General features: G+C 43.8%; 44 protein-coding genes (2 of these 44 cut by a window edge). 6 read left to right on the forward strand and 38 right to left on the reverse strand.

All coding sequences use genetic code 11. The features are described 5' to 3' along the window. The 10 genes from AC1DFM_RS32630 to AC1DFM_RS32675 all read right to left on the reverse strand — a co-directional run. A protein-coding gene (locus AC1DFM_RS32630; protein ID WP_477080978.1) for a RagB/SusD family nutrient uptake outer membrane protein crosses the window boundary here: on the reverse strand, positions 1-873 show its 5' portion. Its footprint begins 765 nt before the window's first position; 873 of the gene's 1,638 nt are visible here — the first part of the coding sequence; the start codon lies at positions 871-873; its stop codon lies beyond the left edge, outside the window. A 10-nt stretch (positions 874-883) separates the two neighbouring features. Beyond that, a complete protein-coding gene (locus tag AC1DFM_RS32635) occupies positions 884-3,931 on the reverse strand; it encodes a SusC/RagA family TonB-linked outer membrane protein (protein ID WP_477080979.1) in 3,048 nt (1,015 codons plus the stop codon). A gap of 216 nt (positions 3,932-4,147) precedes the next feature. After that, positions 4,148-4,948, reverse strand: coding sequence for a hypothetical protein (locus tag AC1DFM_RS32640; RefSeq protein WP_477080980.1), 801 nt, complete (start codon positions 4,946-4,948; stop codon positions 4,148-4,150). A gap of 12 nt (positions 4,949-4,960) precedes the next feature. Then, entirely contained in the window at positions 4,961-5,743 is a 783-nt protein-coding gene (locus AC1DFM_RS32645; RefSeq protein ID WP_477080981.1) for a hypothetical protein, read from the reverse strand. 12 nt (positions 5,744-5,755) lie between these two features. Beyond that, a complete protein-coding gene (locus AC1DFM_RS32650) occupies positions 5,756-9,166 on the reverse strand; it encodes a TonB-dependent receptor (RefSeq protein ID WP_477080982.1) in 3,411 nt (1,136 codons plus the stop codon). A 208-nt stretch (positions 9,167-9,374) separates the two neighbouring features. Continuing rightward, entirely contained in the window at positions 9,375-10,373 is a 999-nt protein-coding gene (locus AC1DFM_RS32655) for a FecR family protein (protein WP_477080983.1), read from the reverse strand. A gap of 64 nt (positions 10,374-10,437) precedes the next feature. Next, positions 10,438-11,214: an RNA polymerase sigma-70 factor gene (locus AC1DFM_RS32660; RefSeq protein WP_477080984.1), complete on the reverse strand. Its 777-nt coding sequence runs from the start codon at positions 11,212-11,214 to the stop codon at positions 10,438-10,440. Between the two features lie 94 nt (positions 11,215-11,308). Next, a complete protein-coding gene (locus AC1DFM_RS32665; RefSeq protein ID WP_477080985.1) occupies positions 11,309-12,307 on the reverse strand; it encodes a PDDEXK nuclease domain-containing protein in 999 nt (332 codons plus the stop codon). Positions 12,308-12,473: 166 nt separating this feature from the next. Continuing rightward, entirely contained in the window at positions 12,474-12,815 is a 342-nt protein-coding gene (locus tag AC1DFM_RS32670) for a YciI family protein (RefSeq protein ID WP_477080986.1), read from the reverse strand. 11 nt (positions 12,816-12,826) lie between these two features. Next, positions 12,827-13,417, reverse strand: a complete 591-nt coding sequence (locus tag AC1DFM_RS32675) for an FMN-dependent NADH-azoreductase (protein WP_477080987.1) — start codon at positions 13,415-13,417, stop codon at positions 12,827-12,829. Between the two features lie 164 nt (positions 13,418-13,581). On the opposite strand from AC1DFM_RS32675, the gene AC1DFM_RS32680 reads away from it, so the two are divergent. Further along, a complete protein-coding gene (locus AC1DFM_RS32680; RefSeq protein WP_477080988.1) occupies positions 13,582-14,502 on the forward strand; it encodes a pentapeptide repeat-containing protein in 921 nt (306 codons plus the stop codon). A 456-nt stretch (positions 14,503-14,958) separates the two neighbouring features. Next, on the forward strand, positions 14,959-15,435 hold the full coding sequence (locus AC1DFM_RS32685; protein ID WP_477080989.1) for a GNAT family N-acetyltransferase: 477 nt from the start codon (positions 14,959-14,961) through the stop codon (positions 15,433-15,435). Here the strand turns inward: AC1DFM_RS32685 and AC1DFM_RS32690 are convergent. Further along, positions 15,425-15,805, reverse strand: a complete 381-nt coding sequence (locus AC1DFM_RS32690) for a winged helix-turn-helix transcriptional regulator (RefSeq protein WP_477080990.1) — start codon at positions 15,803-15,805, stop codon at positions 15,425-15,427. The genes AC1DFM_RS32685 and AC1DFM_RS32690 overlap by 11 nt on opposite strands. 91 nt (positions 15,806-15,896) lie before the next feature. On the opposite strand from AC1DFM_RS32690, the gene AC1DFM_RS32695 reads away from it, so the two are divergent. Next, positions 15,897-16,406 (forward strand): dihydrofolate reductase family protein, encoded by a 510-nt coding sequence (locus AC1DFM_RS32695; protein ID WP_477080991.1) that lies wholly within the window; start codon positions 15,897-15,899, stop codon positions 16,404-16,406. Positions 16,407-16,632: 226 nt separating this feature from the next. Continuing rightward, positions 16,633-17,367, forward strand: coding sequence for a DUF1266 domain-containing protein (locus tag AC1DFM_RS32700; RefSeq protein WP_477080992.1), 735 nt, complete (start codon positions 16,633-16,635; stop codon positions 17,365-17,367). Positions 17,368-17,519: 152 nt separating this feature from the next. Here the strand turns inward: AC1DFM_RS32700 and AC1DFM_RS32705 are convergent, their stop codons facing one another. Beyond that, positions 17,520-18,722, reverse strand: a complete 1,203-nt coding sequence (locus tag AC1DFM_RS32705; RefSeq protein ID WP_477080993.1) for a low temperature requirement protein A — start codon at positions 18,720-18,722, stop codon at positions 17,520-17,522. Between the two features lie 316 nt (positions 18,723-19,038). On the opposite strand from AC1DFM_RS32705, the gene AC1DFM_RS32710 reads away from it, so the two are divergent. After that, positions 19,039-19,287 (forward strand): fibronectin type III-like domain-contianing protein, encoded by a 249-nt coding sequence (locus AC1DFM_RS32710; RefSeq protein ID WP_477080994.1) that lies wholly within the window; start codon positions 19,039-19,041, stop codon positions 19,285-19,287. A gap of 73 nt (positions 19,288-19,360) precedes the next feature. Here AC1DFM_RS32710 and AC1DFM_RS32715 read toward each other — a convergent pair whose 3' ends face one another. The 9 genes from AC1DFM_RS32715 to AC1DFM_RS32755 all read right to left on the reverse strand — a co-directional run bounded on the left by AC1DFM_RS32715 (position 19,361) and on the right by AC1DFM_RS32755 (position 32,103). Next, positions 19,361-19,759, reverse strand: coding sequence for a GNAT family N-acetyltransferase (locus AC1DFM_RS32715; protein WP_477080995.1), 399 nt, complete (start codon positions 19,757-19,759; stop codon positions 19,361-19,363). A gap of 117 nt (positions 19,760-19,876) precedes the next feature. Continuing rightward, on the reverse strand, positions 19,877-20,860 hold the full coding sequence (locus tag AC1DFM_RS32720) for a thioredoxin-like domain-containing protein (RefSeq protein WP_477080996.1): 984 nt from the start codon (positions 20,858-20,860) through the stop codon (positions 19,877-19,879). A gap of 76 nt (positions 20,861-20,936) precedes the next feature. After that, a complete protein-coding gene (locus tag AC1DFM_RS32725; protein ID WP_477080997.1) occupies positions 20,937-22,130 on the reverse strand; it encodes a peroxiredoxin family protein in 1,194 nt (397 codons plus the stop codon). 40 nt (positions 22,131-22,170) lie between these two features. Further along, positions 22,171-24,282, reverse strand: coding sequence for a carboxy terminal-processing peptidase (locus tag AC1DFM_RS32730; RefSeq protein ID WP_477080998.1), 2,112 nt, complete (start codon positions 24,280-24,282; stop codon positions 22,171-22,173). A 32-nt stretch (positions 24,283-24,314) separates the two neighbouring features. Continuing rightward, positions 24,315-25,142 carry a hypothetical protein gene (locus tag AC1DFM_RS32735; protein WP_477080999.1) on the reverse strand — a complete coding sequence of 276 codons (828 nt, stop codon included), beginning with the start codon at positions 25,140-25,142 and terminating at the stop codon, positions 24,315-24,317. Between the two features lie 24 nt (positions 25,143-25,166). Next, positions 25,167-26,675: a RagB/SusD family nutrient uptake outer membrane protein gene (locus AC1DFM_RS32740; RefSeq protein WP_477081000.1), complete on the reverse strand. Its 1,509-nt coding sequence runs from the start codon at positions 26,673-26,675 to the stop codon at positions 25,167-25,169. Between the two features lie 24 nt (positions 26,676-26,699). Continuing rightward, the gene (locus tag AC1DFM_RS32745) at positions 26,700-30,353 is read right to left on the reverse strand and encodes a SusC/RagA family TonB-linked outer membrane protein (RefSeq protein WP_477081001.1); all 3,654 of its coding nucleotides are present in this window, start codon (positions 30,351-30,353) and stop codon (positions 26,700-26,702) included. Positions 30,354-30,405: 52 nt separating this feature from the next. Continuing rightward, entirely contained in the window at positions 30,406-31,521 is a 1,116-nt protein-coding gene (locus tag AC1DFM_RS32750; RefSeq protein WP_477081002.1) for a FecR family protein, read from the reverse strand. A gap of 6 nt (positions 31,522-31,527) precedes the next feature. Next, positions 31,528-32,103 carry an RNA polymerase sigma-70 factor gene (locus AC1DFM_RS32755; RefSeq protein ID WP_477081003.1) on the reverse strand — a complete coding sequence of 192 codons (576 nt, stop codon included), beginning with the start codon at positions 32,101-32,103 and terminating at the stop codon, positions 31,528-31,530. A gap of 404 nt (positions 32,104-32,507) precedes the next feature. On the opposite strand from AC1DFM_RS32755, the gene AC1DFM_RS32760 reads away from it, so the two are divergent. Beyond that, entirely contained in the window at positions 32,508-34,979 is a 2,472-nt protein-coding gene (locus AC1DFM_RS32760; RefSeq protein ID WP_477081043.1) for a hypothetical protein, read from the forward strand. Between the two features lie 239 nt (positions 34,980-35,218). Here the strand turns inward: AC1DFM_RS32760 and AC1DFM_RS32765 are convergent, their stop codons facing one another. The 17 genes from AC1DFM_RS32765 to AC1DFM_RS32845 all read right to left on the reverse strand — a co-directional run. Beyond that, positions 35,219-35,764 carry a hypothetical protein gene (locus AC1DFM_RS32765; protein WP_477081004.1) on the reverse strand — a complete coding sequence of 182 codons (546 nt, stop codon included), beginning with the start codon at positions 35,762-35,764 and terminating at the stop codon, positions 35,219-35,221. Between the two features lie 70 nt (positions 35,765-35,834). Beyond that, entirely contained in the window at positions 35,835-36,287 is a 453-nt protein-coding gene (locus AC1DFM_RS32770) for a hypothetical protein (RefSeq protein ID WP_477081005.1), read from the reverse strand. Between the two features lie 31 nt (positions 36,288-36,318). Next, the gene (locus tag AC1DFM_RS32775; protein ID WP_477081006.1) at positions 36,319-36,645 is read right to left on the reverse strand and encodes a hypothetical protein; all 327 of its coding nucleotides are present in this window, start codon (positions 36,643-36,645) and stop codon (positions 36,319-36,321) included. Between the two features lie 57 nt (positions 36,646-36,702). Then, positions 36,703-37,026, reverse strand: a complete 324-nt coding sequence (locus tag AC1DFM_RS32780; RefSeq protein ID WP_477081007.1) for a hypothetical protein — start codon at positions 37,024-37,026, stop codon at positions 36,703-36,705. After that, complete coding sequence (locus tag AC1DFM_RS32785) at positions 37,019-41,230, reverse strand: RHS repeat-associated core domain-containing protein (protein ID WP_477081008.1); 4,212 nt, start codon at positions 41,228-41,230, stop codon at positions 37,019-37,021. Before AC1DFM_RS32785 ends, AC1DFM_RS32780 begins: the two co-directional genes overlap by 8 nt. Positions 41,231-41,242: 12 nt before the next feature. Further along, complete coding sequence (locus AC1DFM_RS32790; protein WP_477081009.1) at positions 41,243-41,578, reverse strand: DUF3592 domain-containing protein; 336 nt, start codon at positions 41,576-41,578, stop codon at positions 41,243-41,245. Between the two features lie 31 nt (positions 41,579-41,609). Then, on the reverse strand, positions 41,610-42,956 hold the full coding sequence (locus tag AC1DFM_RS32795; RefSeq protein ID WP_477081010.1) for a hypothetical protein: 1,347 nt from the start codon (positions 42,954-42,956) through the stop codon (positions 41,610-41,612). Positions 42,957-42,966: 10 nt separating this feature from the next. Beyond that, a complete protein-coding gene (locus tag AC1DFM_RS32800) occupies positions 42,967-44,805 on the reverse strand; it encodes a type VI secretion system Vgr family protein (RefSeq protein WP_477081011.1) in 1,839 nt (612 codons plus the stop codon). Positions 44,806-44,996: 191 nt separating this feature from the next. Continuing rightward, positions 44,997-47,426 (reverse strand): ABC transporter permease, encoded by a 2,430-nt coding sequence (locus tag AC1DFM_RS32805; RefSeq protein WP_477081012.1) that lies wholly within the window; start codon positions 47,424-47,426, stop codon positions 44,997-44,999. Between the two features lie 164 nt (positions 47,427-47,590). Beyond that, the gene (locus AC1DFM_RS32810; protein ID WP_477081013.1) at positions 47,591-49,135 is read right to left on the reverse strand and encodes an FkbM family methyltransferase; all 1,545 of its coding nucleotides are present in this window, start codon (positions 49,133-49,135) and stop codon (positions 47,591-47,593) included. 51 nt (positions 49,136-49,186) lie between these two features. Then, positions 49,187-50,026, reverse strand: coding sequence for an O-fucosyltransferase family protein (locus AC1DFM_RS32815; protein ID WP_477081014.1), 840 nt, complete (start codon positions 50,024-50,026; stop codon positions 49,187-49,189). Positions 50,027-50,043: 17 nt separating this feature from the next. Beyond that, complete coding sequence (locus AC1DFM_RS32820) at positions 50,044-51,348, reverse strand: glycosyltransferase (RefSeq protein WP_477081015.1); 1,305 nt, start codon at positions 51,346-51,348, stop codon at positions 50,044-50,046. A gap of 24 nt (positions 51,349-51,372) precedes the next feature. Then, complete coding sequence (locus tag AC1DFM_RS32825) at positions 51,373-52,455, reverse strand: glycoside hydrolase family protein (protein WP_477081016.1); 1,083 nt, start codon at positions 52,453-52,455, stop codon at positions 51,373-51,375. Beyond that, positions 52,452-55,286: a TonB-dependent receptor gene (locus tag AC1DFM_RS32830; protein ID WP_477081017.1), complete on the reverse strand. Its 2,835-nt coding sequence runs from the start codon at positions 55,284-55,286 to the stop codon at positions 52,452-52,454. Before AC1DFM_RS32830 ends, AC1DFM_RS32825 begins: the two co-directional genes overlap by 4 nt. After that, positions 55,286-56,551 carry a 6-bladed beta-propeller gene (locus AC1DFM_RS32835; protein WP_477081018.1) on the reverse strand — a complete coding sequence of 422 codons (1,266 nt, stop codon included), beginning with the start codon at positions 56,549-56,551 and terminating at the stop codon, positions 55,286-55,288. The genes AC1DFM_RS32830 and AC1DFM_RS32835 overlap by 1 nt, the downstream gene beginning before the upstream one ends. Before the next feature lie 10 nt (positions 56,552-56,561). Beyond that, a complete protein-coding gene (locus AC1DFM_RS32840) occupies positions 56,562-57,158 on the reverse strand; it encodes a hypothetical protein (RefSeq protein ID WP_477081019.1) in 597 nt (198 codons plus the stop codon). 18 nt (positions 57,159-57,176) lie between these two features. After that, a protein-coding gene (locus AC1DFM_RS32845) for a 6-bladed beta-propeller (RefSeq protein ID WP_477081020.1) crosses the window boundary here: on the reverse strand, positions 57,177-57,671 show its end. The gene runs 726 nt beyond the window's last position; 495 of the gene's 1,221 nt are visible here — the last part of the coding sequence; its start codon lies beyond the right edge, outside the window; the stop codon is at positions 57,177-57,179.

Genomic DNA, 57,671 nt, shown 5'->3' on the forward strand with positions numbered 1-57,671 from the left:
ATTTCCGCTATAATTCAGCATGATGATTTCCGGATTGGCATATACGGAGAAAATCTCCTTGTAATTTTCCGCCACATCGGCATTGGCCGTATACAGATGATACTGATTTAAATCGATGACCGCTTTGGCGGCATCCGCTGCGCGTTGCCATTTGGCTACATCGTTACCCGTATTATTCAATGGGCTGGCGGCATACAGCAAGGTGCGGGACTTTAATGCCATACACATTCCTTTGTTGGCGCGGCCATATACGTTGGCAGATTGTGCAGAAGGTAACGGCAACAACGCTACCGCATCATCCAGGTCTTTGATAATAAACGCCACGCATTCATCGTAGTTGTTACGTGGCAGATTTAAATCGGAGGCGGCAGTAAAGGCTTCTGTTATAATCGGAAAAGCGCCATATGTTTTCAGGATATCAAAATAATAAAACGCTCTTAAAAACAAGGCCTCTCCTTTGATCCTGGTTTTAGCCCCCTGTTCATCTGTAGGCAATACCGGCACCTTATCCAGGTTCTGTAAGAGGATATTTACTTTGCGGACATCCTTGTAAGAATTTGCCCAGGTGGAGACATAGCTTTTAATATTTCCTGGTCCATATCCGCCTACATTAAATGTGCGCAGGGCAGTGGCGAAAGTAGGATCTCCTTCATCCGACAACGCTGCGAAGCCGTCAAAGTCGCCGGCAATATGGTAAAAGCCATTGGGTAAGTCGCCATAAATATTATTTAAAAACTGCTGTGTTTGAAGTACGGTCCCGAAAACTTTATCTTCAGAAATATTTTCATTGGGCGCCAGGTTCAAAAAATCTTTATTACAGGCAGATAAACTCCCGAGTGCAATAAAGAGTGCTGATATGATTCTACGATTCATGTTTTTACATTTAGAAGTTCAGAGACAAGCCAAAATTGTACACTTTCTGCTGCGGATAGGTTCTTCCCAAAGAGCCGTTCGGATACTCCGGATCAACAATCTTAATTTTAGACCAGGTCAGCAGGTTCTGGCCATTGGCAAATACCCGGATGTTGGAGATACCAATTCGCTTCATCAACTGCTGTGAAAAAGTAAACCCGATCTCCGCATTTTTCAGACGCAGGTAATTACCGGATTGCAGCGAGAACGTGGATATCCTGGTATTATTAGGATTTGTGCTGATGTCTATCCTCGGTTGAGTAGCGGTACTGGCGGTTTCCGGGGTCCAGCTATCGAGAGCTGTAGTCAGCGCGTTCCCGGAATTATAGAAAGGAACGGCTCCCCACTCAGTAAAGTAAACGCTGGAACGTGCGGTCCCCTGCAGCATCATGCTGACGTCGATTCCTTTGTAACGAATAGCCAGCATACCTCCGTAAGTAAATTGCGGGATATAGGAATAACCGATAGCAGTGCGGTCAAAATCATCTACCACTCCATCTCCGTTAACATCCTTATACTTTAAATCACCCGGAATTACATAGCTGGTAAAGGTTTGACGGGGGCTCCCCAGGATCTCATCCTTGGAATTGAAGAATCCGAGGGAAGTCAATCCGAAGTTTTGTCCCACCGGATATCCTTTGGCGCTTTGATATGCATACTTCGGAATAGGTTGGTTGTCGTCGATAACATTGCTCTTATTATAGTTGAAGTTACCCTTCACGCTTATACGGAGATTTTTCCCAATATGGGTATTTACACCTGCTTCCAGTTCAAAGCCTTTATTGTTTACTCTTCCTTTGTTCAATGGCACACCATTGGGGAATCCGGCAAATGACGGTGATACAGAGTTCACCAGGATATTCTTTCTATCTTCATTAAATAAATCAAAATTCAGGAATACCGCGTCATTAAAAAACTTGGCATCTATACCTACGTTGCTTTTGTAGCCACGTTCCCAGGTAACAAACGGATTACCTAAAAATCCTTCCGCAAGACCGCCGCTCTGGCTGCCATTCGGTGGATTACCCACATTGGTTCCATCCGCATTGGTGTAGTACGACTGGAACAAAAACCGGGAACTATTCAACTGGTCGTTCCCCACCACGCCGTAAGAGGCCCGCAGCTTCAGGTACGAGAGCTGATGTACATTTTCCTTTAAGAACGTTTCGTCGGACGCAATCCAGCCCAGTGCGGCTGCGGGGAAGAAGCCAAACCGTTTACCCTGGATAAAATTCTCCGATCCGTTATATCCGAAATCAAATTCTGCCAGGTACTTTCCTTTGTACCCGTAGGTGGCCCTACCGGAAACACCCTGCAAGGCATTAGGAATGTCGACGTTATTATTATTTTTTTGCTGAGAATAGATGACGGTTCCTCCAACAGAATGGTTTTCGGCGAATATCCGCTGGTAAGATAAATTGACCTGGTAAATAGAAAACCGCGACAAGCCATAACTGCCGCTCACCGGTTTTAATTTACTGCCGGTAAGCGTACGTACATAGTTAGTATCTCCATTCACTACGCCAAACTGAAACGCATCATAGGTTTTAGACCTGGTTTGTGATTGGGAGTAATTGGCATCATAGCTGATAGAAGCGCCTACACTTAATCCGGGCGTCACAAACGGGAGCTTCTGTGTAAGACTTAAAGATCCCTGCGAACGACCGGTATAGTTGATGGAATATCCTACATCCGACAATTCCGCCACGGCGTTATTGCTCAATTTAGTGGAAGACCCCCAGGAGCCGTCCGGGTTTTTAATAGGGCTCAGGTTAGGTGCAAAACGTTGAATGGTAAAAAATGGTTGGTTTTGATAAGCTGGTCCATTGATAGATCCGAAGCTACCAGCCAGGTCCAGCTTCACCAGGGTAGTTTTGGTGACATCAATATCCACATTGGCCCGGAAGTTATATTGTTTCAGTACCTGGTCAGAAGGATAGGGTGTGGGGAATTTCTTGTAAATACCTTCCTGTCTTAAAAAGCCGGCGGAAACAAAGAAACGTGCAAAGTTAGATCCCCCCACAATATTCATGTTGGTTCTGGAAAGCAGGGAGTTCTTTCTCAACAGCAAACTGGCGTAATCGTTATCGGGATACAGGTAAGGGTCTGTATGGTTTTTATATGCATCCAGGGCAGCCTGGCTGTATTGTGGCGGCGCACCGTTATTCACCAATGCCTGATTGTACAAGGTGGCATACTGATAAGAGTTCAGCACTTTCGGCAGCACGGTAGGCGACTGCAGCCCGGTTTGATGCGTAAAAGAGATCTCTGGTTTTTTGTTGGCAGATCCTCTTCGGGTTGTCACCAGGATAACGCCGTTAGCGCCTCTCATACCATACACTGCGGTGGCTGTGGCATCTTTTAAGATGCTCACATTGGCCACATCGCCCGGGTCAATGTCGCTGATGGTTCTTCCCTGCACACCATCCACCACTACCAGCGGCGCCGTTCCATTCAAGGTAGCCACGCCTCTGATATAAAGACTCGGCGCATCACTCCCCAGGTTGCCATTGGTTTGCCTGGTGATCAGACCCGGCAATCTTCCCTGTAAAGCACTGGCCAGGTTACTCACCGGGCTTTGTTTCAATTCCACGGTACCTACGGACGTGATCGCGCCTACTACGGATGCTTTCTTTTGCTCACCATATCCCACCACTACAATCTCATCGAGCCCTTTTGTATCTGTTTCCATGATAACGGATAAGGGTACATTTTCCGCACCCACCGACACCCGCTGCATACGGTAACCGATGATGCTAAATACCAATACATCCTTTGGATTGGCTTTAATTTCAAATTTTCCGTTACCATTGGTGGAAGCACCGCGATTGACTCCATCCACCTTAATACTTACATCCCGGAGCGGGACACCCTTCATATCCGTTACCTGCCCGGTAACGGTCATCAATGTGGAAACACTTCCCGTGTTCCTCTCCACCGCACTATTGGTCTTTTGTTGCCCTGTCATTGTTTGGGTACAAAACGCACTCAATAGCATCAGAAGTAGCCTTCTTTTCATGTTGCGATTTAGTTTTTTGGTTATTGTGTAGCTGTTGTTCACTGCCCCACGGCATAGGAAGAATTACCGTGGTTGATAGCAGCGTAAAAGTAACCGGGATGGCAGGAAGCAGAAGGGGGTCAATCGTTCATATATAGGGGGCAACCGTCCCATCAAACAAAAAAATACCCTGCCATCACTGACAGGGTAAAAAAATCACGCTAATATTTGCCTTTACTATCTCCGGTCCGAGTAAAAAAACAACCGGGAAAATCCCAGTTCCCATCCCCGCGGAATAATAAAATAGGGCTGAACTAATCCTTTTTCTCCGGCTTTGGGCAGCGATAAACCGGCGGCGGATAACTTGCTCTGTGTTTCATCCTCCGCGAAAGCCCATTCATCCGTAGTACCTGCCTTCGTAAAACAAACGCTCGCATTATCTAAATCGTTGGTGTTGGCGAAATCCTTCGCGGGCAGATAGTCCACATAGGTCCAGTTACGGGGACGAACATTTTTGGCCAGATAGGAACGATACGTCACACCCGTGTTCGCATCCACCCTATAGAGGAAAATATCCACCGGCACTTCGCTGTCCGGATATTGCAGGTAAAATCCCAATTGATTGGTACCTGGATTAGTTTCGGGTAAACGCAGCTCCTGGACTTTCCCATCTATATAAAGAAAATTAACCAGGGCTTTTGTTTCACCAACAGGTAAAGAATGGCGATACAAAATGCTGTCATTTGCCGGATTCCGGACCGTTAGTACCGGCGCCACCGATCCCGATCTGTAAGTGTATACGGCGTTAAAGCCAACCAATGAAGCAGGTTGAAAAACATACTTCGCACTCATCACCGTTTTATCATATTTGGTGGTATCTATTTGTACATGCAACGGATCACCACTTCCGTTATAGCCATTAATAATCACCTGAACGGCTAATTCCGCCGTTAGATCTTCTTTATTGCAGGCGATGCATCCAAACAGCAGGCATAGCAGCAGTATCGGTAGTTGTTGATATTTTATACTTGACATCATGAGTAGTTGTGTTTACAATTCCAGATTTTTGGTGAAGCGGATACTGTTATCGTCATCGGATTCGCTGAAGATATACACCTTGGCGGAGGTGCTGGAAGGAGACGGTACCGGAGCGGTGGACAAAGTCGCATGCCAGGAATAGTCAGTACCAGCGGTATAAAACTCATTGGTACCAGCCTTGTAAATGTAGGCCCGGAATAAAACAGCCGTCTTCTGCCCGTTGTACAGTTGACCGGCGGTGGAGAAGGTAGCCAGTGAGACAGATTCACTCATCTCATTAGGCTTTACATTTTTCAACCGGGTTATTTCTTCAAATACCTTCGGTGTCATATAATATTTACCCAGCACAATATCTACCGGCTCTTTATATTGGGTCAGTATCGGGCGGAACATATATTTCACTTTAATCTTTCCCTGTTCCACTGCAGGGCGTTCCGGCATATCGCCGGCCTTTCCGTCCAGGTATAAAAAGCTGATTTTAACCGGACCGTTGTCTCTTTTAAACACTTTCTCCATCACCAGTTTTCCTGTGCCCTGTTCTGTGATCTGCAGGTTTACTTTGTCCTGCTGCCCCGTAAACGAATAGCCCATTGTTTGATCAAAAGGCGCATTGGCAGAATATTCAAATAGAAACGTATCCAGTTTTAGTTCCAGTGGTACATCGCCGCCGTTATACCCATTTATGCTGACAGGCAGCACTTCGTCCTTATAATAGAAATCATTTTTACTTTTACTGCAGGAAGACAGCACCAGCAAGCTGGTGGCCAGGCTACAGATCATATTGTATATCTTCATGGATGTAATTTTTTAAAAAGAATAAGCGGCAGACAGACTAAAAGAGGTACCTATTTTACGGATAAAGGTGTCTTTATCACCAATCCTGGTTTTGGTTTTTCCATCTGCTGAAGTTTCATAATACCCATTTTCATATTTTTGGGAGAAGCCATACTTCCACTCGTATATTTGGCTCCACTCTGTTTCCGGGATAGCCGACAGGGACTGCCCCTTCCACTTATCCAGCACTTTGTAGGTACTGCTGCTATTGATGTAAAAGCGGTACGGATTATCCATCAGGTTAGCGATATTCAGTTTCACATCCAGGTTTTTATGCTTCAAAAAGCGATAGCTCAGCTGCACATCCATCTGGTTACGCGGCCGTTCATATTCCACGATATCGGGTGTCATACCGGTAGAGAAAGTTTTATAACCCATATGATTATACGCAAAGTTGGCGCCCAGGCGATTGCCAATGTATTGCAGCCCTGCATTGTACACTACAGGCACCTGTCCATATAAAGGCCTTTTTTCCCGCTGCAGCAGCTTGGTACGATATTCATAGCTGTTGCCATATTTATCCGGATTCATGCCCACTCCGACAAAGGAACTACCCTGCACTTCTGAACTTTGCAGCGTCAGGTTACCACTGAAGAACATATTATCCAGGAATTGCCATTCCGGCCTGATAAAACTGAGGCTTTTACGGATATCAAATTCAAAACCATGCACCTTTGCCCACTCGGAGTTCTGGGTGGTTACATATACACGCATACTGGCATCGGGCTGAATACGATATAGCTCCACCGGTTTATCGAAATACTTATAGAAAACGCCTGCGGAAATAACTTCCCCGGGCTTAGGATACCATTCCATCCGGAAATCGTAGTGGTCAATGGTGGTAGACAGCACACCTTCATTGCGGCGGTAAGCGCCAATAGCCGGATCAAAGCGGATCATACGTGAATTCTCAATCAGTGCAGGCCTTACCACAGACTGGGAATAGGCCGCGCGGATATTAATATTCCGTGTAGGTGTTACCGTTAAACTGGCAGAAGGCAGATATCGCCATTTTTTCTCCTCTGTTTCTGCATTGGCAAACGGGGTCACTATTTTTCCTGTTGCCGGATCTACAAACCTGTTTTTATGTGCCTGATCAATCAGCGTGCTAATCACCAGGTCGTTTGCACCATTTTTCAGTCGTTCATATTTATAATATTCTGCACGAATTCCCCATACCAGGCGTAACCAGCTGGTGAAGCGATTATCCATCATGCCATATATGGCCTGGTTCACATTTTTTCCTTCATAACCATTCTGGGAGAAAGTAGCAGGAAAGTATAGCAGGTCTTTCATAGGATCTTTGAACTCCAGGAATTGCCCCCACTGCTGCACCGGCACATAACCATATACACTACCGATGGGTTGCAGGGTGCCAATGGGTAATATGGTCCAATCGTAGTAACCGTGGCGCTCCATGTACTGGTAGCCGGTTTTGATCAGTTGCTTTTGTCCGGCTACCTGGAAATGATAGCTCAACGCTCCTTCTGCAATACGATTCGTTTCTTCATACTTGTATTGTCCGCGGTTAAAGGTACCGGTGCCGGGATTGGTAATTCCATTCGGGCTTACATTATACACTTTGCCATTCAGGGTATTGGTGGGCGCCAGCCACGCTTCTACCGCATCTTTCTCCAGATTATTGAGTTGATTGCGGGAGACATTCCAGTCGAAACGAAACGCACCAAAAGTATGTTCGCCATTGATGCGGGTTTGCAATAAGTCGATGAACTTAGGACGATCATATTCCCGTATTGCCGGTAAATCTTTACCAAAGCCAATATCGTTTCCAAAACCTACAATACGCGAAAACTGGTTACTAAACATCCGGGAGTAAAAATTCCTCACCGTGATTTTATGGTTTTTCGATGCCCACCCGGCATTGAATAAAGCGCCCCAGCTGGTATTGAAATTATACTGATGCGCATAAGTGGGTTCTAACTCCTCACCAGTTTCCACATCATAACCGTTGTTGCCTAATTTCTCCCAGGTGCCACGTTCGAAATGGGGAATATCATCAATAGATTGTTCGTTACGATAGCTCAATGAGCCCACAAAACCAATCCGACTACCTTTCAGCTGATAGCTGCGGCCCAGGCTGAACTGGTAGTTTTGGCCCGGCATCGCTTTGTAAGTACGTAAACCCATGCGTTCCAGTCCGCCGATTTTTTTATTCTGCTCTGCAATCATGGCCGGTGTGATAGGCGTAATGCCTGCCGTCGGCGTCGCATTGGGATTGGTAGGATTATAATTTTGATTCGTAAATATCAGCAGGTCTTTCGGGAAATGATCCCTGCTGCCATCATCAAAGCCCCAATAGTCGTTTTTGCCACGGCCGTATCCGAGGAAGTCCTTACCAGTACTACCGGCAATATATTTACTACCAATACTCAGTGTGGTAAATTTATTATCCGGAATAGCCAGGGTGTTGATCTGCACCAATCCGCCACCGAAACCAAAGCTCATATCAGGGGTAGCTGTTTTGGATACCACTACATTGTCGATCAGGTTACTCGGTACGATATCAAACTCAAAATCGCGCACCTGCACATCTGTGCTGGGTAATATGGCGCCATCCATCATCGCCAGGTTATACCGCTCTGCAATACCACGTACCACCACGCGACGATTGTCGTTGGTAGAAATTCCTGAAATACGCTTCAGTGTTTCCCCAATGTTCTTATCCGGTAGCGCCGCAATTTGCTCGCGACTGATACCATTGGTGATGCCCGCTTCATTCTTCTGACGTACATACAACGCCGCTGTACTTTCTGTTTTATACTTAGAGGTGATCACTACCTGGTTCAGTGTGCTGGTAGCGGGCGTCATCACTACATCCAGTCTTGTTACACGATTCTCCCCCACTACCACCTCGGTAATACGCTTTGACCGGAAGGAAACATAGCTTACCTCCACCGTGTACGTACCGGGAGGAAGGGATAATTGATAAGTGCCATCTGTCGCGCCAGGTACTACCATCCCCGTTTGCAGTACCCGGATAGTGGCCCCTGGCAACGGTTCATTCTTTTCATCTGTGACCTTTCCGATGATTCGTCCGGGCTTCTGCTGACGACTCACAGATACCAGGTTGCCCACCTGTTTAAATACCAGGCGATGATCAGCTGCCAGTGAAGCAAGTGTAGCGGCAAGCGTTTCTTTATGCACCTGAATGCTCACCGGGCCTAGTTTTCCAATGTCAAGCGGATAAGCGAAAGTAAAGCCCGACTGGCGTTCCAGTGCATCCAGTACCTGATCCAATGGCACCTCTTTCAGGGTCACGGATACCCTGACATCATTCATGTCCTGGGATTTTACCGGCTCAGCAACACTTGTACCTGCCAGCGTTAAAATAATGACTAGTACATTAAAGGCAAACCTGGTCATTGCACATAGGTGTTTAATTACATTCTTTTTTTTCGTAGAATTGTACATAGCTTTTAAAAGATTTGTTACATGGATTGTCAATAGATCACAAAAGCTACCCGGAAGTGGAGGCCTCGAACCCTCCGCTTCTTTTTCTTTCGGATCTTCTCTTTCTTTGCTGATAGCGCTAATTAGCTGATCACATATAGGATTTTTTTAGATGGAAGACTTATTTAATGATGATTTGTGTGTTGTTGAATTCATATTTAAATCCATTGCCGGCCGTACTTAAAGCCAACATAATATTGTGAAGGTTTTCATTCTTTAGTTTCAACTTGAAACGTTTCTGCAACAGTGTGTGATCCCTACAAACAAAAGTGACGCCATACCACCGGGAAAGACGCCTGGTGATATTCTCCAGTGTTTCGTAATTAAATATAAAGGCGCCTTCTCCCCAGGCTTTACTGTCAAGGGCATTGACTGCAGCTACTTTAGTGAGATGCGTATGTTTTGTATAATTAAATTCCTGATCGGGTAACAAGATCGTAGCAGCTGCATTTGTTGGCTCCGGCACCTTTACACCTACTTTACCGGTGGTGACGGTAACGGCTATATCCGCATCATCCGCATATGACCGCACGTTAAAAGAAGTTCCTAATACCTGTACCTGTAATTTATCAGTGGTAACAAAAAAGGGATGTTTGTCGTCCTGTTTTACGTCAAAGAAAGCTTCTCCATGAAGCATCACTGCACGGGTATCTCCTGTAAATATTTCTGGGTATTCTAAACTGCTGGAAGCATTTAAATATACGATGGTACTATCCGGCAGCTGAATTTTCAATAGCTTTCCGGTAGTGGTGCTGCTGGTAAGCATAGCCACAGCTGTGGGTTTGGCATGATTACGCAACAGATATCCACCCAGACCAAGCAATGTAATCAGCGGCGCCCATATAGCCGCATATTTCAGATAAGGGAATCGTTTAATTTTCTTTGGAGGCGGTGTGAGTGTCGCTACTTTCTGCTGAAACTTACGTTCCCAATGCTGCAGCTGTATTTCATCCACCGGAGTATCAAGATGGCTACGCTCCCATTGTTCATTAAGGATATCTTCAAAAATCTGATCGGCACCCGGCTGTTCCAGGAATCTGCGTATCTCGGCTATCTCCGCCGGTGTGCAGTTATTGCTGATGAATTTTTCGATGAGTGCTTTGTCAACCCGCTTTTCCATTTTTGTGCTTATACTGTTTAAAACACAAAAAAATAGCGGTACCCCTAATGCCCGTTAAAAAATTTTATTGAGACAGCAGGAAGAGGATAATGAGGGTTGTATCAGAAAGGGGTTTCAGTTTCTTTCTCAGGAACATCAATGACGCGCTCATATGATGTTCTACCGTTTTGACAGACAGGTTTAGCTGGCTGGCAATTTCCGGATAAGTAAGGTCTTCATGGCGACTCAGCTCAAATACCTTCTTACGCTGGGGACTCAGTGCGTGCAGGTGCTGGCTATACAAATTATCTAGTTCTGAAGTTAAGATAGTGTGATCCGCCGAACGGGAATCGGCAAAATCAATTTCTTCGGAGATTTTCAGGGAAGTAACAGGAAGGATCTTTTTGCGCCAGTAGTTGATCAATGTATTTTTCATGGCGCGGAAAAGATAAGGATTCAGGCTATCTGTGACGGTAATATCTCCTTTTCTCAGCCATAGGTTGAGCATTACGTCCATCACCAGCTCTTCTGCTACCAGGGTATCTTTAGTGAAGCTAAGCGTGTATTGATACAGTTTATTAAAATAGCGGCGAAACAATTCGTTGAAGGCAGTATGATCGCCTTCATTGCATTGCTGTAGTAGGTCTTTGTCTGACAAATCTTTCATTTCCTGGATCATTACAGTACCGAATTCGACAGCAACAAAATTAAACGATGGAAATGATGCGCATATTAAATAATCATTAATTAGGATAGGCGCAAAAAAAGCGTGATACCTTCTTTCGAACGTATCACGCAACGGGTGAAGGAAGCCACCGGGTCCGCTGAATGCAGCCAGCCGGTAGTTTCCTATTTTTAACATGACAATAATTTAATTATCCTGTTGAGAAGGGAATATTCGTTTTTGAGAAAGAGAATAGCTAACATGACTCGTTTCCCGGGCACTATTCCCAACACTAAGTTTTCTCCGTTTTTAGTATGTTCTCCGCTTCGAAAATATCGTGAAGCTTTTTTTGAAGAAGATTCTTATCAGGAAGTATGGTTTGATACTCTGCAATAAGTGTTGGCGATAGACATCTACTTAGTGTATACTCCACCACTTCCTTATCCTTATCTCTACAAAGTAATATTCCAATACTGGGATTCTCATTATCATTTTTAACGTCTCTATCTAATGCTTCGAGGTACAAATTAATTTGCCCCATATGCTCTGGCTTAAATCTGTCTGCTTTTAACTCAAAAGCGACCAGACACTGCAACGCCCTGTGATAAAATAATAAATCAATATAAAAATCATAATTTCCAACCTGAATTTTATATTCCTCCGCTACAAATAAAAAGTCCTTGCCTAATTCCAGTATAAAATTCTTCATTTCCTTCACCAACCCCTTTTGCAAATCATTTTCGTTAAACGGCTCTTGCAGGTTTAAAAAATCAAATATATAACTATCCTTAAATGCATTAGTTACATTCGGATGAATTTCTCTCAGCAGTGCTGAGAGTTTTGAATTACCTATGATCGTCCGCTCAAAAATGCCACTGTTAATCTGTCGCTCCAGCTCCCTGGAGCTATATTTTTCCCGAATACAAAGCTTAAGATAAAAATCACGTTCATTGTGAGATTTAGTGCGACTAAAAATGATCAAGTTACACGTCCAGGAAATTTCACGTAGTAACAGAGCAAGATCAGGAGAAGCCTCGTAGGTTTCATAAAATTGCTTCATACGCCAAAGATTCTTATCGGAAAACCCCTTCAGCTCTGGCTCATTACGTTGTATATAAAGTGCTAAATCGTTCACCACAGATTGCCCCCACTCCGCCCACTTTACTTTTTTGCTAATGTACTCCCCTATATTCCAATACAGGTTTATTAATTCAGTATTAACTGATCTCATTGCGGCTATTCGCGAGCTCCTGATCAGTTGAATGATCTCTAAAAATTGGTTGTCTAACATAGATACAATAGTCCTCATTACGCAGCTGTGAATTCATCCATTAATGTTAACTATACCTGATTAACAAAAAAAACACTAACTCGTCAAACAAAAGACAGCCGGAAGATATCTCCGGCTGCCAAATATTGTATCCAAATTACTGAGTCAATTAAGACACTGTATCTACTTACTCCCTCCCCAATATTTCCCTTACCTCCACATTTCCCCCGATCTTAAAAACCGGGCTTGTTTTAGCAATAGCCACCGCTTCGGCGATATCTTCTGCTCTGATAATTACATACCCTACAATGAACTCCTTAATTTCTGTATAGGGGCCATCCGTCACCACGTTATCCGCCCTCACTGTTTTAGCGCTGCCGGATGTAGGCAACAACGAATTGCCTTTATCCACTAATTTATGTTGCACATCCATGGCAGCTAACCACTCCATGCGTTCTTTCATCTGTTCCGGTGATGGCGTAAAATCAGCGATATCCCCTATTCTAAAAATTAATGCGAAATCCTTCATAGTCATATATTTTACAAGTGCGCTAAAATCTTTTGATAGTCTGGCTGAAAACCAGGCATTACGGTACCTTCTACCCTGAAAGTATGAATTTCTGCTGTTCCAACGTACGCATGAATGATGGCTTCAATATGCGATGTAATGAATTCATGACCACTGGGCCAATCTGCCAGTCGCCCGCCGGAAGCAATCGCCAGGTATATCTTCTTCCCATTCAGAAGCCCCTTCCTCACACCGGTGTCGTAACCATAGGTAATCCCAAAACGGACCAGCTGGTCGATCCAGGCCTTTAATACCGCAGACATACCCAGGTTATACATGGGCGTACCAATCACTAAAATATCGGCCTTACTGACGTCATCGACCACTGTATCGGCATATTTTAATAACTGCTGTTGCTCAGTGGAACCCGGATTGGTATAAAACGCTCCTACCAGGTCTTCTTTAATAAACGGCGGCGTTTCCCTGGTCAGGTCTCTTTCCACAACGGTGTCAATCTCCTGCCTGCTGATTAATTTGTCGATAATAGCGGAACTTAAGGCCCTGCTGTATGATTCATTGCCCCGGGCGCTGGAAATAATGTGCAAAGCTGTCTTTTTAGTCATAAATCGTGTGTTTGCCTTATGACGACTGAATAGCCCAAAGGGGGACATTTACCTCAACCATTTCATAAAAAACACTGTAAGTAGCGTAATTACAACTAACAGTTGCCGTTTTTTGTTGCTTCCAGTAAGGAAGCACAATATCTTTGTGGGGTAAAAAAAATCATATGGATACCCAGACTATTGGTGGTAAAATTGCCCAGGCGCGGAAAGCACAGGGAATATCTCAGGCACGACTTGCCCAACAACTTTTTATTAGTCCGCAGGCGGTGGGGAAATGGGAACGTGGAGAATCAATGCCCGACATCACGACTTTTAACCGCCTGGCGGAAATTCTGGGTGTTGACCTTAACTACTTCTCTGCAAATTTACCTTCAGGTACCAAAGACATCTCACCTGCAGCAGCGCCTGTTGTAGCACCAGCGGCCGAACCCCACTCCCGTTCGCAGGACCGGCAAGTACAAATTGACCTCACTGCCATTGACCTGCAACAGGAAAATTTCGCCGGTGTTACGCTACATAATGGAAAGTTCAAAGTGAGCTCACTACGAGGCGCTAACTTTACCGGCGCCGACTTAACCGGTACCTCCTTTAACACCCTGGATGCCCGGGAAGCTAATTTTGCGGCAGCGAATCTGACGGACTGCCACTTCTCCATCGTTGACCTCACAGACGCCGTGTTCGATAAAACGATCCTCGTACGCACAACCCTGCACATATCCGGGCAGGGCGCCAAATTCACGGATACCACCTTAACCGACGTCAACTTCAGTACTACCGAACTTAATAAAACCGTTTTTGAGCGCTGTATTTTTGATGGTGTTGATTTCAATCAATGCAATCTGGAAGATGCCTGCTTTGATGAACAAACCTTCGTGGGGGTGCGGTTTAACAAATCTTCATTAAAAAATGCTTCTTTCAAAGGCGCCACTTTGAAGCAGGTAACTTTCAAACTGCCTTTCTCTTTTACCAACAAATCCTACCTCGCACTGCAAAGCGTATGCTTTGATGGCGCTACCATGGATAAGTTAACGTATACGGCGCTGAAGGGATTACATGTTAATTTGACGAAAGTGATTGTTGTATAAAAATGTGCTTGGTCTCAATGCCAATGATGAAAGCAAAAACGACATTGACGGGCTTTTGGAGTCCTCGCAATTTTATGACAGGCTGGACAATAGTTTAAAGGTAATTCAAGCTGATGCTCCTTCCATAATCGGTTAACGATTCTTTCTTTAAGCATCGACTCAGATTCCATTGACGGGAAATGATACAACACTGTCTTCTTCGCCACCACTTCATCTTCTGTCATAAGCCCCTCACAGTAACGATAGATATAATCTTTCAGCTCAGTATACAGGGTATCCATTGCGGTGTATTTCAATGTAAAATAGAGAAAACAAATGGTTTCATCGATATCCCTTATAGGGCATCAATATCAAAATAACTTATCTTCATCCCTTCTTTATCATTTATAAACAACAATTTTCCATTGCTCCTTATCGGGGCATTCAATGTTACAACAAACTATTTCAACCCTTCATATGTCAACACTCCATATCAGGAACGCCCAGGTTTCAGATGCCGAACAACTAAGTGAGATGATCTACGAGAATACGCACACCATGCTGAAACCTCACTACAACGATGAACAATGGGCCACATTTGTGCGATACTATTCTATCCCCGTGCTCCGCGATAAAATTGCCACTCAGGCTGTATTTTGCGCCGAGATCAATCATAAAATCGTTGGTACCATCGCGTTAGACGGCGATGCGGTAGTAGGCTTCTACACCCGGCTGGGACATATGCGTCAGGGAATCGGCAAACTATTAATGGACCACCTTGAAAATTATGCAGCAAACTTAGGACTAACTACGTTACAACTGGCGGCATCACCGGAAGGCCTGGCATTTTACTATAAAAATGGCTGGCAAAAAGTGAGGGATTTTATTATCTATCACTATAATGTTGGTTATGAAGAAACATTAATGAGCAAAACAATAGCGGCTAAACAGTAACATTGGTTTTCCCGGAGAGCTCTCCTTTTATTCTCTTTCTGTGTTCTATACCAAACGCCAGCAAGGCGTCATATACGGCCTGCGCTTCATAAGCGAATGGCGTCAGGGAATAGGACACCGTAATGGGCCTTGTATTGTTAACCGTTCTGGTGATAAGCAGGTTTTGCTCTAATTCCAGCAACTCCTGTGTCAGCACTTTGGGAGAGATGCCTACTATTAACTCCTGCAAGTCCTTAAAGCGTTTGGTGCCGAACTCCAGGTGCTGGAGAATACAAATCTTCCATTTTCCGCCTAATAACTCGATGGCATCTCTTAATGCCAGCCGCGCTTCTTTGCAAAGCGACGCGTTTCCAAATTCAATTGATAGCATTTTAAAAAAGGTTACTTACCTGAAGGTAACGAATAGTGAACATAAAATCCCCATCCGGTAGCTTTGTACCCAATCGATAAAAGCATATGCTATGACAATAACATTAGTGGCCAATATTTCGGCCAACGGAAAAGTTTTACTCTCTGAAAACAAGCACCATGAAGCACCTCCGGAAGCTGTTAGCAGCTTCATTCAGGTAGCCATGCAAGCAGGAAATATGGTACTCGGCAGCAGCACTTTTGCATTCATTGACCAATTGCCCGAGGCAACGAAGGGATTCCTCGCCGGTCTGGAAGTGGTATTGCTATCCAATACACTGCAGGATACCGCTACTTACAAAGTAGTGAACAGCCCGGAAGCAGCCATTGAATACCTGCAGGGAAAAGGATTCAATACGATTGCCGTAGGCGGTGGTACTAAAACGTACAATGCGTTTTTGAATAAAAACCTGGTAACAGATATTTACTTCAACATCATTCCTACCATTACCGGCAACGGCGGTGAACTGGGTACCAACTTTGATTTGGAGGCTGCGTTTAATCTGAAGGAATATAAACTGCTCACTAACAACATTATGCAGCTTCATTTAACTAAAGTATAACGGGCAAACTACTGGTTTTACTTCAAAACGTGGGAGGAATAAAAGCATGCGCTTTTATTCCTCCCACGTTTTGATATGTTCAGTTGAACACATAGGGCCACCAAAAAAATGTATAACTATTTGAATGTTCTCACCAAAAAACTATCTTCGCAGCTAATTTTCTGTAGCATTGCATACTGACCGTGCAATTTTGTCTTTAAAAAACAATCAAACACTTAAATCCCCTATGACCACGAACCTCTACCTTATTATTGGCGGAATCGCCGTAGCATTTATTGCCTATATTCTTGTCTTGAAAAGAACAATGAAAAAACGCAATGAACAACAACTCAATGACTTCAACAACAATCATTCTGACGCACCATTAACAGACGAACAAAAAAGATTACTGGCCTTTGGAGGAATTTTATTTTACTATAGAGGAGAAAAAATACTCGGAATTAAACCAGAAAACAGTTTGAATGAATACACCGGAGGATTAGCCCAACAATGGGAAATAACCAACAGCACCACCGCGAAGGAAACTTTGAACAACCTGTTATTACTACAAAGAAGTAGTGAATTTGATCCCATTTTCCTTCAGTCCTCACAAAAATTAAGCAGCATTCAAAGTGATATCTCCAATGGTTTAGGAATAGACCTAAATACCGTTACTCAGGTAAAATCTGCTTATGCCTGGGATATCTGCAGAGCTGTATCATTAGCCAAATGGTGCTATTGGGTAGGCTATTTAACAGAGCAAGAAAATTGGGAAATCATGAAAAGAGCAGCGGAAATAGCCACTTCAAAAGGTGGAAGCTGGACAGATTACACCATTTCATTCCTATTGGGCAGAACAATACAAGGATTTGATTTAGATGAAATAATAGTAGAAAGCAAACAAATATTCACCGGCAAAGGACCGGCTTTGAGAAAGATTGCGGATGTAGATATCTACACAAAATACCCATTTATAAAATAATTTAAAGTCCCACTGCTGACCAATAACCAGGTTCAGGTGGAAAGACTTTCCTTACCCGTCAAACATTGGAAGAAGAAAAAGCTATGCACTTTTTTATGCTTCCAATGTTTGACGTTCTCTCCCAAACACTTCCTGCCAGGCACTCATTAGCATCACTGCTGGCTAAAAAATTTATACCGTACCCAACTCCGCATCCCTACAAAAACAGGTATAAACAATATCCCCGCGAGTATCCCCAGAAATGCGAGGTTACTTAAATATTGGCCCAATAAAGGCACCACCAATAATGCCACACCTACCGCTATCAATAGTTTCGATACCGGCCGGATATACACCCGGTCTTCCTCATCTTCTTCCATAATTTTTGCAATCCCTACAATCATAAAAACCGTCACCGCCAATGCAATACAAAACATCCATTGTACCGGTGAAGACAACGGAGTATCAATATCTGTCAATACCGTTTTAATACAACCGCCTACCACACAAAAGGCGCCCAGCAGCGGATAATGCAGAAAAACCAGCCATTGCATATAGCTGTATCCCTTCTTGGTTTCCTGTTCACTTGTCATATCAAAATACAGGCACCAGAGTAAGAATGCGATCAGAATACCCAGTATAAAAGCAATCCACACCGTAGGATGCTTATCTTTTACTTCCGCTACCCCACTCACGGTTGCTAAAATGCTTTCCGCCAGTACGATGATGGCAAACAGTCCAAAACGCTCTACAATGGCGGCAGAAGCGCTGAACACCTGCCCTCTTTCTGATACCACCCGCACAATAGTACGAGCCCCAATCAGTCCGGGCGTCAGGTTGAGTAATAAAGCCACTCCCCATAAAAGGATAGCCACCTCAAAGCTGGTAAAATAAGAAATGATAAGCGCTAATAGCGCCAGCAGATAATTGGTCGTGAAAAAACGGTTAAAGATCCTGTGCGACTCATCAAACAGTCCCACACTCCACCAGAGATAAGTAATCATTAACTGCACGATGGAGAAAGCAATCACAAATCCCTGCTGATGTCCTTCAAAGGCATCCTGGATAGTAATGGCTACTCCCGCAACCGCCAGCATTTGCAGAAAAGTAAACAACCGGGTACGTATGCTGTCGTTGCCATGCAGGTCATAATACTGACTGCCATTTACCCACGACCAAAAAACCAGTGAAAACAACAGGAAAGCATAACATACGCTCTGCCAGGTGGGGTGTGCAGCGATGTGGTGCGTGAGTTGGCCTACAGCCGCCACATACACCAGGTCATAAAATAACTCCAGCCAGCTGATTTTTCGCTCATTCTGCCGGTCTGCAAAATTTCTGGGGGGCCCCCACCAGAGATTGTAATTGTCTTCCATAGATAATATTTGCGCCCCAAGATAATTATTTCAGTTAGTTTATGGCAATAAAGAAGCCCCGCGATTGTTCGCGGGGCTTCATCTATTATAGATACAAACGGTGTTGCTTACTTCAATAACCACATCACCTGACCGGGATCATCATTGCCATCGAACTGACTTTTCAGTGCGGCACTCACATTCTCCGCATTGTAATCCAGCTCCTTCTGAGGATACATCCATCTTAACGGCATTACCGATATCAGCGAACCAGTTTAAAGCGGGCGGAAGTATCAAAGCTACCGTCACGGTAACCAATACCGGTAAATACGATGGCGTGGAAATAGTACAGCTCTATACCCGCGATATGGTGGGAAGCATTGCACGCCCGGTAAAGGAGCTGAAAGGCTTTCAGCGCATTGCACTCAAAGCGGGTGCATCTCAACAGGTAACATTTACTATTACGGAAAATGACCTGAAGTTCTTTAATAATGACTTGAAATATGCCGCTGAACCCGGCGTATTCAAACTGTTTATCGGTGGTAACAGCAGAGATGTGAAAGAAACGGAATTCACCTTATTATAATTTTCCTCTATAAAAACCTAAAGCTGCCATTTTCCGTGGCAGCTTTTTTTTATTTTTTTAGGGAGATGAATACCTACTGTTGTTTTGCTTTCATCCCCACTGCAAAAACTTCGAAATTTATTTTTTCATAGTACGATACCAGATGTGGTTCACAAAAAAGCTGCAGATGCAGATTTTGTTCCGTCCCATGGGCTATCAGCAACCGGGTAATTTCAGTGCCGATTCCCCGTTTTCTATAATCTGTATGCACACCCAGGCCGCATAAATAACCGTTCATCACTCCATCTGAAATAATTCTCCCGGTGCCAATCAGGCGTTGTCCTTCATACGCTGCAATGACGCACCAGCTCTGTTTCATAGCGGTCATTAGCTGGTGTTGATCCAGTTTCAAAAAATCATTCCAGTCGAGATGCCCGTACAATTCGTACATGCTTTGTGCGGTTGGCAGTTCCGTGGTATATGTAATTTCCATTTTATTAATTGTTTGCCTGTATTCCTATTTCACGCTATCACACAATTTCTATCAATTTAATAAAATATCATACGAATATTTTATACAGACACGTATACCCGGAACAATATTCGTGATTTAAGGATTTAACTTAGCCAGTATTTCCGGCAGTTGGGCCTTCATGTAGTAATCAAGCCAGGCGGCAATCTTACCATCTTTCCCTACTACAATCACGTGCGGAATGCTTTTGATGTTCAACAGGTTTTTAATCGGCGCCTCCTCACCAAATCCTCCGGCAACAAGTCCCTGCTTCCATTCCATTTTTGTTTCGGTTATCGCCTGCCGCCATTTATCCGGACTATCATCCAGAGAAACTGCTACAAACTCCACTCCTTTTGCGTGATATTGGTTATAATATTCCCGCATGGTAGGAATAAAGTTTCTGCAAGGGCCACACCAGGAAGCCCAGAAATCCAGCACAATTACTTTACCGGGCATGTCTTTAACAGAAAACTTTTTGCCATCAGGAGTCGTCATTTCAAAGAAGGGCAATTCTTTGCCGGCCTGGGTAGTTTGGAATTTCGCTATTTTTTCACTTGCCTTCCCTCCGAAATAAGATGCTTTATTTTCAGGGCTGAGCGTCGTATATGCTTCTTGTGCCTGCTGGTATTCCCGGGTATACGCGTAAGCCAGAAAAGCGGATATCTGTTTGGCAGGGAATTGCTTTATGAAATCAAGTGGGCTGGTTTTACTTCCCATATATTCACAATACTGATCATTAAGCAGACTACCTTTAAACTGATCACCGCTCAGCGTTTGCAGCGTGGAGTTAACGGTATATTCCGTATTCTCCAGCAAGATCATTACCCTCCGTGTGCTCACCTGCAGATGGATGATGCAGGGATGGGATACTTTTCCGCTGATGGTAAATTCGCCATTCACAATGCGTACGCGTTCAGGTACCTGTTCATTGATTGGCGTTGCACCATCTTCGGTGAATGCCGTGATGGCAGCGTAACCGCTGATGATGCCGGTAACTTTTCCTTTGATAACGAAGCCATCTCCGGCCAGGCAATAGAAAGGGAGCAACAGGATGATCGCAGCTTTGATAATACACTTCATATGTTGACTTTTTCAGGGGAAATAAAAAAGGACCTGCCAGGGAAGGCAGGCCCCTGTTTTGACATAACGGGAATGGCTATTTAATAATTTCCGACAGTTTTTTGTCGATGTCTTCACCGTAAAGCGCTTGTGCCAGCACCTTTCCATCAGGTCCAATGAGTACGTYGAACGGAATAGCAGAAGCGCCATACATGCCGGCTACCGGCTCAGCCCAGCCTTTCAGGTTGGAGGCATTCAGCCAATCGAGTCCGTGACTTTCAATAGCTTTCATCCACGCTTCTTTTTTACTATCCAGAGAAACGCCTAGTATCACCATGTTTTTGCTCTTGAATTTATCATTGGCAGCTTTCAGGAAAGGGATCTGTCCTTTGCAGGGACCACACCAGCTGGCCCAGAAATCCAACAGCACATATTTTCCTTTGAAATCAGCCAGGTTGATCATTTTTCCATCTACACCGGGGATGCTGAAATCAGGTGCAGGCTTTCCGTTTGCAACGCCATTGAATTGCGCACTGCTTTCTTCCCCGGTGTTAGCTTTCAATGTCATAGGCGCTTCGTCGATCTGGCCGGGGTGGAGTTTCCGCTGAATAATACGGGACGCCATTGCATGTGCGCCCAGGGTGCCAATCAGGGAATCCTGTTCCTTTAAGTTTGAAATAAAGCAGGTGATCAGGTAACCGTTCACACCCGAGTTAGGATTTTTGCGTATCCATTCCAATATCTTCTTCTTTTGAACTTTCTTAAGCGAATCACGTTCAAGCGTATATGCGTTACTGGCGTCTTCGTCACCCACTTCATAAGCTTTACCAATATTCAGATCCAGATCATACAGTTTTTTGCCCATCCCTTTCTGCGCGTCTACCAGGGAGAATGCTTCTTCCCATTCTTTTACCCACTTGCTGCCGGTTACCTTCGCTTTATTCAACGCCGGCTCCTTGCCGGTGATATTCATGATACCATCTTCCACATACACGATTTTCGTATTACTTGCAGTTGCATCTGCATCGCCCACCTTTATCACATAAACACTTCCTCCTTTTTTCATAGGCATCTGGAGTTTAAAGCCATGGCTTTTGACACGAGCGGTATCGAATTCACCCGTATAGGGTTCGTAAAGCATCACCAGTGTATCGTTCGGGAGGTTGTCGAGATGAGCGGTGATCACCGCTTTCTTTTCCTTGTTAGTGGAAAAGTTCTTCTTCCCATCCTGTTGCTGCGCAAATGCGCTCAGTGCAGGCAGGCAACAAAGGAGTAAAGCAATTTTTTTCATGATACGATGAAGTATTTTTATAAGTGAATAAGATGATAAACTAGTTAGTCTGTTTTGCACTGGCAGCAAGGTCTTCCAGGATAGATACGGATGCATCAATGTATACATCCTGTCCTACGAGTTTCAGCCAGTCTTTGTTGGCGGCGCTTTCAGGCGCTTCTTTCCGCAAATCAGGACGGATGCTCTGGTTAACGGGCCATTGGGCCTGTAAATCTTTTCCCGGTTGCAGTTTGCTACCTTCACGAATATCCTTTTCGATGCGTGCGGATACTTCGTAATGCTTCCGGAACGACTCGAAATCAAGCGGTATCGGCGTGGCAGCATACGCTTTCAGGCGCGCCATATTTTCTGAAACGGTGGTGAAAGCTATGCTGGCGGCTGCGCGACTACGGGCTTTCGTCACCACCTCGTTATAATTGAAGTGGGTACCTGCCAATTCAAACGGTGGAAACTGAATACTATCGCAGGGTAAACTGGTAGAGAAGTTACGTTCACGTTCTTCTGTAGGCTGCATGCTTTCCTGGAAAACAACATCCGGTGTCACACCTTTTAACTGCGTGGAAGTGCCGGTGATACGGTAAAATTTCTGGGTGGTAATACGCATACTGCCGTAGCTGATATCTGATGTACCTAAACCAGGATTACCTAGTTTTCCGATGTTAATAGTCATCTGTGCAGTGCCTTTCCCGTAGGTAGAAGAAGGCCCCGCAATGATACCACGTTTGCGGTCCTGGATCACTGCTGCAAAAATTTCCGAAGCAGAAGCGCTGTTTTCATTTACCATCACCACTAAAGGGCCATCGTAAGCAGGTGGAATGGCAGGGCCAGTGTAGCGGTTCACCGCTGTTTGGGTACGCAGCCAGGTAACCGGACCACTGGGGAGGAAGATGGAACTCATACGCACTACTTCATCCAGTGATCCACCACCGTTACCACGAAGGTCCACGATGATACCTTCCACTTCCTGCTCCTTCAGCATGGCCACTTCCTTTGCCATATCAGCAGAAGCCCCTGTGAGGTTATGACCGGAAGGATCAAGGTAGAACATGGGCAAATAGATATACCCGAATTTTTTACCGTCTTTTTCGAGCACTACACTCTTCGCCCTGTTTTCCAGATCGATCACTTCTCCTCTTTTTACCGTAACGGTACGCATTGTATCTCCGGGTTGACGTAACAGGAGTTTCACATCTGTATCTTTGTCGCCGCGGATCATGCCTGTTACCTCTCCTGCAGTGAGGCCTGATACAGGAACGAGTGTACCTTTATTGTCGGATATAGACAGGATATGGTCATTCTCTCTTAGTTTGCCACTTTTAGCAGCGGTGCCTCCTGGTAATAATCTTTTKATATAATATTCCGTTTCCTTTTCGCCTAACTCCATCCCCAGCCCGAAATAACGCTTGGAGATCTGTTGCTCCAGGCTCTTATCTTTAGGGCCACTATACGAAGTATGTGGATCGATGCCGAACATCGCAGCAGCGATATAGGCGCTGAATTTTTCATCTTCCGCACCCGCTTTCTCTGCCAGGCGGAACTGGTCGTTGTACCATTTATGCACCCTTTCGCGGGCTTTGGCCTCAGTGGCTGGTTCAGGCAATGCAGCAGCAGTATGCAGCGTATCACCCGCTGCATTTTTCAGCTCCATGTAATTACGCAGCACCTGGTATTTGAGTTGTTTGCGCCACGACGCTTCCTTCTCTTGTTGTCCTTTCGGATAGCTGCGTGTTGTACCTGCCAACACCAGGCTTTCACGTTTGGTATAATCAAATTTTTCAGCCAGGATCTTTTCGGTGAGCGCTTTATTTTCCAACATACGTATGTGGTAAACGGCGTACGCGGAATCAAAAAAATCGGTGTGCAAAGCCGTGAGCTGGTCATCCAGCTGTTTCCGCTGTGTCATCAGCCGGTCTATATCTTCCTGTAAAAAAATAAGGTGGCTGGGGTCCAGCTGGCGGATATAGTTGTCCCATACATCAGCCGACCAGTTATCATCCAATGCCCGCGGCTCGAAATGTTTAGTTTTAATTTTTTCCAGGACGTTACGGATCACTTCACTGCGGAATGATCCTGTTTGCGTCTGTGCACGTGCTGCAAAAGAGCATGACGTAGCCAGGGCCGCTATAACAAAGGGCCTGTATCTCTGGTTCATATCTTAATCCTTTAGTTACTGATGAAAAGGCGTTACGGCAAATTGCCGATAGCCTGCAGGTCTATACCGTATGTTGTTTTATAATAGTCGATGATGGCGTTGTATTTTTGGCGGATAAGCCCTTTACTATCAACAGATGGCTTAAAATAATTCGCTTCCAGATCTGCGGTGCTATTACTGGTGATCATATTGATATAGCTCAGGAAATCCTGTCCGAGATTCAGGATTCCATTCCCGAAGAAGTCGGCCACCACTCCCTGCTGATACTTGTTCTGCTCATTTACTTTTCCGTAATCCGGTAACGCCAATGCGGCGAATGCCGTCGGAACTTCCACGCTTTGTGTACGGTAAGCACGTTCCCAATAATAGCGATGGAGTTTACCGCGCAGCTTTTTTATTTCCGGTGGTGTCAGATGAATGATGGTACTATCGGCCCAGCCGATGGCCAACATACTGGAGCTACTGGAAAACCCTATCAACTCATTCGTAGAGGAGTTTCTAATAGTAACACGGGAAGCCAGAAATATTTTAACTGGCATAGTTTTGTGCAGGAAGTTGTCCGGATACAGTGCCATCAATTGATTCCTGAAAAAGTTCAGGGTGGTGTCAATATAAGCCGGGTTGGCATTAAAAGCGCTGTCTTTTCTGACCCTGGAATAATCATATGCATAATCTGCCTGTGAGAAACGGTACAGTATGTAAGTACCAAATTTCCTGTGAATAGATAAGATGGTATCATCGGCTACCGTATTACCCTGTGGCAGTTTATACAGGTTTTCATATCCGCTGGGTGTAAGTTTTTCTTCCTTCTGGCAGGCAAATAACGTCAGTGCCAGTATAAAAAAGAGGTATGATTTCATAAATTATTTTTTATTGAATGACAATCAATCTGGCTGACGTTGTCCKGCAATTGCGGGATTACGTGTCAACGCCGGATTCTGCGTGATTACTTCTTCCGGAATGGGAAGGGTATATTGTGGGTCCCTTCTTCGGAGCGTATACGTTTCACTATTCACCGCACTTGCCATAAAAATGTGTTTAATTTCGGGCATCCCATACCTGCGAAGATCAAACCACCGATGGGCTTCTTCCGTAAACAATTCTCTCCGGCGCTCGTTACGGCACATGTCGAGCAGTGTTGTTGCCGGCTGTATAGTCCATGGTTGAAAAGTAGCAGCGCTGAAACGTTGCGCCCGGAGGGTATTCAAACTTTTTAGTGCTTCCACGGCCGCAGCACCATCACCTTTCGTTCTATACAATTGAATGTAAGCTTCCGCACGGTTAAGGTAGGCTTCGGAACTGCGCCACGAATTGGTGATGGCTTCATTGCCACCAACAGGACCGTTCGCCAAATGCTTATTCTGCTTAAAATCTAAAGGAATGTATTCTTTTAGGAAGGCCGGAATCTCGGTAATAGCAACTGTTCTACGCAGGTCGTTTTCCTCAAAGCAATTCACCAGATCACGTGAAACTTCAAAACAACTGCCATACCCTCCCGATAGAAGCGGTAAGTGTTCATCGTTGTTGCCATAGTTCCATAAAGATTCAATATTAGTGGGGCCAACGAGCAAATTGCCCCAATCCGGAAGATTATCCCCCCAACTGTTATAATTCATTAATTGAGGATGGTATTTGATCACCATATCTGCATGTTCGATACTCTTCTGCCAATTCTCCATATAGAGGTACACCCTGCTGGCCAGCAGATGCACCGCAACATGGTTAAGGCGGAATGGATTATTTGTTGCCTTCGATAAACTCAGCAAAGCAATCGAACTATCAAGATCAGCAACAATCTGCTGGTACACTTCTTTCACCGTATTTCTTTGCGGGCGGGCGTCGGAAAGCCCTGCGGTGATGCGGATAGGAATGCCAGGTAATTTATCCGGCGTAGTGAGTGAATCGTTATAAGGCCGGGCATATAAGTTCACCAGCATAAAGTGGTAAAACGCCCTCAACCCATATGCTTCTCCTTTCAACTGATCCTTCTCGGCCTGGCTACCTATTGAATTATCTGCATACTCCAGCACTACATTCGTACCCAGAAGCAATTTGTAATAGGTACCCCATGCGTTGATCTCATTCGGTTTGATAGCATCGGTAGCTTCATATGACAGCGCCGATTGCCATTGATAAACATTCCTTGAGTATGCCATGTAATCAACGGCTGTTGCTTCATTCACGGTACTCACATAAGATTGTACATCATCGTCCAGGAAGGTGAGCCAGGGATGTAATACTTTCAGATTATCCGGATAACCATCCATTAAAAGGATCTCTCCAAAATCGGACGTAGACTTGGGCGTCACATCTGAAGGAGAATACTCTTCCAGAAATTTCTTACAGGAAATCGTGGAAATAGAAATGAGCAGTATGGTAAGTATCTTTTTCATGCACTTATTTTGAAGATATGGCTGCTAAAATGATGCGTTTATTGAACCTGTAAACTGACGTGTGATAGGTAACGCTGATGTACCTACGCCATTGATCTCCGGATCCTGACCTTTGAGTTTTGGATTGGCGATAGTAAACAGATTACTTACCGTAAAGCCAAGGGCCAGCGCACGCATGCCGGTACCCCTTAATCGTGCGGGAGGTACAGCATACCGCAGGTTCAGTGAGTTACAGCGTAGATAATCATTTTTAACCGTCATCAGATCAGACAGATTGTAAGCCGCAATAGGTGTTACCCGGATAAATGCCCCATCAGTGTTGGAGCTTGTAGCTCCTGTGGTGTATGGGATATGCAGAAATTGTTGGGTTTCCGTAATATCCTGTGCCACAGGGATACTGGTGTACTTTTCATCACCTGGCTTGCGCCAGCGATTCAGCATGTCGCGGCTCGTATTAGCCATCGGTCCGGGTACACCACTGCCCTCTCCTGAACTCTGATAGATAGGGTTCAACCGTTTTACGCTACCCAGGCTGAGATAAAATGAAGAGGTGAGTGAAAACGATTTGTAAGTAATCGTGGGTGCCAGGCTCATGGTCATCTTCGGATCTAATTGCCCGGAGTATACAAAGAGATCATTGGGGTTAGCGGTGAATTTAAGTTGGTCAATATGCTGAAACATAGGGAACCCGGTTTGGGGGTTCAAGCCATTAAAGACATACGAATAAATCCCGGTAACGGCCCTGCCGGGTAAATTGCCGGTGCCGTTGAACAAGCTTTGGTAACCAAAGTTGGCACTCTGATCGGCCAACTTGTTCAGATTTTTGCTGGTATTAAATGAAAGAGAAAAACTGGTATTCTTTCTTTTCACCAATTGTGTCATGATCGTGAACTCTATCCCTCTATTAAACACCTCACTGCCATTCCTATACATAAACACCATACCGTATTCATAAGGAATAGGCAGCTGATCTATCACATCTTTCGCTCTCTTATCATAATATTCTGCATTTATGGCTATCCGATCATTGAAGAAGCCCAAATTGGTACCCAGGTTTATCTGGTATGTTTTTTCCCAACGCAGATCCGGGTAAGGCATAGATTTAATGGATTGGTAAGGTATTTGGGTAATCGGATCGCGTTTAATGGCACTGTATTGGGAAATGAGATTAGGTCCCACAGATGGGACCGCGTTACCCTGTGTACCGAATGATGCTATCACCTGCCAATTGCTGAGTATTCCTCCGCGTGGAAACCAGTTTTCCATAGTTGCATTCCATCGGCCAGATATGCTGTAGTTAGGCCGGAAATTGCTATTCGCTTTTTTCCCAAAGCGGTTGGAACCGTCAGCACGCGTAGTAAAGCTGAAGATGTACCTGTTTTTTAAACTATACGCAGCTGTTGCATACAAGGAAACAATGTTTTCTTTCACCAGCGTCAGACTATTGTTTGCAATTTTCGCAAGGCCTCTTGGTGTGGGAGAAAAAATATTGCCGCGATCAGGGAAGAAACCAGGCAATGTATGCGTCTGTGTATTACCTGTTCTGCTGTTTACTTCATTACCTATGGAAACATTGATCTGATCCCTTTCACCGAAAATGCCAGTAGCATAATCAATACTGTTCCGGATGCTATAAACGGTACTATTGTAGCTGGTCAAATTAGCAATCCCTCCAACAGGTAACGAAGAGTTCGCAATTGCCGCTGCTGTTGGCGTCCACGACTTTTCCCACCCTCTGATAGCGGCAGCTGTATAGGAATAATAATCCGCATATGCCATCCCTTCCGAGGCATCAGTAATGAAACTGCTTAAATTCCGAAAGTAAAGCCCTTTTGCCAGTTTATAATCGAGATTCAGGTTCGCAGTGATTGATCGAACCTTAGAAGTATTCCCCGAATGCGCTACTTCATTACGAAAATTCTGCGTGAGTGGCGGTGCATTGTCGTTCAGGTCGTATACATTTATGTAGGAATCAGGATTCCGTATAGGTATAAAATCACTGGGACTGAAAATACGATTGGTTTGCAACGCATACGTCAGCGGGTTAATACCATAATACCCCTGCGATTTGCGGAAATTACCATTGAGGGTCAAATCAACAGTAAGCCGTTTCGTAATTCTGGAGTGCAGGTTCAGATTAGCAGAATATTTTTGAAGGGCATCTTCTTTAGCAGCACCTTTATTATCGGCATATTGCAGTGATGCGTAATAGGTTGTTTTCTCATTACCTCCTCCCAGACTAAGAGAATGATTCATGCTGAACTGATTCCGGAAAAGCTCCCTGAACCAGTCTGTATTCCGCGTTTCCAGTACGCCTACCTGCTGATTGAATTCCTGCTCATTTATTGTCCCCCCCCACCAACTACGGAGCAATCCTTCATAGGACAGTCTTTCATCGAAACCATTTTGTGACAACACCACATGATCTTCCTGGAACTGACGCGACAGCAACACTCTTTCTTTTGAGTTCATCAGGTTCATCTTCCGGTAAGAGGGCCGTTGCTGAAAGGATAAGTCGGTATTATAGGTAAGCTGTACAGGTCCCTCCTTTCCTCTTTTCGTAGTCACCACTATCACGCCATTTGCCGCACGGGTTCCGTAAATAGCCGTAGCTGCAGCATCGCGGAGAAAAGTAATACTTTCAATATCGTAGGGATTCACACCACTGATAGCATTTCCCATCAGCTCGAAGTTCGATTGCGAAGCGCTGTTGATAACATTATTGAGTACCGCAGAAGAAATATCCACGGGGTCAGGGCGAATCATCCCGTCAATCACCCACAGCGGCGAGGCGTTTCCCAACAATGTGGAAGTACCTCTCATCCGCAGTTTCGGCGCGGCGTTTACGCCCCCCGAATTGTTCATCACCATCAGACCAGGTACTTTGCCCTGGAGCATTTTGTCGATAGAAGAAGCTCCCGGCTCAATCACCTGCGCCGCCGTGAGCTTCGTCACAGAGCCGGTAGCTAAACGCGGATCTATTTTTTGATAACCATTCACCACCACTTCCTGGATCGCCTGCGCAATGGTATCCATCTTTAACCTGATCACCTGTTCATCTGTGCGCACTGCCTTATACACAAAGGCTCTCATACCCAGCAAGCTAAAACGTACGGATTCATTTTCACGGGGAAGGAGGGTAAAAAGCCCGTCAGCCTGGGTAACCGTCATTACGCCGGTTTCCATGGCCCGAATGCTTACCCCTGCAAGTGGAACACCTGCTGTACTAATCACCTGTCCCCGTAGCACCACATGCATTTCATCCGGCGTAGGTGTTTTAACAACAGATGCGGCGACCTTCTCTTTTTTGGAAATGATCACGCCATTAAAGATAACGCTATAGTTCAGGTCAGTACCTTTCAGTATCTCCTTCATGAGCATTTCAAAAGTAACACCCTGCATGCTCACTGTTACCAGCGGCTGGTCTTTAACATACTCTTCGTTGTAAGTAAACCGTATATCCAACTGCTTACGCAAATCCTTGAAAACACGCGACAGCGGATATTTCTGCGCCTTGTACGACACTTTCCTGGAAAGGATCTCCGCGCCATCGTTATCCTGTGCAAAAACACTTCCTCCAGCGAACAACAAGCCGAAAAATAATAGTATGGCCGCAGTCAGGATATAACATCTCCCTATATCCTTCCGTAGGAAGGACGGGCCAGATAGTTTCATCATGTTGGTTGATATTTTATTTACTGTAAATCCGCGTCTGGCGGTATTGGTTGGTTTATGGTTGTCTGGAAATGGTGACTATTTTACCTTCCACCCGGAACCGCAAATCACCGCGACTGGCTTTCAGAGAGGTCAATACCTCCTGCAGCGTAGCAGGGCGCTGCATATCCAGTGTAAAGTTCAGGCGGGCAATAGCCGGATCGTCAAACTTAAACATGTAATCATAATAGCGCGAAAGGCTTTCTGTAATACTGCTGAGCGGCGCCACGTCGAAGTACAGATCTCCTTTTACCCACGCCAGGTAATCGCCGGCTTCCACCGTTTTCTTCTGAAGGGAGCCGTCATCTGCCAGAAACGTGGATTGTTCACTGGGCTCCAGCATGAGCGTATGTACCCCTGCCACCACCTGTACCTTTCCACTGCGGAGTGTTGTTACTACCGCTGCATTGTAATGCCGGACGTTAAACGAAGTGCCTAATACCGTAGTAGTCGTGTTGCCTGTATGTACCATGAAAGGTTGATCTGCCTTATTCGCTACTTCAAAATACCCTTCTCCTTCCAGGAATACCTCCCGGCGCGGGCCGTTGAACGCCGCGGGGAATACAAGCCTGGAAGCCGCGTTCAGCCAAACCCTGGTACCATCGGCGAGCGACAGCTGAAAGGGTTTACCACAGGGTATTTCAAGCGTATCCATTTTTATCTGCGCGAGACGGGTGGTACCGGCTGTATATACCAGGGAATCTCCTCCCGCCTGCACCTGTGCCACATCGTTGTGCTGAATAGTACGTGTTTCCTTATTCAGCTCAATCATACGACCGTCGGCTGTTTTGAGGCGAACCTTTCCGGTGGGTAACACGTTGGCTATTTGTGGGGTTGATGTTCCCGGCTTCAGCAGCCAAAAGCCTGCGCCGATAGCCATTGCCACACTGGCTGCAATGGCCAGTCGGGTTAACCAGATGCGCCGCGTCCGTTGTTTATTACGCAGTTGCACAAAGTCCTGCCAACCATCTGACTCATCAAAGTCTTCTGCCGCCAGCAAGGCGCGTGCTTCCCGCGCAGCAGACATGGTAACGAATTCTTCTTTCGTCATATCCCCTGGGATTTTTGATTCATCTAATGATTCCAATATTTTTTCCCAGTCAATTCCGCTATCGTCTGGTGGTAATTGCATAATTTCTTAGTTAAAGGATTTGAAAAAAGAAGACAACCACTCAAGACCAATTACCCATGTAAGGGCTGGCATCACCCATTTACATTCCATCCTCAAAAACTGTAACGCAAGCCGGATATGCGTTTTCACGGTATTCACGGAAATCCCAAGCTGTAAAGCAATATCTTTGTATTTGACCTTGTCCTGATTACTCATGAGAAATACTTTCCGGCGCTGTTCCGGCATTTTATTCAATGCCTCCCATAAAACATTATACTGCTGCTCCCTGGATTCCACATCATCCACCGCAAACTGTGCTGCAAGACCATCCATGACTTCCAGCTCCTGCAGCTTCATCCTACCCGATTTTTTCAGGGAGGTGATCGCCGTATAGCGGACAGCCTTAGACGCATAACTCTTAAAGTCATGTGTAATCTTAATTTGATGTCGTTTATTCCAGTACCCCAGGAAAAAATCCTGGACAATATCCCGTGCCGCATCTTTGTCCTCTACCACATAGTAAGCAATGGTGCATAGTGAAACAAAATGTTGCCGGAAGAGTTCCTCGAACGCAGCGTTGTCGGCTGAAATTGGTTGTTGCATATACCCAATACTTCTGTCAGCGTTATTCTTACCGGCCATTTATGCCGAAAACCCCCTATTATAAATAAATCTCCCAAAAACAATAGTCGCTGTCTGCTCCCGGCAGACTTTCCCGGGCCGGGCAGTGTTGTTCTTCAGCTTTCTGCCTATAGGTCATTCAAATGCTCAAAAAGGGTGAAGGGAAATAAAAAAATAATTAAAAAATGTTTTTGCGGGCACATAGACATGAGCACCCACCAGGCAAAAAAAATTCCGAACCTGCAAAAAAAACGGTGATTTTAGTCAATATAAGTGCAATACAATCCAATTGTAATGCGCATCTTGGTATTTACTTCATCCATTCCCCCCGGACAGCTACCTGCTGCCAGCATTATATCAACTAAATTTCTTTTTATAAAACCGAGATGATACAAAAGCAACTACTCAAAAAAACACTGCTATTAGGGGCGCTGCTGGCAACTGCTGCTATACAGCCGGCAGATGCACAGGTGAATCTGAAAACCAAACAATGGAGCCTTCAGCTGGACCATGCAGGCAAACTGACGAGCATGAAAAGCCTCGCCCTGCAAAAGGAATATCTTGTCGCCGACAAGGCCAACGCGCTGATGAGTATTAAAAAAGATGGAAATATACTCGCTCCCACTACCTGTACCTGGAATGCAAAAAATTCAGAACTGATGTTGTCATATCCGCAGGCAGGTGTGGAAGCAAAAGTAAAAGTGCAGCGCAATGATCAATATATCAGCTTTGAACTCACCCAATTGACACCTGCTGCCAACGTAGACCTGGTGCTGTGGGGTCCGTACCCTGTTGCCATCGCTGATACGGTCGGAGAAGTAGTGGGGGTGGTGCGCAACAAAGAATTCGCCATCGGCATCCAGGCGCTGAATATAAAAACACTGGGCGGATACCCTACTGCTGAAAGCGACATTGAACCTTCCTACGATGTATTTGAAGGAGGTAATAAAATAGATGTAAAAGATGATGACCTGCATAAACAACTGTTCAGGGGAGATGTAGCACGCCCCACCGAATATGGCGCTTCATTACAGGCATATTGCCGCAACCGTAGTAAAGACCGTATCATTGAAAACTGGGGACATACCGCTTATGTAGCCCCTGCCTTCAACGACGGCGGCGTGGTTGGCAGCAAAGTGGCACTGTTTGGAGTAGCCAATGGCGACGTGTTGCCCACCATCTCACAAATAGAATTAAAAGAAGGACTCCCCCACCCGATGCTGGATGGCGTATGGGGCAAACAAGCCATACATGCCTCTGAATCTTACCTGATCATGGACTTTGGCGTAGAGAATCTTCCCGAAGCCATTGCTGTTACCAAACAAGCAGGCCTGCGCTACCTGTATCATGGCGGTCCTTTTGATAACTGGGGACATTTCAAACTAAATAGCAAGGAGTTCCCTCAGAACTGGGCCAGCATGAAGCAGTGCGTGGAAACCGCAAAGGCAGCCGGTGTACGGCTCGGGGTACATACCCTGTCCAACTTCATCACGACCAATGATCCGTATGTAACGCCCGTACCTGATCCACGATTGGCTAAAGTAGGGTACTCCCGCATCAGTGAATCCCTTGATGCCACTACAAAAGAGATCAGCATAGAAGATCCGCTTTTCTTTAATCAGTTTCAGAATAACACATTGAAGGCCGTAGTAGTAGGAAACGAAATTATCCGGTATAGCAATGTATCTACCTCTGCGCCCTGGAAACTGCTGGATTGTCAGCGCGGCGCCTTCGGCACCAGTGCTACTGCACATTCGAAAAATGATAGCATCGGAAAGTTAATGGACCATGCCTATAAAGTATTTTTAACCAACTATGCGCTGCAGGAAGAAATGTCGACCACCATTGCGCGCCTGTTTAATGAAACCGGTTTGATGCAGATTTCTTTCGATGGACTCGAAGGTTGTTTATCCTCCGGCATGGGACAATATGCCAAACAGTTATTTGCCAAAACCTGGTATGACCAACTGAAACCTGAATTAAAAGGCAAGGTAATCAACGACGCCAGCCAACCAGGACACTACTTCTGGCATATTTATACCCGGATGAACTGGGGAGAACCCTGGTACGCCGGCTTCCGGGAAAGTCAGCTGCAGCTGCGTCTGAAAAACCAGCAATTTTTCCGCAGGAATCTGATGCCTTCTATGCTGGGCTGGTTCAGCCTCCGCCCGGAAACTGCACTGGAAGATATAGAATGGATGCTGGCCATGGGAGCAGGATACAATGCTGGCTTCGGGCTATCTACCAGCCTGGAAACGCTGAAGAAACATGGTATGAAAGATCAGCTGCTTGGCACCATTAAAACCTGGGAACAGGCCCGTATGAAAAACATTTTCAGCGAAGCACAGAAAGAAGAAATGCGAAGCCTGAAGCATGAATTTCACCTCGAGCAGACCGCCAATGATACGTACCTGCTTACGCCGGTATATAACGCATACTTCACGCATACCGGCAAATTAAAACAACCCGGCGAGCCCGTGTCCTCTACTTTCCAGTTTAATAATCCGGTTGCCCGTCAACCGGTTGCTTTTATTATTTCGCTGGCTCCTGCCAAAGACGCCGATCCGGATGTTACGTTTGATCAGGTATCTATCACTATTAATCAACAGGATGCCCTGGTACTACCTATTCATCTTAAAAGAAATCAATTCCTGAAATGTGATGGTAAGGTGGTACGCTTATACAATAAGCAATGGCAACTACTGGAAACAGTAGCGCTGAATAAAGCGCTGCCGGTGCTGTCGAACGGCGCAAATGAAATCACGTTCGATGGAAAATACTCTGGTGAAAATGGCGCAGATGTGAAGCTGGAGATCCGTGCCACCGGCGAAGCTACCAGCATCAAAGCCGGGCGATAAGGGTAGTCTGACGAAATAAACTTTAGAAGGGGCGGCCTGGTGTCGCCCCTTTCCCGTTACTTTACGGCAACAGTTGATTATCCATTAGGATGAATATATCCCACCTTAACGACTAACTCATTCGCCAGCCGGATTTTTGATTTTGTATGAAGTGCCATGATGATGGCGGTGGCATGGGTATCCTTTAAGCCAATGAGAAAAGTCTTTATAAATATTATCGCTCACTACCCGTTATTTCCCTATGCCAATTCCAACTCCAGGGCCGTGAAATAATGCTGCTGTTTATTTTTCACTATTATTCCAAATGCATCAAAGGCGTTCTTTTGCAGCCACCCGATATCAGCCGATGAACCATTGATTAGTTTTATCTGCTTTTCACCAGGATACTCATCTTCAAAATCAATATTGAATGCCGCCCAGAGATAAATCTGAAAACTGACGTTTCCATCTTCATCCTCATATATCAACTCTTTCGACGGTACCTGGTTTTCAAAATTTTCTATCAGAAGTGCCTCATATCCGTGAACACGCCCGTCAAACAGCGTTACTTTCTCACCGGTATCCGAATTTGTTGCATAAACAATAATTGGATGCTCTGGCTTATTGATAATAAGGCCGTCCGCGTTCTCGCCACAATAGCTGAGCTGAAATTGAGTATTTCCATTTGCATCGGTCAGCTGCGCTTTCCAAGGAAGTGTTTTAAACCATGTTTGGTTTTCAAAACCGGGCAAACTGTCTACAGGCTTGGTGATCATTGCCAGATGATCTGGTGTTACATTTTCCATTTTCACTTTATATTCCACTTAACCAATTATCGACACGCGTTGTTCCAGGAGGTTTTATCCCGCTCTCTTTTTATTTTTCTAATAATATCGAAAACAACTTTTCTATGTTGCTAATGTTGTGATAATCTTTAAAAAGAATTTTTATATCATTCATGACATCTTGCTTTAGCTTATAAATTTCCTTGCAAAAATCATCATAATGAAATGTAACTTTCTTCTTTCTATCTAGCTTTAATGATACATTACCKGCTTCCATTTTCACTTCCAACTCATAAAGCTCATATGGATGATATAAGTGGCAGACCTGCTTCTCATCTGCTTTTAACTTCTTCAAAACATCGTACAAGTCATAAGAAAGCTTAACAACATCAGCCTTGAACGATAAATAAGCATTTTCATTTCCCAACATTAGCACATCTCCCCAAATTAAATGCTCGCCTAAAGTAGCAACGGAATAATTCGAAATATTCTTTTTGCAGGTTTCCTGATACTGCTGCAAGTCTATTTTATACAATAGTTCCATCCTTCTAATTTCAAGCATGTCATCCCTCTCCTTAAGATATCTCAATACTCAGTTCATTTGGGGGAGTTGATTCCCAAAAATTCTTCCACTTGTTTAACAACCTCATCATTTCATTAAACTGTTTTTCTTCTTTTCTCAGACTTCCCGTATTGTTAATTACTATTTTAATCTTTTTAAACCCAAGCCATTTGGAAAAAATATATCCACTGATTTCATTAATATTGTCAGAAGCCTCTTCTGGTGGAGAAAAGGCAGCCACTAATTCCTTCTTGAAGCACGAATATGTTCTGCACTTACTCCCATTCAGCACAGCGATATATTCCTGCTCCTCTTTATTAGCGTCAATATAACTAGTCATAACTTATCGAATTCTTGTCATATCCGATAGCCGGCTATCATCCCTGGTGTAGCGCTATTAAAATATCGGTTTACAATTTTCCTTTATTTCAATATCAGCGCATTGCAGCTCGATTCCGTTTACTTCATCGATTATTTTAAAGGTCTCATCATATTCAATTCTTATGCTGCAATTTTCCCATTTAAACAGCCCTTTGTAGTAAATGGGTTCAATTCCTATAATATGCAAATTGCCCTTTACTTCCGATGATTCTAATCTAATAACGATGATAGTATGGGAAACACGATATTCCCAAATTCTTGCTGATACATTTTGCCAACGATTTAAAAACGTTTCAAATGATTTCAATTTTTTCCTGTTGTATTCTTGTATATTATCCATGGCAACCTCTGGCTAATGATTTTTTAAGATTTTCTAATTCATCTCCTTCAATTGGAACTCCTTTTTTATAAAAAATGGTCTTTTTCAACACTTCCGGATTACTTGCAATGTAGTGAATCTCTGCATTTGTCATATTATGAGTAACAGGATCAAATCCCGCTTTTCCTAAACGAACGGCCTCACTCAAATCGCCCATTCCTTGTGTTTCAAAATGTATTTGATTTGCTTTTTTTACTGCCTGATGAAAAGCTCTTCCAAATCTATTAGTAACAGATCTTCTTGTAATACCATCACTTGCCCAATTTCTCCAGTAACTAGATTTTGTTTGAGTGGCAAGTGTTTTATAATAGGGGTCTAGTCCTAAGGCTATATCACCGGGTGCTAATCCAAAAACATCTACTAAGCTATTAATGTCCGCAACATAGCTATATAAATTAAACACACCTGAAGATAACCTAATGGGATCCTGGCTTATATACCCTCCACTCTCACCATCATAATACCTGAACCGATTATACGCCAGGCCTGTTTCTACATCCATCACCTGCCCCTGATAAAGATAACTACAAAATCCCGCATCTCCGTGCAGCATTCTCACATTTCCATAGCTATCAATTTCCCGCTGCCAGATTAACTCTCCGGTTTCATCATATGCTTGTATGGGTGTACCTATATGATCAGTAACGATACTATATTTTTTGTCCCCTTTTATTTTAGCTGTTGGCGAAAAATTATTCTCGTCAAACACCCAGGTGATCAGATCATCTGCACTACTTTCCTTCGCATCGAATTCCTTCCATTCGTGCAGTGGCTGATTTCCATCCCAGATCCAGCGGGTGATCGTGTGTTTGTATCGCTTTTCAATACGTCTGCCTAACGCATCGTATTTAAAGCTAACCCGTTCTCCGTCTGGCCGCAGCACACTTGACAGCATGCCTGAAGGTGTCCATTCGTATTCCCAGACCTTGCCGCTTAGTTCTTTTTTGTGTACCAGGTTGCCCAGCTGATCGTATTTATAAGTGGCGGTTTTACTTCTCAGTAGCCTTCCACCTTTGTCGTAGGTCCGGTCTTTTTGCTCCGGGGTTTCAAATAAATTACCCACGGTATCGGGCGTACGATATTCCACGTTGCCATCGCCATAGATCACCTCAGACAGGTTACCATAGGTGTCATGCCTGAACTGTTTAGCGCCCGAAGTACTGTCGTGGATACCCGCCATCCGGTCGCCATCCCAGGAGTAGCGCCGTTGCAGCCGTTTGTTACCTTTGGTGGTCACCTGATCCACCAAGCGGCCTGACAGGTCGTATTGATTTTGCTGGGTCACGCGACCGGTCATGGATCGTTCCGTTACCTGGCCCAGGCTATTATATTTTAATTGTGTACGCCAACCATTCGCCTCCACTTCTTCCAACCAGCTCGTGGTGTTGTTATACTGCATGCTCAATGCGGCGCCCATGCTACTTTTCAGTGCAGTGCGCTGCCCCAGTTGATTGTATTCGCTGTTGACTACCTGTTCATTGCAGGTTTCCTGTGTAACTAACCCCAGCAGATTACGCTGTAGCTGTACAGATGCATGGCTGTTCTGCGCACTGATGAGTTGCCCCATTGCATTATAACCAAAGGTTTCAGCGCTGCCATCTTTCTCATAGTATACTGTCGCTATCTGTCCGGCTGCGGTGTATTCATAGGCCTGCTGACTGCCATCTGGCAGCGTGGTGCGCATTACCTGGCCACCGGCATTACGTATATACTGCCGCATTAGTCCGTCAAAACCTTTTTCGGTCAAAACATTGCCTTCTTCATCCAGTTCGAAGCCGTAAGTTTCCCGGTGTTCATTGATGATATGAAGTAATTGTCCTTCTTTATCATAACCTAGTTGAACGACTGTATTACCTTGCCGCCGCTCTACTATATCTCCGAAGAAATTATAACGAAGGGCGACCGACTGATGCCGGTMCTTGAAGGCAATGGTATTACCCATGCTATCATATTGCAAATTGACGGTATTACCGCTGTTGTCTTTTTCCAGCACCGGGTTACCGAGCAGATTGTACTCCCGCTGAAAAACAGCCCCTGCGGGGTCTGTAATCGTTGTCAACCGCCCCAGGAGATCATAGCTATATTTGATCCTGCTGCTATTCGGTAAAGTCACCTCGCTCAACAGTTGCTGCGCATTATACTGCAGCTCGGTAGCCGCTCCAAGCGGATTAATGATCCTGCTTTGCAGGCCTTCAGTATATTCAAACTTCGTGACTGCTCCCAGTGGATTGGTACGCTGTACCAGGTTGCCGGCTTCATCATATTCATACTGCCATATTCCCCCGTTAGGCTGCGTAACGGTAACAGGCCGTTGGTGCTGATTATAGGCAATACTTGCGGCTCCTTGTCCAGGTAACTGCAAACTGGTCAGGTTACCTCTTTCGTCATATTCGTAGGTAGTAGCAACACCTAATTCATTGGTTTCGGCTACCAGGTTGTCTGCTTCATCGTACGAGAATAGTTGAGTGGCGCCATAGCCATTCACTATTTTGTGGACAATACCACCGGCATGGTAGTACGTTTTTTTGTGCCCGAGGCTATTGGTCGCAACCGTATATCCGTCAAAGTAATCAAAGGTATAGCTATACAGCCCTTCCGGGCCCAAAGCCGCGGTGCAACGGCTATGCCGGTCGTATTGAAATGTAAATGTAGTGCCATCATTAAAACGGCGGGAGACCATTTGCCGTCCCTCCCATTGAAAAGCATTATAATACCCTTCGGCATTATACATTTCTTTGAGGTCGTTTTTATTCCCGTAGGTATAACGCATCATTTCCACCAGTATACCCTTGTCTCCTAATTCCGGATGAGGCACCTGTAAGGCAGTGATTAAACCATCTTCATTATACCGGATAAAGATATCGCGGTGGGCACTGTCTGTAATCTTCTCCAACAGACCTTCCGGGCTGTAATAAAACCGGATCGAAAATCCATTGCCATTGGTGATACTACGCAGTTTTCCGTGTCCCTGATCATTATAAACAGGGCGGTTAAAATGATATTGTAATTCGTTTTTATCGCTTACATAATATTCCCCTGTTTCCGTGCGGTGCAGTTCATACTTTTCTTTAGGATTATAAAAACTGCAGCCCCGCTCCAGCAATGGGAATACTACCGGCCTGCCAGCGGTATCATTCATCACCACTGCCCCATCTTCCTCACTTACCAGCAAGGAGATATCATAACTGTGATAGATATTTTTTCCCATCGGACCATCGTAGTGGCTATCGCTGTAGTAATTGGCGTCCCACGCAAAAGGAATAGGGCCGGGCAAACTAAAGCCTTCCAGGTAGCTGGCCATATGACCACTGGCGGCATCCACCGGTTCTCCCAGGTACTTACAGATAGATGGTTGCACCGCAGCCCTGAATTTGCTGAACTTAGGCGCACGGGACTCTATTTTTGCCAATACTTTGGTCAATATTTTCCCCAGCATTTTCAACGAAAACTTCAGTCCATGCACCAGTCCTAAAAAAAACAGGGCGTTCATCAGATCCGAGAGTTTCAGTTGCTGTTCTTCTTTAGGCCCCCCTATTAATACAGGTTTACCCAGCGGCAACACCACCATCACTGCCGTGAGGAAGTTGAGATAAAAGCCGCCAATGGGGTTATTCATCAGGATTTTCCCGATATCCTGGCAGGAGTAGGCCCGGCATAACCAGGTGCTCTGGTACATGCCCTGACTGAGTACTGTTTTACTGCCATGCGATAACTGCCCCTCGTGTGGATGAAAGAATTTTGGCAACAGGAACAAAGGATGTGGTATCACGGAATGCAGCAGATTGAGTTTGCTGACTACTTTACCCAGGCCTTTGAATTTTCCCAGGAAAGGCGGAACTGACGGCATTCCCCAAAGTGCGCCCTGTGCCACTCCTTTATGCATGCCGTTGAAATATACGGTTCCTCCCATGGGTACATTCCGCGCAATTTCAAATCCCTTATCAGGGGTATATACCGGTATGGCAGGCAGCGTGATATGGATATAATCCAGTGGATCGAAGATCAGTGCTGCAAAAGGGGTGATAGGACAGGGAGTGAAAGGCCATGGCACTTTCAGCATGTGAAAATCCAGTCCAAGTACAATATCAAAATGTTTCGCCACCGGCTTTGGGTCAATGGACGGTGGGGGTGTTAACGGTTTGTTCTTTATTCTTATGTATGCCATCAGAAAATTGCTTTATGGTAATCTGAGTACAACATCCTCTTCGGGGTTAGCAGGGTTGTAATAAACAGTAACGGTATCGCCGGGCGTTAAATTGGCGCCCAGTTCTATGTTGGAAGCAAAATGTTCTTTGCCGTCTTTCGTTTTGAATGAGATATGATAACGGGTAGGTTTAGCACCATAGCGACTGACTCTACCAGCCATTTTATCTGTAATGGTGGCTGTTACCGGCTGATAATCTTTATACTTCTTTTTGTCGGGTTGCTGATTGATAAAACTCCAGGCGGTATAAGCCACTGAAATAAGCACAGCTACTACAATGAGATAAACAATTGTTTTAGATTTTTCCATGGTTAAAATACTTTTTATAACTACCTGCCGGTTAATTGTCTGCGGCGCCGGCATATTCCTGATATACGTGGCTGTTTCGGATCTTATGCAACCAGTTTTCGCCCCATAGGCGGTTCATAAAAGGTTCATGCTTCTTCAACTCCGGGTCATTCAATTCGAGCATATCCCTTCCATAAAACATGGCCATGGCATTTTCTTTTAACTCTTCTTCGGGCATGGCGGATAACAGTTCCCAACCTGCCAGTAAGGTACTGGCGGTGGCTTTATGGTTTTCGGTACGACGTTGGCAGGAAGCCAGCATCTGATAAAGCCCTGCCAGCATCATGGGGTTGGCATCTTTACGATCCAGTGCCAAGGCAGACTTGTACACAGTGGCGGCCTCCGATAATTTTTTGTCGAAATAACAGAGATTGCCTTTGGCAATCCGGTAATGAAACTGTTCCTGATTTGTTGTTGCCAGGCCCTTATGTACTGCTTCATCCGCCAGTTGAATAGCCTTGTCGATACTTTCAATGGCCTTTGCTTTTTGTTGCTGCGCGTAAAAATTATGGAGGAAGAAATAAACGATGGCCTCCTGTTGCAGCCAGCGATGCCGGCTGGTGATGTTACAACACTGCTCTTTATAAAACAGCAAATCCTTCTCACTGCTATAAGTAGCCGCCTCATTTAGTTTAATCAAATATTGTTGAAACTGGATAATATCTATTTCCTCCTGTGATGTTTTTTGTGCCTTCGCTTCTTCCAGTATCTGGTTCATAGCTCCCGGAATATCGAGATCCGGCTTGATATACCGCGCAGTGGGATTATTTTTCACAAGCCCTTTGTACAATTCGGCTTCTGTATTATCATACAATAAAAACCGTATGGCAGGAGGAATGGTAGTGGCAGCCAGTAAAGACATCCAGCTCACCAGTTTATCAAAATCATCTACCTGCTCCGGGAACAGGACAATGACCAATACACTGTCTTTTCCATTTATCTGTAGCGCAACTGCCAGATTGGACAAGGCCTGTACAAACTCCGCCTGGGTAACGCCCGTTTTCTCCTGGTAAGGATTTTTCCATGCAATCTCACTGCCATAGGCAGCTACCAGTTTACTGTCCTGATTAAATTGCTGAAAATACTGATGGAGATGTTGTAGTAAACCACCGGCATAAGTGGTACCATTGTCTTCAAAGGGTTGTTGATGCAACAGAAAAGTATCTGGCAGATTTTTTTCTTCAGATACCTGGAACATCACAAATCCTTTGATGGTTTTATACTCTACCAGGTTGGCACCCATCATAATAAAGGTGCGTACCTCCGGATGATCTTTCACTTCCTGGCTCCATACATCACTTAACTGAAGCACCCGTTGCATGATAGCATTGTTCTGCATACTTCACTGATTAGTTAATACTCACCTTTTGGCCCGCCAGAATGGATTCGCCCTGAGCCAAAATAGTCAGTTTTCCTGCAGAGCCGACCTGAGTCTCCGTTTGTGCACCAATACTCAATTTATTTTTGGCGGCAATATTTACCTCGTTAGGGTCCACGGTAAATCCCGAGCCGCTGAACGCATCACCTTCTCCACTACCCGATCCCATGGATACCATTTCTGATCCTACACCTGAAACTTTTTTTGCTTTCAGCATGATATCTTTTTCGGCTTCGATGGTAATGTCGCCCTCACTGGTGAGTGTAATGGAACTCTTAGGTGCGCCATCTCCACAAAGAATCTCTATTTTCACTTTACTCTTCACGGTAATATTTCCAGCGCCGTCTATCTTCACGCTGTTGCCGTCTTTATCTTCCACAAATACGCTTCCGTCTTTATCGTTCAGGATAACCTTGTTGCCACTTCGGGTTTGCAGCGCTTTCACATCATTGGCGGCGTTACCGAAAGCGTTATTGGCTTTACCATGATATACTGCACCAATGATATATGGTCTGGTAGCATTATCTCCTTCAAAACCAGTGATCACCTCCTCCCCTGCTTCAGGAATGAAGAACATCCCTTTTCCGCCACCGGCATGCGGTGTAGTTACTCTCACCCAGGGCGTTTTTTCATCGCCGTTCATCCAGTGAAGTTTCACACGCACTCTTCCTAGTCCCTGTGGGTCATTATTATCCGTTACGATACCGCTCTGTGCTTCACACACCGGAAGCTCGGGGATGGTCACTGGCGGCAGCAAAACCGAGGAAGGAATGGCCGTAAACTCGTTACTGTATTCCCCTTTTGTGTCCACATAATGATCTACCGATGTCACCAGGTATTCTCCATACTCTTCCGAGCTTTTACTAAACATATTATGATTGGTCAGATCCGTTTTTGATCCTACTGCGATACCAGGGTGGCCACTTTTACCCGTTAAACGCACCATTTTACTGCTTTCTATCGCATTAAACAGGGTAGCCATATCATCCTGTTGCTTTTTGCTGCTGGAATAGCGGACGCTCCATTGCTTGGGTTGCGTGCCATAGAGTGATTGCGATTTCTCATGTACTTTTTCTCCCAGTGAATTCAGGCCGGCTTTTTTCCCGATGGCTTCATTCACGGGAGTGCTGGCGTATAACTGGCTACTCCGGTAGTCCCAGCCCAGATACTGCATTTGCGCAGGCCGTGCATTCAGGTTGATGTTAAAATGGCTCAGTGTGCTGCCATATCCGAGTGTGGTTTTATCCTCACCGTCCGGAGGCCCTACTACCAGCCTGCGGCCGTCCCAAAACAGCCACTCTCCGTATTCTGCCGTCAGGCGTTTTAGAAAATTCCAGGCGGTTTCCTTGTATTGAACAAAATACTCAATGCTTTCTTTAGATACCGGTTGAATTTTAGGTTCCAACAGGTTTTGCGGGAAAAATTTCAGGACGTCCTGTGCAATATCTTTTACAGATTTGTTCTCCCAGCTTTTACAGTGAGGACCACTATCTAATACGATTGTAGGGCTATATCCTGCGATGACAACATCTCCATATTCACCATTTACGCGGGAAGTTTCTATGCTGGTCACAATGCCGTTAAACTGCATTTCTCCTTTCATGCCTACGCCAGATATGCGGGCATTAAAAGTAGCACCTATCATCTCCCGGGATGAGGTAAAAATACCTGTTACACCATCGATAGTTTCTGCGGGACAAACGAGCTCAAACTGGTGGTGCTCGAATATACTTTGCTTGAGTGCAAATGATCTGAACTGCTGTATGGCATTGCCATTTATGCTAAATTGAGCATCAGTTAACTGGGTCATACAAATATGGGGGCAGACGGTTAAAAGATTGGTTAAAACTGTTTTCTTATAAAGATATTAATTTCAAGATACCAATTTTTCCCCTATTGCCAAGTTAAAAAATTTAAAGGGCTGCAGACCCGGAATAATAACATTCCGCCTGCAGCCCTGATGCAACGAATATAATTTGTTGCTAACGAAGCACCATGCGCTTATTCCATTTTCAAACTCCGTAAGGGATTTGCCACCGCTCCTTTAATCGCCTGGAAGCTTACTGTACAAAGCGCCACCAGCATGGCAATGGCACCAGCCACTGCAAACATCCACCAGTTGAGGCTGATCCGGTAAGCAAAAGCCTCCAGCCATTTACTCATGGCCCACCAGGCCACCGGTGCTGCTATGATAAATGCAATACCCACCAGCTTCAGAAAATCTTTTGATAATAAATAAACAAGGCCCATCAAATCTGCACCCAGCACCTTACGGATACCGATCTCTTTATTTCTTTGTTCTGTGCTGAATGTGGAGAGTCCGAACAAACCAAGTACGGATATAAATATGGCGATCCCGGTAAATGAGTTGATGATGCCCGATAAGGTGGCTTCCGTTTCATATTGTTTCTGCATTTCTGCATCCAGGAATGAATACTCGAACGGCGTGGAGGGAAAACTCTTCTGCCAGACAGCGTCTATCTTTTTCAGCAAGGCACTATAATTCTGACTCTCGGCACTCAGGACGATATGATTGGACGCAAATGCCGGATTAAACCGCAACATCAAAGGTTTGATGTCATCGTGCAGTGAATTGTAATTAAAATCTTTCATCACGCCTGCAATCTCCACAAAAGTAACTGGATCTTCTTCACTATCCTTCGCATACAACCTTTTCCCTACAGCTGTCTGAAGATTTAATCCCATCGCTTTGGCACCGGCCTCATTAATCAACACTCTCCCTGAATCGCTGGCATTGAAATCTCTGCCACTCACCAGTTGAATACCCATGGCTTTAACGAAGTACTGATCTGTAAATATGAATGGTAAATCTTTTCCGGTGCCTACGTTCCCGCCTTCCGGGTAATATAGCCAACTACGCGCTATCATCTGACTCGGATAATTCTCCGTACGACTTACCACCTTCACTTCCGGCAATACCCGCAAGTCGCTCATAAATGCAGTCATTTTCGCCTTGGTATCATCTGTATGAAAATTAAAAATGATGCGTTGACCTTTTTCAAAGCCCAGGTCCTTGTTCTTTATAAAATTTAACTGATTATAGATAACGATGATCCCCGAAATAAATATAATAGATAGCGCAAACTGAAATACCACCAGAAAACGGCGGATACCCGCAGCAGAAATATGACTATTGAAATTACCCTTGATCACACTGACCGGTTTAAAAGCCGAAAGGTAGAAAGCCGGATAACTGCCGGCAAACAATCCTGTGAAAACAATGATACCTGCCAATGCCAGCCAAAGCCGGTAATCTGTCAAAAAAGACAGGTTAATAGAGGCCTCTGTTAACTGATTCAGATACGGCAGGGCTATAGTTAACACCGGCAATGCTACTACCACTCCCAAAAGCGATAGCAGAAATGATTCTCCCAGGAATTGCATCACCAGATCGTTTACGCCTGCACCGATCACTTTTCTTACGCCTACTTCCTTTGCTCTTTTGGATGCGCGCGCGGTGGCCAGGTTCATGAAGTTGATGCAGGCAATAATCTGAATCAATGCCGCGATGAGTAACAGCATCTTCAGGAAGGCGCTATCCACCGTTTTGCTTAACTCGTTTTTATAAGTGGAGGTGGTATGGATGGTGCGGATATTTTGCAGGGATAGCTGCTTTTCCATACCCATTTCTTTCAGCTGCTGTGCACCATGCCTCTCCAGGAATGCCGGCAACTTACTACTCAAGGCGGCTACATTGGTATTAGGCTTCAGCTTTACATAAGACGCCGCGTAATTATAGGCAGCCCATGCGTCGTTACTATAAGTATAGCTGCCCATACCTCCACTGTTCATCGCCATAAACATACTGGCCTGGATATGCGATTTCCCCAGGCTTTCATCCACTACACCGGTTACGGTAAAATTTTGTTTGCCATAGGCATCGTCCATCTCGATTACTTTACCAACAGGATCTGTGTTTCCAAATAATTTTTCAGCGGTTGGTTTCAGCAGTACAATTGTGTAAGGAGCAGCCAGTACTTTTAACGCATTCCCATATACGAAATGATAGGTGAATACGTCAAAAAAGGTGGAATCTACATAAACGGCGTCTTTCTCATAAAGGCTTTTTTCCTGGTAGCGCAACAGGTGCTGCGTTACACCGAATTTATCAGTTGGTACCACCCGGGTAAACTGCGCCACTTCGGCAAAGTCGTTTTTCATGGTGGGTGCAATGGGCGGCGAAGACGTAGCAATATTGGACTTCGTGCCCTGAATGACAAATTCGGAGTTAACACGATAGATGCTGGCCGCCTGATCATGCTGCTTATCATAGCTGTATTGATCCATCACATACATCATGATATACAGGCAGCAGGTAGTACCAATCGCTAAACCGACGATATTAACAACACTGAAAATTCTGTTTTTTGCCAAATTGCGGAAAGCAATTTTGAAGTAACTCCTGATCATAGCAACCGGGTTTAATCCGGAGGGCGGCAACAAATAAGGTGCCGTGGGCTAACTATCTGTAAATGAACTCAATAAAAATAGGCGTTGGAGACAGGTGTCCGTTTTTGAAACGGGAGCTATCCGATATTGAACAGCTTTAAAATTAAACCCAATTACTGATAGCTTTAGCTGTGAATAGCACTTTCTTTTACAAAAATCAATTCATACGCAAATGACCTGATTAAAATATAGCCATGCATTTGCATAAAATCAAACACGCATTCCGCTGTGGTATCTTTAGCCCTTGAAATTACAAATACAGAAATATCAATGATGGAAAAATCAATACTCTGTAAAACACCTGATTCCGCTCCCATGACATTTATATAACAAAGGTCTATCGACTGAATGGATAGCGATTGTAAAATAGCGGTCAATGACTCGCAAGGTACCTCAGTTGCTTCATGCGCTAATGAACTACTTCTAACAAAACTGTCAAAAATCCTGCTGCGGTCATAGCTGGACATCAGTCCGGAAAATCTCCCGGATTCCGTCCAATAGCCACTTGCTTCATGGTGAATAACCGCCTGCCTGATAATACATTTTCTGTTCACGTTCAATTGTTCAATGGCCGCTGCGCTACCATCGATGCATACTCCAAACCAATTCCTATAGTGTTCAAAAAAATGGGAGTAGTTATTTGACAGCCCATCATATGCGCCTATATCTAAAAAAAATCCAGACTCACAATGACCAAACAATCTATCCATGAAAACAGATAAGCGATTTGCCCCTCTAAAATTCAGCCAATGTCCACTATCTACGCCCCAGGTCTGTTTCCCGGCCCTTACCATCCCCATAAACATACCGATATTAGAAGTGAAAGTGCCTATAAAAACGGCACTTTTTCTCATCAGTTCTATCTCCGCCAGAAAGGTGATAAGTTGACTATATTTAACCTCATTACTAAGTGCAGAAAACTCCTTTATCGAAAACCCACTCTGACCGGGAGAATGAAGATGATAAAATTCCCTATCGGGATAACTTACCCTGGCCTCCTCCACTACTGCATCATCATCAGATGCCAGAAATATAGGCCAACTCTCCGCCTCCTCTATCTTGTCCAACTTATCAATGTATGCCTTTAAGCTGGTATGAGGAACTTCCGTATGTTTATCTCCCCGCCTGATATGAATTGCAGCATACTGTTCAGGCATATTGAGTGAAGACATTATCTCGTCAATTTTCTCTCTGGTTCCGGCATTATATTTCCATACACAGTCAATGATATTAGCCGCAACATCTAACAGCGCTCCTTCTACATATGGTGATTCAACTTTATAGCCTACATTATAGATATTTTCATCATCCACGTATCCCCAGACATGCTGCGTTAAAAGATCTATCTTATCGCCATTTCCATCATTAAATTCCCTTATTATTGAATCGTCGGGCAACGACACGAGATACGGCCTGCTGTTGTAAATCTGATGGAAGTCGCCATGATGATGCGTTGTAAATGGCTCGAAAAAATCCAGCCATCCGTCCTTTGTGTAGTTGGCCTTTTCCGAGTACAGCTCAAATTGAATGGAATGCTCCAAACAATATATCATGGCAAGCAACATATTGTTTATTTCGGAAAAAAAACCGGAATCACATCCCAGCCGATACACCAATCTTCGTTTAAACTCTTTATTGATACTGATATACTCATCTTTATTTTTGATCATCACCTGCTTTTTTACTTAGTAAGTGTCTCTCCAATGCCTATATACCAATTCCTACGGTTCGAGGATAACATGAATAATGTCCGGATTTACAAATGTTACAAAAACAGACATAGACGACCTATGCGAACTCATAAGTGCATTACATTGGGCTAATAAATAACATTCTATAATAGCGTTCCTGGCATTTAGGTAAGGCGAGCTACCTGGTATGAAATGAAGCCCCGTTCCAGGTAAATGAGATTTTCCACCAGTATTTTCTTCAATACTGTACAAAACGGCTTTTTCTGMGTATCGATGTTTAACATAATCACGTAAGCTCAGCTCATCTGTCGCAAAAAAAATTTTATCAAAAAAATTGTTATTCAGTAAATAGTCTATCTTATTTAAATACTCCGTAAAATGCAATAGTGGTGTTTCTGTTATCTTATCTGTTCCTCTAAAATGAACCGCCAGCATTCGGCTATTTGAAAAGAACTGTTCACAAAAACGGGCAATAACCGTCCTCACCTCTTCGTTCAGCTTGAAATATTTTTCTATCAGCAAATTAGAAAGCACTTTTTCCCGCGTAGAAATGTTTACCCAATTCAAGTATCCTCCCATATTCAATACGGTCATTTTAGGAATACCATTTAACTCAATATCTTCTTGCTGATAAAAATAGTTGAAAACATTTTCGCCATAAGATTCCTCAAAATAAAGATGATTATCGCCCAAATAAATGATGGGGGTAAGTGCTTCTTCCTCACAAATAGACAACCCATACAAAACACAATGAAAGCATGCATATAAGCCGTGCACGCGGCTATCTATCAAAAGATACTTGCTATCTACCAGGTGATCTCCTGAAACGACAATATTTGGATACTTCTTCTCCAGCTGTTTTAAATTCATGGAATTAGATTTTTCGGTTACCTGCTCCATTGCATTTCCGGTGATGTTATCAGTTCATCAAACAGGCTCAAATAGGCTTCTTTCATACACGAAATATTAAACATCTCCCTGGCTTTCTCTAACGCATTTCGACTCAATGTTGCACCCATTTCAGGATGATCCAGTAACAACATAATATTCTCTGCTATCTCCGTTTCATCAAGGTATTTAATTCCCTCTTCATCATAACAGACTTTTACCTTTAATGCATCCATTCTATCGTCAAACATCTCATCAAGACCAATATCACTGCTTACCACCAATGGCAATTGATGAAAGCACATCTCAATAGCGGTAAAACTACATTGTTCAATAAGAGAGGGCTGTATGCCTACATCAGCCATGCTATACAATTCATACACCTGGTCTTTAGGCAGTTCTCCCGTATATACTACACGACTCCAGAAAGGAGCGGCAAGCGGGATATACTCCGCTATCTTTCCATTTCCGACAACTATCAGCCGAACATTTTCATTCATTTCTGCTATCAGATGAAAGGCTTTTAACACGAAAGGAAGCCCTTTCTCGGCGGTAACCCGACCTGAATAAAGGATAATTTTCTCGCCAATCCCAAATCCATACTTCTTTCTGATGGCAGCCTTGTCGTATGTTTTAATCGTTTCCGGATCGATGCCATTGTATACAGTTACAATTTTTTTAGGAGGTACATTCAGGTATTTTTCAAAAAAGTACCTGGCGTGCCTGGTGACGGTAATGGTTTTATCTGCAATAAGGGCCATTTTCTTTTGGTAACCTGTCCATTCAATGGCCCGCGGATTAAAGTCCCGCTCCTCGTTTAACAAAATTGCGCCGAATTCCTCATCAGCAATATTTTTGAAATGCTTCCAGCTCCAGGCATGATGAACATAAAATAACTTAACGCCTCCAAAGCGGGCCTTTATCTCCTCTGCTACATTTAAGAAATCAATACTATTCACCCAGAACACAATATTCTCTTTCTTCTCAATATAAGGTAGGCTGATATCGATGATTCTCCGCGCGTATGACCGCTGTATGATATTATCTTCTGTATTTAGGTTAAGCTTATTTTCCGGAGAGGGAATGATTATATACTCAATATCGTCTTCAACCCTGGTAGTTACTTCCTTTGCTTCCCTGGAATCTGTATTAATGATAGTTACCTTGATGTTTTCCTGGGGCTTTACAAAGGATAAAACTGTGTTGACAAATGTTCCCTGCCCAAAGTGACCGCTTCTGGCAGCACAAAAAAATAACACCAAATTTATTATATCGGGTTCAACAGACCGGACTTTATCTGACATAGCCATTTATTTGGGTTTTATTTCCTAATAATTAATTCCTACAATAGATAACCATTGAAAATTGTTCTTTGAAAGGCTCCAAAGTGGCAAAGTAATCCCACATACGCCCGTATTCAACCCAACATTAATTCCATTAGAATGTCTATCAAATGGGAAGAGATCCGGTAAGGAGTACTCTGCGTATACTTTATTCACTATTTTTAATACCTTATCACTTAAATGCAAAGCGGGTCCAATCCCATGATCCTTATAGATAAGATGCAGCAACATGGCTGTAAAGGCCGCATGATGAACATCCAGCTTGTCGAATTGCGCGGCTGTCCCCTGCAATACCTTTTTAAACGCGCTAATCAGAGACGTATAATAATGGGTATCATCGAGTCTTTTAGCGGAATACAACAGTACAAACCAGCTATCTATATGATTCCATGAAAACGTCGCATCTGTCAATTGAGCGCTTACATACCGGATAATATCTTCGATAATGAGATCAAGCCTTGGTGTAGGTATTCCCTGATTACGAAAAGCTATCAGGAATAAAAGCGCGCTATTGGGACCCGCCCAAAATGTTTGCGTTTCAGGATAGGCTACAGTACCCAAACGGTAAGCAACAAATGCCCGCTCAATGGCAAACACACATCTGGAAAGGCCATCTTTTAGGCGTTGATTAAAGAATAGCGTATTTCGGTGCGGGTACTTTGTACGAAGCCGATGTAAGAGAAAAAAGCCTGTTCCAGTGACACCGCTTTCTATCCCGACATCAGCTATGTTATTGCCATTAATGCTGTCGACGATCATCTTATCACAGTCCGCTAAAATTTCGTTCACATCCTCGTCAATAAATCCCTTCTGCACCAGATGTTCAAGTACTACTCCGAAGCCTGCTATGCCATCTCCAAAAGTAACAGCTGTTATGTCATTAATCTGCTCTATAATTTCTTCCAAAAAAGAATATCCGTTATTGGTATTCAAATAATAAAACAATAATGGCAGTGCAGATTTCCCATTACAGAGTCCAATGTTATCATCGAAGCTACCGTTTAGTAACAAATAGTTACAGTACCTGCGATAATTATCCTTTTTTACCGTTTCCATTTCAGTAATCATATAGGTGATTTAATTTGCTTTCTCTTCATCAGATTTCTTGGATAATATGCAACGGAAACCATGTAATATTGCTGCAACATATTTGTTGAAATCAAATTAACAGACAAATCATTAATGGAAGATCTGATACTTTTATTCTGCCGAAGCAGATCCATAGCAGAGAATTTCAGTTCCAGATTACGACCATCCAGCAGGCGGCATCCTGCTGCCGCATTCCAAATGGTGTAAGGACTCACCACATCGGTTACCCTTTGAACATTGTATCTCAAGTCTGTCCGCAAAACGATGTGACTAACCGGTGTTACTTCGAGATTAACAAAAGAGATCCAGGCCGCAGTATTAAAATCATTCTTCAGATAAGCATACTTTAGAAAGTGATAATTGAAAAACTGAGATCCGCTGAGCTTTAATAGCGTCTTATAGGTATAGTCTACAGAAATAGTATTGGAACTATAGTAGCCTTCTGCCATATTTTCATTATTGTTAAAATAGTTTACTGCCTGATACTTTGAATTCTTCGTAGTAATACTTACCTGGATCTGATTATTCGCATTTAACTTATAGGAATTTCTTACCCTTAATTCAATTTTTTCGGCACGATTGGTATTAAGCGCATTCATATAAGTCAAAAATCGCCGGTTAAATGCTGCATAGGTAGTATTTGTAGTCAATGCATCCATACTTTCATCTATTGATGCCGTGGCGGAAAACTCAAAGTCCTTCCACTTGTTGACATACCCTAGCCTGAACACCCGGGTTTTCCCTGCCTTCAACGTTGGATTACCCATATACACTATATCATAAGCACTATCCACCAATGGCGCCACCATATTCATTTCGGGGTATGCCATTGAATGGGAAATATCAAAATTTACATTTTGCTGATGCTTCCCAATCCGGTTGTTCCTATAATAGACTACAAGAGCCGGTAATAGATTGACATAGCTCAAAGAATAGTTCTGAAAATATTTCTCCGACCGGCTTTGATCGTATCTCATTGCCAGTGGCACTTTTAATTGGAAGTTCAAAATTTTGAAATATCTGTTAGCTGACTTTTTAATAAATCCTTTACTAAGTGTTAAAAAGGGGGTTTCTTCCAGTATGCTAAAATGCCGCATATTAGTCAGATATTCATTTATAACATACTGATACTTCAATGTATCAAATTGCTGCACATCAGCCATTATCCTGCCCACCGTGTAATTCACCTCGTTTCCAGCCGCCAGCTTTATGCCGGTATTAGAAAATCTCCTCCCAAAAATCAAAGGAGCGATATCATCACTCTCTATGATGACACCCAAACTATTTTTTATGGTCTTTCCCTTATTTTTCCTATTAAAATATAGTCCGGCACTTGTAGTCTCCAATGCGCTTACTTCACTCATCCTTGTACCATGATTGTCTTGCTCCACATAACCATACGATAGTCCTACGTTCAAGCCTTTATAGGCTTTCAAGCTGGCAGCATTTCTGGTGTCATAACCGGTTTTTACACTAACGGAATTGGTAATACTATACTCCTCAGAGCGGTCAGACCTTTTAAATACCTCCACGTCATCTCTTGATGTAACACTGTGCTGGTCCCTAAATTGAGTGTTTCGGACATTGGAAGCGTTCAGGCTTATATCAAAGCCTTTATTTTCCTTTTTGTCCTGGTATAATAGTGAGAATTGATGGTTTTCGGGCGTGCTTTTCAAGAACTCTGATTGCGCCGTTTGTTGTATGCTGTCAGGCCGGAAGTTGTAGGTTTGCTGCTCTGAACTCAGGATATCTGTCCTTGTTCTATTATAGAAATACTCCCCATTAATTTGATGTGTTCTACCTGATGAATTACTCCCCGACAGATCCTGTCTCATGGTGAAGCCTGCTGCCGTTGATTTATTTTCACCCAATATGCTAAAATCAGTTGCGTAGTCGCTACTGGTATTTCCCTTGTAAGTACTGTTTAAAAAAATCTGATTTAAATTATTGACATTTTTATTGACTGTATTATGGTTCCCGGCAATGCCTACCTGGCTTCGGGGAGAATACCGGTTTAATGCAAGATCAACATCATACAAATTACTACTAATGCTTTTCCCTATGCCTGCTTTTCCAAAATTGCCTGTTTTCCTATCCTGCTTTAGTACAATGTTCATGTTCTTCAGCGTATCCGCAAATGCATTTTTAACGGGTTCGTTATATACTTGTATTTTACTCACACTTGACTTATCCAGATTTTGCATGGCTATTTTAGGATCTCCACCAAAAAAAGGCTTCCCATCTACATATACATTCGATATTTTCTTCCCATTTACTGTGATAGTACCATCTCCCCAAATAGTGACAGCAGGTATTCTTCTCAATAAATCTTCTACCACCGCATTTTTTTCCAGTTTAAATGCATCTGCGTTAAACTCCAGCGTGTCCCCATTCATTTTTACCGGCACTATTGACTTCACGACTACGGTTTGCAATGTTAAGGTGTCCCGTGTCATATTAATCGACTTAAAATCATTCACCAAATGAAGACTATCAAGGGTAAATGTTTTGGTAGTGATTTTATAACCCGTAAAAGAGGCATACAAACGCAACGGCTGATGAAGAGGGATCGACTTCAATGTAAATGCACCCAAATTATTGGTGAGCGTAAATTGCACCAATACCGAATCCTGCGTGTATACCGATACTGTAGCAGCGGGCAGCTTGAGACTATAGGCAGCATCAACAATAACTCCCCTTATCTCACCACTATTGGTACTCACAGTGTGCTGTGCATAGCAGTTTATTCCGGTCAGGCAAACTATCAAACCAATAATTAAACGCTTTACATCCGTTTTCTTTAGCCTCATCAGATACCTGCTTTCATCTTTATTTTAACAATAATAGGATTGTTATTAGCTGTTCCTTTACTAAAAAAGGTCTTTAATGTAGTGGGGAGCCGCTTCACTTTTTCAGGTGGTCTACTTTCCTTCTCTGCCAGAAGACGTGCTGATGACAAAGAGGTATACAGGCAACCATTATCTGCAGCTTGCACAATACTATGATCAGCAAACAACGGTAAATAAGCGTTTAACGAATCTGGCGATACGTTTGTCAGGGAATACAAACTACCCGTTGTCAAAGAATACAGGAAATGTGCACCTACATTAGGTAGAGATACTTTAGATACTAAACTAAATGTGAGGGATTTCCCGCATTCGTAAAAATTTTCTATCGTGAATATATATTTACTATTATTGACCAGGTAAGCGTCCCTCTTTCCATCCAGTTGTTTGTCGCTAAAGAACTCCTCCGGCAATGTCAGCATATAAGGGAAAACAAAGTTGTACGCTCTCCTTACGCTGTCTGACGTTATCCTGTATACATTATACTGATAAGACTTTATATAGAAAGCGGCGGTATCATTTACGCCATAGAAATTTCCGCTCAGGTAATCATCACCTGTAATTTCCCGGTCAAAATTAAATGGCAATGCTCTCCCATATATCGCTCTGGGTAATTGCCCCAAAAGCAACTCGTACTTTCTATCTTCTTCCTGTTGCTGCAAATCTTTCGGAACACTAAAGAGCGCATTAGCAAAAGCATACGTTCTATTTCCCAATGCATAGAAACAATTAAACTGCGCAATGGGGTCATCTTTTCTTACATCCTCTAATTTGACATAGTTACCAGTAATATTAAAGAACGCCAACTTCCGCTGGTGATCAGTTGTCATTACCTGGATAATAATCAGGTGGTTAATTCGATCTATACTAAAGGATTTTAAAGTCCTTTTTCCTTTTATTACTTTAATCTGAGGTATGGTATTAATCTTATTGACAAATTTCCCTATTCTATTAAAAATCAAAATAGCATCCGTCTCTTCATCATAAATAATAAGGGTATCACGCACTACTTCAAGACGGTCGACTTGCCCAAAATAGCTTTCTGAGGTCGTTTCCAAAGGAATGCATTCAACCCCTGTTGCGAGATCTGAAATCTCCGCACCATAGGCCTCTTCCGGATCTATGCGGATTTCCCGGGAATGAAAAGTATCTACGACAAAGCTTTGCGAGGAAACCAGCCGGGGGAATATTACAAGAATGATTAAAATGCTTATCGTTTTAAGTCTCATTTCCGGATCACTATTTTTTTAAGAAATCAACTGCAAGATTCAAGTAGCTCAGTGTTTCGTCAGTTATTTCTTTATATGGAATAAAAAACTTGCTTGCTTTCAGGTCGGGCCCTAATACAAAAAAGAAAGGGATATTTTTATTTTCTATGGGCAACCCAAGTCCGCGCATATCTTCTGACTGAACCCAGTAAACAGGTATGTCGCAAGCTAATGCCTTCACCCTTATGGCGTAATCTCTGAACGACAGGGCATCAGTGATAATAATTGTATTTTGGGAAGAATAAAATTTATTTCTCTTCAATGCACTCAGCGCAGGGTCTACACACATGTCACAATCTCTGAATGAATATCTGAATATCAATGTTGGCCGTGTAATTAACTGACCAAGGGTATGTTTATTATTATTAATATCGCAAATCTTTGAGGAGGCATTTAACTGCATACCATCGCTGGGTAATACCAGTCGCTTATATACGTCCCAGAACCCAACTTTTATTGCCGTTGATATTTCCTTCGGTCTGGCATGCCCCGAACTTACAGGCAATGAAGCTTCACGGTTTTTACATCCAGCGGTAACGATAAGAATAAAGAAAATTATTTTCTTCATGAAAACGATTATATTAATCTAGTGAACGGATAAATCTTTCTTAAAATAAACTTTTGTTATTACTCCATTTGATAAGTTATTCAATCTCTCCAAAGTTTTATTTAATGCCGGATTCTTTTTAATTAAATCCCAGGCTTTCTCATCTCTGGCTAAATCAAGCAGGAATTCAGCAGAAATAAAACCATATATACCATCCCTTCCGGATGCATAAAAGCGGGATTCTGTTAGTGGCAAAAAACCCGAGGTAGAATCGTATGTAAGTCCAGCCGACAAAGACAAACTAGTATTGTACTGTAAATCGAACAGGTAATAATTAACCGGATAGATTTCATTCTTAATATTCACCAGCATCTTTGTACTATCAATTAAAAAAGGATCTGTAATACTCCAAAAAAGGGCTGCATTTCCTTTTTCACGAGTATTGGATATCCTGACATTCTTATATTGACGATTATCCAAATAACCTTGAGGGTACATGAGTGAAGGTGGAATCTGAATTTCAAAAATTCTCTT

The organism is Chitinophaga sp. 05T412, assembly GCF_056396465.1.

What these genes read in the sequence shown, in the direction of transcription:
- AC1DFM_RS32635 (WP_477080979.1), bottom strand. Translation starts at nt 3,931, where the DNA reads ATGAAAAGAAGGCTACTTCTGATGCTATTGAGTGCGTTTTGTACCCAA.
- AC1DFM_RS32640 (WP_477080980.1), bottom strand. Translation starts at nt 4,948, where the DNA reads ATGATGTCAAGTATAAAATATCAACAACTACCGATACTGCTGCTATGC.
- AC1DFM_RS32645 (WP_477080981.1), bottom strand. Translation starts at nt 5,743, where the DNA reads ATGAAGATATACAATATGATCTGTAGCCTGGCCACCAGCTTGCTGGTG.
- AC1DFM_RS32650 (WP_477080982.1), bottom strand. Translation starts at nt 9,166, where the DNA reads ATGACCAGGTTTGCCTTTAATGTACTAGTCATTATTTTAACGCTGGCA.
- AC1DFM_RS32655 (WP_477080983.1), bottom strand. Translation starts at nt 10,373, where the DNA reads ATGGAAAAGCGGGTTGACAAAGCACTCATCGAAAAATTCATCAGCAAT.
- AC1DFM_RS32660 (WP_477080984.1), bottom strand. Translation starts at nt 11,214, where the DNA reads ATGTTAAAAATAGGAAACTACCGGCTGGCTGCATTCAGCGGACCCGGT.
- AC1DFM_RS32665 (WP_477080985.1), bottom strand. Translation starts at nt 12,307, where the DNA reads ATGTTAGACAACCAATTTTTAGAGATCATTCAACTGATCAGGAGCTCG.
- AC1DFM_RS32670 (WP_477080986.1), bottom strand. Translation starts at nt 12,815, where the DNA reads ATGAAGGATTTCGCATTAATTTTTAGAATAGGGGATATCGCTGATTTT.
- AC1DFM_RS32675 (WP_477080987.1), bottom strand. Translation starts at nt 13,417, where the DNA reads ATGACTAAAAAGACAGCTTTGCACATTATTTCCAGCGCCCGGGGCAAT.
- AC1DFM_RS32680 (WP_477080988.1), top strand. Translation starts at nt 13,582, where the DNA reads ATGGATACCCAGACTATTGGTGGTAAAATTGCCCAGGCGCGGAAAGCA.
- AC1DFM_RS32685 (WP_477080989.1), top strand. Translation starts at nt 14,959, where the DNA reads ATGTCAACACTCCATATCAGGAACGCCCAGGTTTCAGATGCCGAACAA.
- AC1DFM_RS32690 (WP_477080990.1), bottom strand. Translation starts at nt 15,805, where the DNA reads ATGCTATCAATTGAATTTGGAAACGCGTCGCTTTGCAAAGAAGCGCGG.
- AC1DFM_RS32695 (WP_477080991.1), top strand. Translation starts at nt 15,897, where the DNA reads ATGACAATAACATTAGTGGCCAATATTTCGGCCAACGGAAAAGTTTTA.
- AC1DFM_RS32700 (WP_477080992.1), top strand. Translation starts at nt 16,633, where the DNA reads ATGACCACGAACCTCTACCTTATTATTGGCGGAATCGCCGTAGCATTT.
- AC1DFM_RS32705 (WP_477080993.1), bottom strand. Translation starts at nt 18,722, where the DNA reads ATGGAAGACAATTACAATCTCTGGTGGGGGCCCCCCAGAAATTTTGCA.
- AC1DFM_RS32715 (WP_477080995.1), bottom strand. Translation starts at nt 19,759, where the DNA reads ATGGAAATTACATATACCACGGAACTGCCAACCGCACAAAGCATGTAC.
- AC1DFM_RS32720 (WP_477080996.1), bottom strand. Translation starts at nt 20,860, where the DNA reads ATGAAGTGTATTATCAAAGCTGCGATCATCCTGTTGCTCCCTTTCTAT.
- AC1DFM_RS32735 (WP_477080999.1), bottom strand. Translation starts at nt 25,142, where the DNA reads ATGAAATCATACCTCTTTTTTATACTGGCACTGACGTTATTTGCCTGC.
- AC1DFM_RS32745 (WP_477081001.1), bottom strand. Translation starts at nt 30,353, where the DNA reads ATGATGAAACTATCTGGCCCGTCCTTCCTACGGAAGGATATAGGGAGA.
- AC1DFM_RS32750 (WP_477081002.1), bottom strand. Translation starts at nt 31,521, where the DNA reads ATGCAATTACCACCAGACGATAGCGGAATTGACTGGGAAAAAATATTG.
- AC1DFM_RS32755 (WP_477081003.1), bottom strand. Translation starts at nt 32,103, where the DNA reads ATGCAACAACCAATTTCAGCCGACAACGCTGCGTTCGAGGAACTCTTC.
- AC1DFM_RS32760 (WP_477081043.1), top strand. Translation starts at nt 32,508, where the DNA reads ATGATACAAAAGCAACTACTCAAAAAAACACTGCTATTAGGGGCGCTG.
- AC1DFM_RS32765 (WP_477081004.1), bottom strand. Translation starts at nt 35,764, where the DNA reads ATGGAAAATGTAACACCAGATCATCTGGCAATGATCACCAAGCCTGTA.
- AC1DFM_RS32775 (WP_477081006.1), bottom strand. Translation starts at nt 36,645, where the DNA reads ATGACTAGTTATATTGACGCTAATAAAGAGGAGCAGGAATATATCGCT.
- AC1DFM_RS32780 (WP_477081007.1), bottom strand. Translation starts at nt 37,026, where the DNA reads ATGGATAATATACAAGAATACAACAGGAAAAAATTGAAATCATTTGAA.
- AC1DFM_RS32790 (WP_477081009.1), bottom strand. Translation starts at nt 41,578, where the DNA reads ATGGAAAAATCTAAAACAATTGTTTATCTCATTGTAGTAGCTGTGCTT.
- AC1DFM_RS32795 (WP_477081010.1), bottom strand. Translation starts at nt 42,956, where the DNA reads ATGCAGAACAATGCTATCATGCAACGGGTGCTTCAGTTAAGTGATGTA.
- AC1DFM_RS32800 (WP_477081011.1), bottom strand. Translation starts at nt 44,805, where the DNA reads ATGACCCAGTTAACTGATGCTCAATTTAGCATAAATGGCAATGCCATA.
- AC1DFM_RS32805 (WP_477081012.1), bottom strand. Translation starts at nt 47,426, where the DNA reads ATGATCAGGAGTTACTTCAAAATTGCTTTCCGCAATTTGGCAAAAAAC.
- AC1DFM_RS32810 (WP_477081013.1), bottom strand. Translation starts at nt 49,135, where the DNA reads ATGATCAAAAATAAAGATGAGTATATCAGTATCAATAAAGAGTTTAAA.
- AC1DFM_RS32820 (WP_477081015.1), bottom strand. Translation starts at nt 51,348, where the DNA reads ATGTCAGATAAAGTCCGGTCTGTTGAACCCGATATAATAAATTTGGTG.
- AC1DFM_RS32825 (WP_477081016.1), bottom strand. Translation starts at nt 52,455, where the DNA reads ATGATTACTGAAATGGAAACGGTAAAAAAGGATAATTATCGCAGGTAC.
- AC1DFM_RS32830 (WP_477081017.1), bottom strand. Translation starts at nt 55,286, where the DNA reads ATGAGGCTAAAGAAAACGGATGTAAAGCGTTTAATTATTGGTTTGATA.
- AC1DFM_RS32835 (WP_477081018.1), bottom strand. Translation starts at nt 56,551, where the DNA reads ATGAGACTTAAAACGATAAGCATTTTAATCATTCTTGTAATATTCCCC.
- AC1DFM_RS32840 (WP_477081019.1), bottom strand. Translation starts at nt 57,158, where the DNA reads ATGAAGAAAATAATTTTCTTTATTCTTATCGTTACCGCTGGATGTAAA.